Consider the following 55,986-nt stretch of genomic DNA (forward strand, 5'->3'; position numbering starts at 1 on the left):
GAATTGAAAATAATACAACATGATCTATTGAATTGAAAATAATACAACATGATCTATTGAATTGAAAATAATACAACATGATCTATTGAATTGAAAATAATACAACATGATCTATTGAATTGAAAATAATACAACATGATCTATTGAATTGAAAATTTTGAAATTTTATTATTAATATTCATATAACTAAGTTTTTTTCCAAGTGAATTAATACTTCCAGATGTAAAAATTTGTAGCGAACTTCTTTTTTTGCTAGGATCAACATGTTGTTTTAAATTAATAGCTAATGACTTAGCAGGATCAAGAAAAGTAATGTTAGGAAATATATTCTTAAAAAATTTCAAAAGAAATGGCAAGTGGGTGCTAGATAAGGTAACTACATCCACATTGTTTTTAATGAATGGCAAACTTAGAATTTTTTTAATCATGTTCTTGCATAATTCAGGATTTGAATAAAACTTGCCAGATTCTACCAATTCAACTAATGCAGATGCATTTATTTTAGTAATTTGGATGTTATTTATTTTAAAACTTTTGATATAATTATCAAGTAGTTTGCTTTTTACAATTGATTCTGTTGCCAATATTGCAATAGATTTAGATTTTGAAATTGCTTTTGCTTCATTTATTGGAGGCAATACAGTAAAAATATTATTTGAATGTGAATCTAATGTGAGTGATAGAGTGTTTGAACCAATAACAATTAATTTTGGCGCAAAAGAATTTTGAATTGTTGAAATTGTTTTTAATGTAATGCTTTTTAATTCTTTAATAGATTTTTTTCCATAAGGAAAGTTTTTTGTGTCAGCAAAGTAAATTATGTCGCATTTCATTTGTTTTTGAATAGGTTTTATGACAGATAATGAACCTAAACCAGAATCAAATACAGCAATTTTTACCATTGAGGAATAATATTTTGAATATGATTTAGATTTTGTTAGCTAAATTTAATCTAAAACTGATCTAAATTTACACTGTCGATTAAGACTAAATTTGTAAATCATCATTCATAATGCCAAACTTCGATAAAACTTGGGCTCATCAAGAGACCCAAAGCGTAACTGGCAAACTCCGTGAAGCAGTAAAGCCTCAAGGTGCATTAAAACCACGAATTCAAACTGCAGTGAATAAACTACAGGTCCAAATATCAAAAATGGATTCTATGTTAGGAAAGCTGCATGAAAGAGATGCGCAACTCTTTCAACGTGTGGTAACCGCAATGCAACAACATGATACTAGCACAAGTAGAGTTTTGTCCAACGAATTAGCTGAAATTCGTAAAGTTACAAAGATGCTCGGCAATGCAAGAATGTCATTAGAACAAGTCCAACTAAGACTGACAACTATTCACGATCTTGGTGATGCAATGGTAGCAATTGGACCAGCGATGTCTACAATGAAGGGATTGAAGTCATCACTTGGAAGATTCATGCCAGAAGCTGATTCAGAATTGAATAGCATGACACAGACACTTAATGGACTCATGATGGATTCACTTGCAGGAGACTCGTTTAGCATGGAGTCTGCCGCTTCAAATGAAGAAACTGAAAAGATTCTACAGGAAGCATCTGCAGTAGCTGAGCAACAGATTGGTGATAGATTCCCATCTGTACCAACTTCCACCGGACTTTCGTCTCAAAGCTCTACAACAACGTTTGAGTAGAGTAGAAAAGACGAACGTTTCTTATTTTTAATTTTCTAGATTTCTTTGAGGGCCTTTAATAATGAGGCATCTTCATAGAGTTGTTCTTCAGGAAAACAATTTAGCATTTTACCATTCTCAATTTCATAAAATTCCCAATTATCACAATCTCTATCAAATTCATATGGACGAGTGTTATCAAAAACCCAGTCAAACCCGTTATCAATGTGCTTTTCTGGATATCCATGACCTCTGATCAAAGTAGCAGTATTTTGGTCATAATTTACTTCTATTTCAGCATATAATGCATTAGGATATAGATAGATTACATTTGGATGTGAAGTGATAGCATCAAATTCTTTCTTTGTAACATATTCATTATGTAATAGAATAACTTTATCAAAATTGTTTAAAATTTCAGGATTTTTATCAACATCGATATCACTTAGAAATTTATAATTTAGAAGTTTTAGAATCTGTGCACCATTGCCACCCATTTCTGTACGTAAAATTAATTTTATTGGGACAGTAAGACACGATACATCACATCTGTCAGAATAATAATCATAAAATCCAGGAGAATTATATGCAGAAGAAGTAAAAATTGGAAATATAACTACTGTTTTTTCATCAGTGTTGGATAATTCATCGTATAATGATAAGTTTTCATCATCCAATTCAAAAGCGAGTTTAAGATATCTGTAAGTATTTTTATCAAGAATATAATCGTCTTTGATTGCTTTAATTATAAAAATGGAATCAATAGGCAATTCAACCATATCAAAATCTTTAAAATCAATATTGAAATTAAAAAATTCAATACCATGAATGTTAGATTCTTCTATAGAAATTTCTGTTTGATATTGTGTAAAAATCACTAATGTGATGAAAGCTACAACTATCCCAATGAAGATTATTTTGAAATTAATTACCATAGTTTATCTTTAAATGTCCATTTTTTATTCAAAATGAAATTACTAAAAGCTCCAGTTAATACTCCAACACCCAATGCAGTTGTATACATCCAATCATAATTATCAACCAATGAAAACACAACACCAAGTTGTATTAATGCGCCAAATGAACTGAACATGATGAATTTTGAAAACTGTGAAATTGTTTTATTAAAAGAAAAATCTCTATCACCAAATGTCCACCACTTGTTCAAAATAAAATTTGATGTCATTGACGTTATAATTCCCAAAATATTTGCATGTAGATACCAAATCTCTGTTAGTCCACCAGAGAACATCAATGAAATGATATAATTTATTGCAAAACCTGTTGCCCCAATGGTATAAAATCTTCCTGCCTTAGAGAAGAATTTTACAGATTTTCTTTTTTCATTATTTTCTTCTGGTTTACCTGAACGGTATAGTTTCCAAACAGATTTAACATAATCAACTATTATAGAAAAATCTAATTTGCTTGAACCTAATGTTCTGTTTTGAAATGTATATGGTATTTCTTTGATATCAAGTCCTCTTTTCTTAACGAGAATTTCTAAGAGTATTTTGTAACCAATTGCGTCAAAATTCAATCCTTTCAAAATACCTTTTCTAAATGCAAAAAACCCGGACATTGGATCATTTGTTTTAACCCCAAGACCTTTTTTTGCAATCATCGTTGCAATTTTACTTAACAACTTTCGTTTTTTGTTCCATCCGTTAATTTTACCGCCAGTAATATATCGAGATGCAACCACCATATCGCATTGATAATGCCTTAGTGTTTCAATCATTTTAGGAATTATTTGTGGAGGGTGAGAGAGATCACTATCCATTACAACAATTGTATCACCAGTTGCTCGTTGTATTCCACTAAGGATAGCTGAACTCAACCCATTTTTTGCTGTTCTATGAATGACATTTACTGTGTATCCAGCAATTTTTTTGACATTTTTCAAATAATCTTCTACAATTTTGCCTGTTCCATCAGGAGAATTATCATCAACAACAATTGCTTCTGTAAAAATATTTTTTGGAATAATATCTCCAATAGATTTTAAGACATTTAGGATATTTTGTGATTCGTTATAGGTTGGAATAATTATTGAAACTTGAGGCTTGTTTGCAGTCCTAGTTTCAAGAGCCATTTGATTAAATGGAAAAATTAGTAGTTATTAATTTTTAATTAAAAATATTAGATTTCAGGCACTGAATTTTTGAAATTGATATTATAATTTTTTAATACCTAAAGGTATTGATCTTAAACACGTTAAGTTTTGTAATAATGATTGACACTGCCATTAGTGAGAATATCAAAGAGAACATAACTAGGAGATTAAATTCTGGAAGTGATTTATCAGGAGATACTAAATCACCCCACTGATTTGGACTAGAAAAAGAAGTTTGATTTTTTATTTCATATGGCCATGAATAATGATTTTGGGAATCTCCATCATATACAGAAACATAAAAACCATAATTGTCTGAACGTCCCAACACATCTAATGGAATTCTAAATTCATAGCTTGTATGGGGAACTTTGCTATATCTGTCATATTTATCAGATGTAGTACCCACTCCAACAAAATTTTTGTCATTGGGAATTATATCAAAACTATCATCAATTGAAGGATTATTATTTCCTCTGTAGGTGAATGAATTTTTTGTATCTAGTGTTGTGGAAAAACAATAATCATCAGATTGTGGAATCATGGTTTTATCATTTTTAGTGTCAAAACAAATAATTGCACTATCAGATCCTTTCTCAATATTTGTATCACTTGCAAAATTAATATGAACATAAATAAAATTATCTTGATGACCTGTTCTCAAGTGAATTTCATTTCCATCATCAAATACAAGTCTGTTATAGCTAGATTGTTTCCATTCATACACATGGGTCCATTTTCCATCAAAAATTACTTGATCTAAATCAGATGATATAGAAATCAAGATAGGATCTTCAGCATACACACTCTCAAAAAGAATAGAAGAAAACAAAATTATGAATAAGACATTAAGAGTTTTTAATTTATTTTTCATTGGATTTGTTTATTTATTCACCTATAGAAAAATTTATTTCAGTCTTTTTATACTAGATGTGGATTAAAAAATTATGAATAAAGTAATAATTATTGGGATTATTGTAGTAGTTATTGGGATTGGTGCGCTATCAGTTTTAGGTGTTAGTTCAGATAGCAATGATAAAGAATCAATGGATGAATTTGTCAATGAAGTTTCCAGTGACGATGTTAAAACTGAGCCTAAACAATTTACAATAGGGTTAGAGGAATCTGTAGGAGTTTCAGGAGGATAATTATTTCCAAAATGATCCATTTTGGAGCTAATATTCAGAAAAATTTACCAGAATGCCTATAAGTTAATTTATCTACAAGATTTCAATGAAAAACGCAACAGGCATTGGTATGTTAGCCGCAATCACATTTGCAGTCGGAATGGTTGGATTAAACTTTTCAGACGGTATATTTGATTTGCAAAGTAATACTGCATCTTCATATTCAGAAGGTTCAAGTATACTAGGACATATCGAAGTCATACACACTGATAGTGAAGGAAATATTCTTTCTTATCAGCAAACAGATAATGCAATTGTAAATGATGGACGAAACTGTACTGCAATGTTACTATTTGGAGCAAACAGTGGTTGTACTGCTGCGACCGCATCTGGTCTAGGAAAATACACAGTTATTGGTATCAGTAACGGTTCAGCATTAGCAGCTACAACTGCAAACACAGTGCTTCCAGCTGAAATCACAGTTGGTGATGGATTAAATGCAGTAACAGGTACTGTCGGTACATTCACAAATTCAACTGCCGACTCTGATCCTGCAGTACAAAGAATATCTAATCAATTCACATATTCTGCAAGTGCAACCCAAACTGGAAACATAATTAATGCAGCAGGTTTGTTTAATCAAACAGCTCTGGGTGCAGATAGAGGAGTATTCGCATTGAAGAACTTCCCATCATCAGTAACCATGAATCCAGGTGATCAGTTAACTGTTAACTGGGATATCACAATTGATGGTTCAGACGCAGTATCTTAGACATCTAAATCTGTTTTTATTTTTCTTTATTTTTTCTTTCTATAGCCATGGCTAAAGTCTTTGTCATACAGTTTTGAATACTCGTATGATTCAGGATCAATTACATCACTAATTATTACAATTGCAGTTCGAGTAATTTTTTCATCTTTAACTTTTTTTGCAATATCTTCCAATGTTCCCTTGACAATCTTTTGATCTTCCCAGCTTGCTCTGTACACTACTGCAACAGGCGTAGTTTTTTTGTATCCACCTTCAATTGCTTCTTTGACTAGTTTAGAAAGCAGATGAACACTAAGATAAAAGATCAGCGTAGCTTTGTGTTTTGCAAGTTCAGAAATGCTTTCACGTTTGGGTACTTTGGTTCTGGATTCTGCCCTGGTAACTATGATTGTCTGAGTAACACCGGGAAGTGTCAGTTGAGTTCCAAGGGCCGCAGCTGAGGCTAAAAATGCAGTTACGCCAGGAACAACCACAGACTTTATTCCATTTTTCTCAAGATTGTCAATCTGCTCTTTTATTGCACCATAAATTGAAGGATCACCATCATGCAATCTGACAACAAGTTTGTCTTTTTTTGCATTCTTGTACAGTAAGTCAAAAATTTCCTCTCTCACCAGTTTTGCAGCATCAAAAAGCTTTCCCCTTTTACAAAGCTTCAAGATCGGTTCAGGAATTAAAGAGCCAGAGTAAACTACGATGTCTGCTTTTTGAATTAGTTTTTTTGCCTTTATTGTAATTAGTTCAGGATCACCTGGACCACAGCCTACAAAGAATACATCAGACACGTTTTACCACCAAGATTGAGAAATATTTTGTAGTTAATGTATCATCATTTACTTCACCCAAAGTAAGTTTCCGAATAATTTCATGGTCTGTTCCAAGATCTTGCCCTATTGCAAAAATAGAGTTATCAGGAAATCCAGATTCCTTTAGAACTTGGATCACCTGATCAAAGTATCTTCCGTCTTTTAAAAACACCATAGTCTCAGAATTTTTTGCAATTTCTTTTACACTTGACAGATCATAGCATGATGGAATGATTGCAACTTTTTCTGCACCTTCAGCAATACTTACACCAACCTTTGATGCAAATGTAAACATGGAAACAATTCCAGGAATCACACTAATCTCCATGTCTGGATAATTTTCTTTGAGATCCTTGTGCATGTATATCCAAGTGCTGTACAAATATGGATCACCTACTGTAAGATACACCACATTTTTTCCTGACAAAACAGTTTCAGCCATTATCTTTGCATTTTTTTTCCATGTCTGCTCTAGGATATCTTTGTCTTTAGTCATTGGAAAGATTAGTTTTACAATTTTTTGATTTTTTGATTTATCAATTAATGATGAAACAACTGACAACGCAATGCTGGGTCTGTCCTCTTTTGAAGCTGGACACATGATGATGTCAGCATTGTTTATTGCATTTACTGCCTTGACTGTAAGTAATTCTGGATCCCCAGGACCAACACCAATTCCAATTAATCCAGGCATGAAAGGAATCACTTTTCTCCCAATTAAAAATCTAGATTACACTCTGGTAGCAGAAATTATGGTGACAGGATTTCTTGCAAGCATCATAGTTCCGGTACTAGTCTTTCGACTCTTGGATATGGTTACTTGGGTGATATCAATTGACTCAAACTGTAATTTATCCAATACTTGCAGTACGGAATAGAGTGTCTCAATTAGAATAATACCAATTACAATTCTGCCACCTGATTTTAGCTTGCTCTCAGAAAGTTCAACTATATCCCGGGTATCGCCTCCGGTACCTCCGATAAATATTACATCAGCTTCTTCAAGATCTTTTATCTTTTCTTTGGCATCTCCAAATATTACTGAAATGTTTGATAATCCAAATTTTTTCATATTTTTTTTTGTTAGTTCTATTGCATTCTCATCATGATCAATTGCCAACACCTTACCTGTCTGTTCTATTTGAAAGCCAGCTTCAACAGATATAGAACCGCTTCCGCATCCGATATCATAAATTGTTTGGCCTGGTTTTAATCTAGCTTTGCTGATTTGTATAGTTCTTACTTCTTCTTTTGTGATTGGAACGTTTTCTGTTCTCTCAAAATATTCATCAGGAATTCCAGGCGTTTTGTAATTCCACATATACAATCTTCATTTATTTAGATGTTAATTCCGCTTGAAATACTTCCTGCGTGGACTAGCGTGTATGTTACAATCCATGTAAACAAGTACAAGAAAACATAGCTGCCAATTGCTTGTGTGACAATTTTCTTTCTATCTGAAGATGGTAATTGCATTTTCATTCCCTTTGCAACTATAATTGTTCCAAAAAATACCATAATCATAAACGCAATTGATGCCCATCTTCTGTCCTCACCTTCTATATCTTCAAAGATAAAAGTTGCAGCAGTTCCTGCTATTACTGCCAATGCGACACGCATCCAAAATAGTTTGTTTAGTTTTCTATCTTTCTCACTTTTCTCAGCTACACTGACTGGTGGTTCAGATGACGGATTCTCTGACGTAGGCTCAGATTTCTCCGTTTCAGGAATATCAACTGGATTCTCACTAGATTCTTTTTTAGAATCTTCAGGTCCTGAAGTAGGTTCAGATTTTTTCTTTTTGAATTTTGCCAAAGTAAATTTCTAGCGTGACTCAGGTAAACCATGTTTAATATCTTTGGTCAAAGGAATAGTATAGCAAGGGTATAATTTTAGATATAAAACACAATAACCATGACATTATCGGGCATAGAACTACGGTATTTAGTAAATCAGATTTCAGAACAAGTTCAGGATTATTACATTAGCAACATTTACGGAATTACAAAGGACAGCATTCTCTTCAAGCTTCATCATACTGAAAAAAGTGATCTTTTCATGATGATTTCAACTTCAGGAGTGTGGCTGACCAAAGTAAAAATTGATCAAATGGAACCAAACAGATTACTCAAAAGATTACGAAGTGATCTACTTCGATTGAAATTAAAAAAAATAGAACAAATAGGTGCAGAAAGAATTGCATATTTTACATTTGAAGGATTTGGAAAAGAGTTTGTTCTAGTAGGGGAATTTTTTGGAGACGGAAATATTTTGCTCTGCAATAGTGATATGAAGATTTTAGCATTGCAGCATTCAATAGAAGTCAGACATAGAAAACTCAGTGTAGGATTAGATTATGTACAACCACCTACTAGTGGAATAGATATTTTCAACATATCCGAATCAGACTTTGAAGATCTTAAAACTACTGATTTAGTTTGTGCAAAATGGTTTGGTAGAACTTTGGGTTTGCCAAAAAAATACGTTGAAGGAATTTTTGAGATTTCAAATGTTGATGGTAAAAAAATTGGCAATCTGTTGACTGCTGAAGAGATAAAGAGAATTTTTGATACAACAAAAAAAATTGTTTCAGATATTGTATCAGGAAATCATGATCCAATTATTGTAAGAAATGGAAAAGCAGAAGTCCTTCCAGTAAGATTAGGAAAAATGGAAGGCGAGGTAATTGAGGCAAATAGTTTCATAGAGGGATTAGATACTGTTTTTACTGAAAACATTGTTGAGAAAGGAAAATCAATTCAGTCAAGCGGATCTGATAAAAAAATAAAAGAACTGGAAACTCAGATTTCAGAGCAAGAAAAAGCAATTGAGACAGTAAAAGAAAGATCAAAAAACATTACAAATGTAGCAAATTCCCTTTTTGAAATGGTTTCACATGGAATTGTATCAATTGAAGACAATTCTGCTCATGAGATTTTAGCTAATAATAATGCAAAATTAATTACTGAAAAAGGAATTCCATTAATTGTAATTCAGGATGAAAAAATAAAGATCAACACCAAAGCTCCCCTTCAATCTATTGCATCTGTATTGTTTAATGAAGCCAAAAAACAATCAAGTGCAATCAAATCAATCCAGGAAATCAAAGAACGGACAATGAAAAAATTGGAAAAATTACAAAACAAAACAGAATCTGAAAAAGATATCACTGTAATTTCAGAAATTAGAAAAAAAAATTGGTATGAAAGGTACAGATGGTTCTTTACATCTGATGGTTTACTTGCTATTGGTGGAAGAGATGCGGCATCAAATTCTGCAGTAGTTAGAAAACATTTGGTAAAAAACGATAAGATATTTCATGGGGATATTTTTGGTTCTCCGTTTTTTATTCTCAAAGAAGCACAAAATGCTCCAGATAGAAGTATGAATGAAGTTGCTCATGCCACTGTATGTTTTAGTCGTGCTTGGAAAGAAGGAATGTATGGTGTAAGTGCCTTTTGGGTAAATCCAGAACAAGTAAAAAAATCTGCCCCAAGCGGAGAGTTTCTTCCAAAAGGTTCCTTTACAATAGAAGGGCAGAGAAATTTTATCAAATCAGATACTCTCAAGTTAGCTGTAGGGATTATTCCTCAAGATGATGATTATGTGTTAACGTGTGGTCCTCCAGATCCAATCAAAAAAAAATCTATTTGTTACGCAATAATTGAACCACATGGATTGGAATTAGTGGATGTTGCAAAGAAAATTCGAATAGAGTTTTTGAAAATGCATGAAGACATTGCAAAGAAAATCAATCTTGATGAGTTTGTTCGTGTTTTACCCTCTGGTAAAAGTCAGATAAAGGAAATCAGTATTGGAGATCTAGATATAGAAAAATTTACTGATTCTGAATTGGATTAGAAGAATCAGTATCTAGAGATATTCTCATTCCATCTTGAATAGAATCAAATTCTTTATCTGAAATTGTTATTAATGGAATATTTGCCAGTGCACATCCAGTAGCTACTGTGAGATCTGCCCTTTTACAAATCATTGCAATGGGGGCAGATCTGTTTGATTTTACTGAATAAATAGTATAGGCACCAACACTACTACCCACTCCCGATGGAAATACAAGAATTATATCTTTAATTGATTTGCCAAACAAATCATGGTTGTTATCACTGATTATTCCAGTCTTTTTATCCACTGTTCCTAGGAAATTAATTGGATTTTCAGATTTTAAAACAGTCCCTTCTACTTTTCCTGCAACTAGAACTTTCATCTTGTTTCATCTTGAATTATTTGTGATAAGGGTTTCAGATTTACATCTACGCCGTTGGAGTTTTTAAGATAAAATGCACCTTTGATACTATTTGTCGTAACAGAATCAACATTATCTTTGTTAATCAACGGAGTCAAACATGTACAACAATCAGAGAGAATTTCACACCCAGCACGCTCAAGTTCTGTTGTGTATCCAATTTTTCTTGCTTGTTCTTTTACAGTCCTAGGACAAAAAACCATGCATCTCTTTTGAAAAGATCTTCCCTTTAGCATATTTGTAAGATCAGAAATTTCATCCAATCCCAATTGAGGGCTGCCAAGTGTAATCATATCACCTTTTTCAGCAGTGTTTAGTTCATCATGGACATTTTGCATCTCTTTTTCATCAAAATCTATTTTTTCACAATCAGAATCACCATCACCGAAAATGAATTTAGCACAAGTTCCTGATGTACCCATTCCACCACACATTGCTTTGCATTGTCTTTTGTCCATTTCAGCAAGTCCTGAAATATTTACAGATGTATCTCCAACTTTTCCTGCAAAGAATCCCAGCATTCCATATGTCAGTTCGTTTGGGTTTTTTATCTTCATGTTAATTGTAATATTTGGAGTATCGTCTTTTCTTATTGAAGAATAAGGACTTTTTCCAACTATCGCACTAGCTAATGCACTAAATGCACTTTCTTTGTTTGTTTTGAGATTATCATAAGAGTTTGCATGAATTGCTGCATTACTTTCTGCAAATGCTACTTGAGTCCCATCTTTTGGAATCTCAAAAATTTCATAAGGGATGCACGAGAATGAAGGGATTACACCCATTGTCTCATATGATTTTCTAATTGATAGTTGCTTTAAGATAAAATTTTCGTCTAATCCATAGTTTGTTACATTGTCAATATCAAATCCCATTGGATTAAGGGTAGTTTTTACAGTGACTCGTGCGTCTTTGCTAATACTTGACAGAAATTCTTCTCCGGCATCCCCAATTGTATTATAATTTACGCCTGAAAGATGTGCCCATTCTATTGGAATTAATTTTTCTGCATCTGTTGCCTCTCCTGTTGCAACTAAAATTCTATATGCCATCTGCATGATTTCCCCTTGCTCACCTTTTAATGCAGATTCTTCTTCTCTAGTTAATTCCAACGAGATAATTTGTTATTACAGTTATAATACTTGTACGTAGATTTTCGTTGAAAATGGAAAAAATTCTTCGTGGAATGACTGATACAATGAATTCTGTAAAGCCACCAAGAATTACAGCATTACAAGATCTTCATGATGCAGAAACTGGTCCATTTAGCATTCTAATTGGAACAATACTTTCAGCTAGAACCAAAGATGAAGCTACAACAAAGGCCGTAAAAGCATTATTCTCAAAGTACAAAAATCCAAAAGAACTCGCAAAGGCGAAAATAAAGGACGTAGAGAAAATAATAAAATCAATTGGATTCTATCATGTAAAATCAAGAAGAATCATAGAAGTTGCAAAAATTATTGATAAAAAATACAAAGGAAAAGTTCCAGATAATCTAGACACTCTAGTGCAGCTACCAGGAGTTGGAAGAAAGACTGCAAATTGTGTTCTAGTATATGCATTTGAAAAGCCCGCAATTCCAGTTGACATTCATGTTCATAGAATATCAAATAGATTGGGACTGGTGGATACTAGAAATCCAGAGGAGACAGAGCAGGAACTAATGAAGAAAATTCAAAAAAAATACTGGATAGACATTAATGATACATTTGTAATGTATGGTCAAAATATCTGTAAACCAATTTCTCCAATGTGTGATGTATGCAAGATTAAAAAAATGTGCAAGTATTACAAATCTAAGAACGTTTCTTAGTTAGAAATAATGTACCAACTATTATCCCAATTGCTGCTGCCATGTAAAAAGGCAACATTGCAAATGTATTCTTTGTAGGATCGCCTGATAGAAATTCTATGATCATTACTCCAGAATTGATCGCTGGAGGATCGGTTGAATCTTCCATTCCATAAACTGAATACGAATCAATTACAAATGTACCAATATCCAGATTGGTAACTACAATTCTTGCGCCATTATTGACAGTCAATCCAGCTCTATCAGTAAATGATACGATAGATTTTGCTTGTGGATACCAACCTCTATCTAGATCTTTATGTACAACAACGTATCCTTCTTTTGGAGTTTGAACTGCAACCCAAAACTTGTGATCAGGTTGTGAGCCCATCCCGACTTCAATAAACTCATCAGGAGTCTCTTTATCATATAGTCTCAGAACAGCATTTCCATTAGGATTTGCATAAAGTAGATTGTTATCGATTGTTACTTGCCAGCTAACAGCATGTATGTCATCAAGCATTATAACTGGCGCATCTCGCAGAATTGTGTTAAATTCACCTGCGGGGATCTCTATTGTATTTATGATTAATGACGGATTAGTTAGCTCTTGAGCAAAAGCAGGAGTGAAAAAAAATCCTAAAGACAGAACAAGAAAAATATATTTCACAAGCTAGAACAAATTTGATTGAATAAAAATCTAATCAACAAAAGGTTTAGGATGATCTAAAATAACTTTAGCAACTTCGGGTCTTAGAATAAATTCAGAAGGTGCTTGACCGTTTTGAATCATTTCTCTTAATTTGGTTCCACTAATTTGCTCTTTATCATCATCACCATGTGGACATGCTTTTGGAGTTGTATATGTTAGACATTTTCTACAATAGAAGAATGGTGGAAAAAATACGGGAGCAATTTCTAATTCTGGATAATCAGTGAAGATTTTTTGTGCGGCAAATGGATCATAAAATGTTCCTACACCCGCATGATCTCGTCCAATAATGATGTGTGTGCAGCCATAGTTTTGCCTCATTATTGCATGATGAATTGCTTCTTTTGGACCTGCATATTTCATCTCAGTGTGTAAAGTTCCTAAAATACATCTGTTTTCTGGATAGTACAACTTTATCATGGTCTCATAGCATTTTACAATAACTTCATCAACAAAATCGCCTGATTTTTTCTTTCCAATAATTGGATTTACAAAGACGCCATCCCGTGTAGTAATTGATGTTTTTTGTAGCATTTCATGTGCTACATGTGGAGGATTTCTGGTTTGAAATGCACAAATTGTCTTCCATCCTGCCTTTGCAAAGGCTTCTCGTGTCTGTTTTGGTGTTAATCTATTTTCTCGAATTTCAGTATTATTAGGTCTTTGAATATAATCAATCTTACCGCCAACCAAATAGTCTTGCATTGACATTGTCTTTGCAACGCCCGGATGTGAGTTATCATTTGTACCGTATACTCCTTGCACAAATTTTTCCTTATCAAAAGAATATGTTTCATCTACATGTAAAACTGCAACTCCAACTCCATCGGGGTTTTTTAATAATACATCCCCTGATTCTTTCATTTTAGAAGCAGTTTGCTCATCAACATCTAGAACTATTGGTATGGTCCAAGCTAAATCGTTTGCCAATCTTCCTCTAGAAACAACACTTTCAAAGTCTTGTTTTCCTAAAAATCCCTCAAGTGGACTAAATATTCCATCAGCAATGTTTTCAACATCATTTGCAAGATCTTCTGTGATTGTTATTGAAAATAGTCCAGTAGGATCAACTTTAGCAATTCTGTTAACCAGTATTCCACCATGTGGTTTAATCGAGTTGCCTTCTGACATGTTATTTCTCTATTCAGGGTCTATATGAAGGCCACACTCTTTGTTTCCTCCTTGCTCCCACCACCATCTTCCTGCACGAATATCTTCTCCAGGTTTTACTGCCCTAGTACACGGTTCACAGCCAATACTTGGATACCCTTTGTCAAGAAGACTGTTGTATGGGAGATCATTCTTTTTGATATACTCTTGGATTTGTTCCCAAGTCCAATTAATAATTGGATTAATTTTTAGAATTCCACCATGTCCGTGATCAAGTTGAAACATGGTTACATTTTCCCTATTTTTTGTCTGCTCACGTCTCAATCCTGTTATCCATCCATCCAAAGTTTTCAGCATTTTGTTCATTGGATGAACTTTACGAATTTCACAACACAGTTTTCTATTTTCTATGCTTTCATAGAATAGATTCATTCCTTTTTCTTTAACCATATCTTCTACTTCCTTTGTATCAGGAAACAAGACTTCAATTGAAATATCGTATTTTTTACTGACAATGTCTATTATATCATAGGTTTCTTGTGGAAGTCTGCCAGTATCTAGTGTAAAGAAACGAAATTTAGGATTAATTTTTAGCATAATGTCCATTACTACTGCATCTTCTGCGCCAAAACTAGATGCCTTTGCAACTTTTGGGTGAAGGTTATCAGATACCCATTGAAGTGCTTTTTCAGTCGTGTTAATTTTGGAGTTTAGTTCATCTACTTGCTCTTGTGTGAATTGTTTCACATTTTTCAATAAAGTATTTGTTTTATATTGATTACCCGAAATTTTATCCTAAATTATAAACAAGTATATTTTAATTTAGAAAATATGGCTGAAATATCTTATGTGGTAGTTTTTCCGACAATTTTTTCAAAAAAGAAAATTCCGCAATTAATTACAAATATAAAAAAAATTCTTAAGATAAAAAATCAGCAATTCAAATCAGTCAAACGTGATGACAATATTATTTTAGTTGATGCAAATGATCCTGTATTTGCATCATCTGCCATAAATTTATTATTTGGAATAGAAAAAATCGCTATTGCAAGACAAATAAAAAATGATTTTCAAGGAATTATTTCAGAGATTACGGATGTAGGCGGTAATTTACTGCTTAAGGGAGAAAGATTCCTAGTTAAAGTGGAAGGAACGTCAAAAGGATTTCTAACTAAGGATGTTGAAATTGCTGCGACATCAAACATTATAGAAAGAAAACAAAATCTTGGAGCTCATCCTGGAACTGATGAAAATCATGATAAATTATTGTATTCGTATTTGACAAAAAATAATGCATATATCTGCATTTTTTCGGATAAAGGAAATAATGGGATTCCATATGATGTAGAAAGTCAGAAAACAATTTGTGCGATATATGACGAATTATCAGCTGTTTCATGTTTTGAAACAATTAAGCAAGGAAACGATGTTAAAATAATCATTTGTTATAGACAGAAATCAGAATTGCAGAATCTTGCAAAAATTATTAATCAAATTCTGCCGCGATTAGCACAAGACAATGTAGAATTGGAGTTCTTTGAATTAAAAATCAAACCAACAGGAATTAAAAATTATTTGATTTATGTTAACTCAATTCTAGAAATAATGTTACAGTATCCATACAGTCGCATATCGTTAGCTTTATCACCACTAGTTTTTTCTTCAGACTTTATTGATAATTCATTAAAATCTGTCTTTGAGAAAAAGAAAATCCCAATAATCCCACTTTCTGGAGTGGATGTAAATTTGTTTGATGACGCAAAAGAGATAGGATTAGAAAGAAATCTCAAAAAACTAGAAAATATAGTCACAATCACTTCTAATGAAGTTCCAGATTTTGCAAAAAAAGAAGTGGAATTTGCTCTCAGAACAAAGAAAAAGATTTCAGTTAAAGTAGGGCCTAACAATGTTCATGATATTTTAGATTCATTTGAAGAAAATCACTGAGAATTTAAACGGCATAATTTGTTCCATATTGTGCTCAAAATAGGAGAATTCATCTATCCATGGGGAAGTGGTCATTACTCTAGAATGATGAGGCTAAATGAAGTATTAGGAGATCATATTAAAGAAGAATTTGAAGTTCATTTTTCAAGTAAGGATCATGTTTATGAAAAATTATTAAAAAAATTTCCAGAACAAAAAGAAAAAATTCATGAGATTTTAATGCCAACTCCAATTGATGGAAAATTTGGTCCAAGCGTTACAATGTCTTTAATGAACCTATTATTACCAATTTCAAAAAATCCTCCATTAGTAAGACAGATTGCAAATTATTTGAAGGAGGAAAGAAAACTGTACAATAAAGAAAGATTTGATTTGGTAATCAATGACGGGGATATGGGTTCAAACATTATAGCTAAAAATCGAAATATTCCAAGTTTATTTATAACAAATCAATTTAGACCAAAATTATACAATTCAAGAGCATATCTTTATCCATCATTAATTTTTGTAGCAAAACAAATTGCAAAAGCAACAAAAATTCTTGTTGCAGATTCACCGCCACCATATACAATGTGTGAATATAATCTAAATTTAACGGATGATGTAAAAGAAAAAGTTGTCTATGTAGGACATTTTACTGGTAAACAAATTAAAAATGAAGAAAAAACAGATCTTGAGAAATTGGTTGAAAATAATGAATTTGGATATTGGATGAGAACAGGAAATAAATCTACAAATGATGGAACTGGTCAGAGATATGAAAAAGTTTTTCATCAAGATAACATGAGAAACGAAAAAAGGATTATTTCACATGCAAGAAATGATCCAAATATTGATTCAGTAATAGGAAAAAACGGTAACAAATATTCAGTTTCAGAAGCATTAGATAAAAAAGTGGATTGGATTCAAATTGATATTGGTTTTCTTTCAGAGCATGAGAAAGATACAATTTTGAATTTGTGTAAATATGCTGTAGTTAATGGCTCACACACAGTAATGGGTGAGATAATGGGAGGAAAATCAAAGCCAATAATTGGAATTCCAATTTATGATGAGCATACAAACAATATTTTATGGGCACAAGAGAAGAATTTAGGAATACTTGCTACAAAAACAACTCAAGTAATTGATGCAATATACAAGATTAAGAATAATTATGAAGAATTTGAAGGAAATTTGGACGAGTTTTCAAAAAAATTTGTTCCTAATGGAGCAGAAAATTCGGCAAAAATTGCCGCTGAAATTTTGGAAGAAAAGAGATAATAGATTATTTTTGGAATTTTGCTCATCTGGCACGCGGGATTTCGATGGGCGAACGGACCGCAAGGGATGATGAAAAAATCCGCGTGTCAGATGAATATCGATCTGTAAAGATGTGGGAACGCTTTTATGGAAAAAATTAAGCAAAATCAGCAGTGCCTAACTGTCCAGAATGTACATCACGAGAGAAAAAGAAAATAGAAGCAAAGTATGAGGAAGAAATTCCTGAGGAAGAAAGGAGTAGAGACGCCTTATTCAAATTATTTGATGAAATTGACATTCCAATGAAAATGGATGAAAAAAACAGAAGACATTTCATTTGTAAACGGTGTGGATTATACGCAACTAGAGAAGAAATTTCCGATATAAGATTCAAATTAAATCAAAGAGAAAGAACACGTGATGACAAACATGATGACTATCTAGAATGGTGGTCAAAAAGTAAAAAAGAAAAAGCTGAAAGCTAGAGTGAGTTTAGTATGGTAAAAAAGAAAGAAGACGATATTCCTGATTGGGTTACAGACGAAATACAAAATGCAAAATTTCAGAAGCCTCAAGAGATGAAAAAGACAGGATATGTTTTAGAAATGTATAATGAAGATAATAAGATAGATGTCCAATTATACGATCCGGTTGAAGATGGAAGACACATAGTAACAATGGATTTATCTAAAAAGATCAAAATTGACGATTTGGAAAAAGGAGTTGTGTATGAATTTACTTTTGATCAACATAAGGCTCCATTAAGTAAAAAAGTTTCAGAATATCTTGAAAAAGAAAAAGAAATAGAGATGAATGCAATTTATCAATTTGAATTAAAATCATTGGAATTGCTAGATGTGGGCTCAAGTGAAGCCGCAGATGATGATCTAGAAGAATAAACTTAATTCTGTTTTGTATAATCTAACTGTTTTTTGAATGATTTTCCTAGTATTGGATTAATAAAAAAAGGAAATGTGCTTTTCATCCATATTGCGCCACGTACAACTGAGGGCACCACAATTTCTAATCGCGAAGAGTTTGCGGCTTTGAGAATTGCTTTTGCAACAGTTTTAGCATCAAGTGATGTTGGTGAATATTTTGGCATCTTTTCAAATGAAGAATGATCAAAAAAGTTGGTTCTGACCATAATTGGACTAACAACTGTAATTCCTATTCCAGTATTTTTTAATTCATGTTTAAGACCTTCTGAAAATCCTAACATTGCAAATTTGGATGCACAGTATGAAGCTATTCCAGGTAAACCAAAACTTGCTGCAACGGATGCAATATTTACTATGTGACCAGATTTTTTCTTTAACATTGATGGAAGAAAGTTTTTGATGCAATAAACCATACCAAAATAATTTGTTTCCATCTGTGATTCTATATCATCAATTGAGAGATTAGAAACAGAACCATATATTGCAAATCCAGCATTATTTATCAAAATATCAATAGAATCAAATTTTTCTAAAACTATTTTTGACATTTCTTTAACCTGATCCTTTTTTGAAACATCACACGGGCAAACAAATGTAGTTACATTAAATTTTTTCAATTCATTTGCAACTTGTTCAAGCTTATCGATTTTTCTTGCAACTAAAATTATGTTTGAGCCCAGTTTTGCAAATTCTATTGCAGTTTCTCTACCGATTCCAGATGATGCGCCAGTAATTAGAACTACTTTGTTTTTGAAATTCACAGATCAAAAAAAATCATTAGAAGATAAAGTGGTTTCTATAGTAGATTTTTACCATATAAACAGGAAATCTTTATTCAAGATTTTGATATTTTACTTAAGGCTAATTTTACTAAAAGTAGCCAAGTAATTACTATGGGTACATAGTATGTTGCAATTCTCCAGCCAATAACGGAATTCCATCCAACAATGCCCTCAGATATTTCAAATGCAAAGGGATCTAAATTGTTTAGATACGCAACAATTCCAAATTCAGCAAGTCCTGATCCACCAATAGTGATTGGTAAATTTCCAATTGCGTTTGCTCCCATTACAGCCATTATAGAATCAAATGCAGAAATGACAAATCCTGTTCCCATTGCAATAACCATAAAAGAAATTCCGTAAAATGACCAAGATGCAAGTGAAAACAAGAATGAGATTGTAAAGATTTTTTTGGATTCAGGAGTTTTTAGATTTTCTCTACTCATAGTACATACTTCTTCCATCCAAGTGTTTGTTTTTTCAATGGCTTTGACACCTTTTTCTTTTCCGAATCTTTTTGTCAAATTTTCTAATATTTTGGGAACTTGAAATGTATGTTTAGAAGAAAGAAAGAACATCACCATCCATAAAGATGTGATAACAATGCTAACGGCTAAAATAACAGCTGCGACTACATATGCACCATTTAACAAAGCAATAATTCCTGCCATTATTGATAGCAACCCTGCTGCAAATACTTCAGTTACGATATCCATAATAGCAATCCATGCTGCTTTTGCTGGATTGACTCCTTTCTTGTGTAAATAATAGATCACAACTAATTCTGCTCCAACAAACATAGGAGTTGTAAATTTGATGAATTCGCTTCCAATTCTTACACCAGTTAATTTGAAAAATGAGTCAAAGCTTCCAAGATATTTTCTCGCAATATATGCAAATTTGACTCCCTGCAAACCTAATTTGATCATCATTGCTATAATTGCACCAACAAACGGAAATATTCCGATTGCCAACAAATCATCTAATTGAATATCGAATTGAATAGCTATTATGAAGATAGGAATTAGGGTAACAGGAATAGCAACAAGTCTCCAGTTCATTTGATAATTTTTTTGAGGATTCAAATATGAAAGTTGAGTAGATGCCTAGTCATCAAAATATACATGGTAAAAATTAGGCATGAAAAATTGATTTAATTCATATTTTTGGGTTGGTTTTCAAGTTCTTGTTTTAGTTCTGCAAATAATGAGTCTAGCATATCAAAATTTGAGAGATTTCTTTCTCTAAGGAGTTTCAACACTAAATCTTTTAGATAATTTTCTTTTTCAGATATACTTTCAATCACAAATAAAATAAAAAAAGAATTAGATAAAGAGAAAGTGGAATATTATGAATTTTTTTGATACCAATTTGGAATTTCTTAGAGAATTCAGATAATCAAGTTAGTTTGAAATATAAGCAAATAAAGAATCAGATAGGTTTGAAAACAATTTTTATTTCTGGCACAGCTGGTTCTGGAAAATCATTACTTACATCAAAATTATATGATTATTATACAAAAAATGGAGCGTTTGTAGCAGTTTTGAATTTAGATCCTGGTGTAGAAAATATGCCATATACTTGTGATGTTGATGTTAGAGATTATGTAGATATTGTATCCATAATGCATCAATATGATCTTGGTCCAAACGGTGCCATGATAATGGCAAATGATTTGATTGCATCAAAAATTGATGATATTCAGAATGAAGTAAATAGAATAAATCCGGATTATCTAATTGTTGATACGCCAGGTCAAATTGAATTATTTGCATATCGTTCCAGTGGACGTTTTCTTGTAGAAAATATTTCATCAGATGAAAAAACAAATATTTTTCTCTTTGATGGTGCTCTGGTTACTACTCCAGTTAATTTTGTCTCAATTGCACTTCTTGCAACATCAATAAGATTACGTTTGAATTTATCTACAATTAATGTAGTTACTAAAACAGATCTTATTCAAGACAAATTAAAAGAAATATTACAATGGTCAACAAATTTGAATACGTTAGAAAATGCAATTGCTAAAGAAGCAGATGGTGATACATACTCATTGACAACTAATATTTTACGAGGTTTGAATCTAGGGGGGTTTGCTCAAGGTTTGATTCCAATTTCTAATGTGACAGGAGAAGGTCTTGTAAATCTCCAAGGTGCGTTAAGCAGAATTCTTAATTTGGGTGAAGAGGTGGAAGATTAATGGAATCAATTTCTATAAAAGCACCATCATCAACTGCAAATCTAGGTCCAGGATTTGATGTTTTTGGATTGGCGATAGATGCATTTTATGATGAAATTACACTGACTAAAACAAAAGGTGGAATTACAATAATTACTCAAGATGATATTCCTACAAATCCTGAAAATAATACTGCCGGTTTAGTTATAAAAAATATGAAAAAAAAATTTAAAATAAAAAAAGGAATTGAAATTAAAATAAAAAAAGGAGTTCCTGCTGGATTTGGAATGGGTAGTAGTGCTGCATCAGCAGCGGCTGCTGCGGTAGCATTTGATAGATTGTTTGGACTTGGACTTGATGGAAACACTCTAGTAGAATTTGCAGGTTCTGGTGAAAAAGCTAGTGCAGGAACTGTTCATTATGATAATGTCGCTGCATCTGTTTTAGGAGGATTTGTTATTGTGAAAACTAATCCTTTAGATGTAATTAGGATAGATCCTCCAATTAATCTTCGAATGTGTGTTGCAGTTCCAAAACTTGATGTTCCAAAAAAGAAAACCAAAGTATCAAGAGGAGTTATTCCAAAAAAAGTGAAATTAACAGACAGTGTTTTGAATATATCTAACGCTTCTGCGATTGTTGCAGGGTTTATGAAAAAAGATCCAGAACTAATTGGAAATTCAATTAAGGATGTAATAGTTGAACCAGCAAGACAACATATGATTCCAGGTTATGTTAAAGTAAAGCAAAATGCTCTAAAAGCAGGCGCATTAGGAGTAACAATAAGTGGTGCAGGTCCATCAATAATTGCATTTTCACAGAAATCTGCAAACTTAAAAAAGATTAGTTTAGCAATGTCTAAGGGATTTGCATCTGCAAAGATTGAATGTCAAACAATAATCTGTAAACCCAGTAAAGGTGCTGTAGATAAAAGAAAATGATTTGTGGGTATGAAAAAAGCAGTTATAGTATTTAGTGGAGGAGTAGACTCTGTTTGTGCAGTTTCATTTTTAAAATCAAAATATGAATTATATGGAATTACATTTTCTTACGGACAAAAGGCAAGTAATGAAATAACAGCAGCAAAATCTTTTGCAAAAAAACTTGGATTAAAACAGCATAAAATTATTGATATTGGTTTTATGAAAGAACTGTATGGTGATTCGAATGTTTTGACAAGTTCAAAAAAGAAAATTCCAAGTGAATTTGAATATTCAATAGTAGTTCCAATTAGAAATGCAGTATTTTTATCAATAGCATCTGCTTGGGCATTTACCCTTAATGCCTCGCTGGTTGCATACGGTGCACATACTGGAGATATACACTACCCCGATTGTAGACCTGTTTTTGCAAAAAAACTTGAAGCAGCATTTAATCAAGGAGAAATTGATGGAATTAAATCAAAAATACGAAAAAATATAGAAATTTGGTCACCATATAGAAAGGGTCTATCAAAAAGCGATTTGTTAAAATCAGGAATGAAGGTATTGGGAGATTCTATTTTTAAAACTTGGAGTTGTTATTCAAATAAAAAATATCATTGTGGGATTTGTGAATCATGTAATAATCGAAAAGCTGCATTTGAAAAAGCAGGCATCATAGATAAAACAGAATATGTAGAATAATTCTAGTATTTGTTTTGAAGAATTTTCTTTTTTAGAATAAAACCTCTGATTCCAATATACCATGCTAAAAATATCAATCCCACAATTCCCATGAAAACATAATTTTGTAGTTCAGGAGTAAGATTCTCAAATGAGTTAGTAATTTCTCTAGATACTAACATAGAGATTGCGATAACAATTCCAAACTCAATTGCATACCATGTCCAACTAGGCCAAGATTCTTTTGGAATGTGAACATATGGATTTGCTCCCATGTGGATAATCAAAAATGATGATTATTTAATTTTTCAGTATAGCCTAAAAGGAAGAGTATGATGTACGTTTTCTGATAAGTGTCATAATTCCTGCTTTTTCTTCTTTATTTTCATAAATTCCTCTAAATGCTGATGAGGAGAGTGTTGCATCGTTTCTAACACCTCTCATTTTCATACAAAGGTGTTCTGCATCAGCTAAAACAACAACTCCTTTTACACCTTGAGAGTATAATTCATCGGCAATATTTTTGGTCAGTCGCTCTTGAATTTGTAGTCTCTTTGAATACTTTTCAACCAATCTAACAAGTTTTGAGATTCCAAAAACTCTTCCATTTGGAGAATAAGCAATGTGAATTTTTCCAAAAAAGGGCAACATGTGATGTTCACACATTGAATAAAATTGAATATCTCGTGCTATTACTACATCAGAGTCTTCTGAAAATTGTACAGATAGTTCTGAATCAGAATCATATCCTTCAAAAATTTCTTTGTACATGCTTGCGATTCTATCTGGAGTTTCCCGTAATCCCTCACGTGTAGGATCCTCCCCAATTTCAATAATTAATTCTCTTACAAGTTTTTTTACACGTTCTTTATCCATGCACATTTTCACAGAATTTTTCTAGTATTTGAACCTAGTTAGATTTTCAGTCAAGTGGTAACGTTATGGGGCTCCTATGAATTTGTGTAATTGAGGAACTACCTTGACATCCATATAATATGGATACACAATATCATACAAATTTAATAAAAGATCCAATGACGGTTCAGAAATACCATATGTTGGTTGGATGATAAATCCATCTATATCGTCTTTAGAAACAATCTTAAAAATTTGATTTACTAATTCTTTGAATTCATCTAACTTAGTTTTAGAGCTAACAACAATTTTGATATAAGTTGTTTTTTTAGCTTCGATGGATGATTTAAGACATTTCATTGTATTATCAATCAATTTTTCATAATGATCAGAATCTACAAAATCAGAATCTTTTGTTTTAAATTCAATTTTTACAATATCGATGAATGGTAATACATGGTTGAATCTATCAATATCAAAACATGATGATTCAAGATATGTAGGAATTTTTTTATCTTGAACATGTTTTGCAAGTAATGCTACAGCTTGATGTTGAATTAGAGGATCACCGCCAGTAAAATTTACTTTGTAAGTTTGTCTTTGAAGATTTGAATCAATTAATCTATTTGCTTCTTCAATAGTATATTCCGTTCCAGAATCAAGTGGAAGAGATTCTTTAGTGTCACAGTAAAAACAAGTAAATGGACAACCGGCTAGTCTAATAAAAAGAGTCTTTGTTCCATAAAGAATTCCTTCGCCTTCAACTGATGTGAATATCTCAAATAATCTTACTTTCAAGTAATAATTGTAATTTTTTTCATTATTTATTCAATGAGTTTCTAGTGCATTACAGGTTCTTTTGTATAAAATAATCCTGAGATGAAAAATACTACTCCCAAAATTCCAATAGTACTTCCAATTAGCTCTACTTGATTTTGAAAAACTCCTTCAAGTGGGGCCCACAACCAAGCCATCAAAGCACCAACAATAATCATAGGTATACCTACTCCAACTGTAATTGATTTTGAGGCCATGCTCATGCTGTTTAGAAAATGTATATGAAGTTTATGATAAGTATCAAAGAGAATTTTTAATTTCTTCTAATTGTTTTGCTAAATCTCTCAATAATTGATTAGCATTATCAAATTCTCCATCATACAAATATCTTTTAATGGTTTGAAGTGTTTCTTTGGCATCAACCAAAATATCTTGATCTACTCTATCTATTTGAGATAACTGTGATATGGTTTTTTCAATCTGTAAGACTCTAGATTCAAGTCTATCATTTTTTGTTAGTTCAAACTGTTTTTTTATTGATAAAATTTTTCTGATTTCTTGTACAATATCTGCAGGACTATCTGCAGAAGAGAGTTTTTCTCTTGCATTTTCCAGTTTATTTATAATTTCATCAGATAGACCTTGCTTTTTGGCATTTTCAATTAGTCTATCTAATTGCTCTAGATATTGTTGAGCATATTCTTTAGCACGTTGAGATTCTTGTTTTGCAGCTTCCTCACGGATTTCTTTATTGATTTCTACAACAATTTCTTGAATTTTTTGAAGTGTTTCTGATGCCAATGAAAATTGATTATCACTAATTTGTTGTCTAGATAATTCGAATAATTTATCTAGTTCAGAAAAATCGATTGAAGTTTTGTATTTTTCAGCAAGTGATTTTAGATTATTTACATAAACTTGTAATCTCTGAATATCATTTGATGGATCTTTAGCAGTTGATCTTGCAGAATTTGTAGGTGTTTTTTCTGAAATATCTCTAGATGATTCTTTAGTGGCAGCATCATCTGATGTTGATAAATGTCTAGAAATTTCAGTGAATATTTTCATTGCTGAAAGAAAATGCTCCTTTGCTGAAACAGTGTCGTTATTTCTGATTGCTTTTTCTAGATAATTGACATTTTGAATTCCTTCTTCAAATAATTTTTTTATTTCATCTGGGGATTCAGAAGAAATTTGGTTTTGAATTTGGTTTTGTGCGCGTTTTGCAAGTTTTAAAAGAATTGATGGATCATCTTGAGCATAAACATTATTTGTTATTCCACCGAGAGCCATACTTGCTACTAAAATCAACAATCCAAAAGTTACTATCGTATTCATTCTTCATCCTCCAATACTTTCTTTAGTTTAACCAGATTTTGTAAATCTTTTTTAGAAATTTCAATTACTCCTTGTCTTTCTAGTCGTTTTACTGCTCTCCACATTGTTGTTCTTGGTTGAAGGAATTTTTTTCGCAAATCACTTTCTAAAACTTGTCCACCATTTTCAGAAATAAATTTAATAATTTCTTTATCATCTTCACGCATTTCAGGCCTTAGATTGAAAATGGTTTCAGTATCAAGAGAGTCAATATTTGTTTCAGATTTAGGAGATTCGTTTTCTAAAATGGACAATGATTGTGTTTGTTTTCTTTTAATTAAAATTATTCCTCCAACTATAGCTGCTGCAATAGATACACCAATAATAGATATTGTAAAAATATCAACGTTAAATTGTTCTGGATTTGTTACTGGTGGGCTTATTACTGGTGGATTTGTAGTTCCAAGAATATAATTAATTTCAGACAAGCCGGTACTTAGTTCTAATTGTGTTTGATCATTTACTATGATCATGTTTGATGGCAATGCATTCATACCAACAATAATCGAGTTTTGAGGCATAAGTAATGAGTAATTAGTTGGTGAATCAAGAGAGAAAGTCCATACTCTTCCTTCTTTTGAAATTAAATCATGAATATCATAATCAATTGTAATAGAAGATGAGCCAAAAGTATCAATGGTTACTTTATCATCAACAATTTCACTAGATAATAAAAAACCATTTTCGCTAACCGCTACAAAATTGTCAATTGATGGTCCAAATAATTTAATCTCAAAATCTGGATTTAATGGATCTACATCCAAATTAGCTGATACATGTACTGAACCATCTGAATAAAGAATAAGATCAAGAGTTCGAGTAGAGCTGAACGAGGTCTGAATAGGCATCGCAAGTGCAACAACGATAAAGCTAGCAATTATCAAAGGTGCTTTTGCCATTGTTTCGATGATACCCTCAGTCCTTACAAAAAGCATTCCATCTTCTCGAAGAAACTCTTTCCTATGAATTGGTACGATTTCTGGATTCAATGGATTCAATACCTCAGATTCATGCTTTCTACTAATCCCTGAAACCTCTTAAATTCCTGGAAAAATTGAAGTCCTTTTTCGGTAATCAAAAAGACCCTATTCCTATCATTTTTGACGGATTCTACTAAGCCGGCTTCTACCAGTTTCTCACATTTGTCTAGTACTGCATAGTGAGATAGGTTGGCTTTACGAGAGATTGCAGATACAATGATTCCACTACGACCACCATCGGCGGTAACGTCTAAGATATCACCCATTATGCCCATTTCGGACCTGTATTGTTGTTTTGACATGCAATAGTATACAACTACTTAGTTTATGAGGGACATTCTGAAACTTCATAGCGGAACACAAAGCGGAACGTTCATTCCAGTGAAAAAAATGATGATTTTTATTAAAATTTGATGCGAGGAGGAAAAATAGGATAAAACTCATGCCTGAAAAAATGATTATCCAAGTTGGATTTTCTAAAAAAATTCTAGTTTTACACGATTTGATAAAAATGATTTAGTTTTAAGATATTTTTGGAAATTTTATTAAAATTTTGTATATAAAGAACAGGATGTTTCCTAGCCGTTCCTAAACTATCATGTTAGTAATGATTACTCAATGGTAAAAATCCAAAAAAGAACCATTAGAGGAATAATCATCCTTTTGATGCTTTTTGCTTCACAATTATCTGTAAACTATTCATTTGCCGAATCAGAAGATAGTCAAGAGGAAAAGGTAAAAGTTTCAAAAACCATTAAAAAAGATAGACTTTGGGCAATTCTAACTGAAAAAGTAGTTGACGGGAAGTTAGAACTGCAGCGTTATGCTTTACCTGCTAATCTTTCAGAAGAAGATTTACAGAGAATGCCCATTAAAGATCAAACATCTGGTTGGGTATATGTAAATTACAAGGCATTTCACTCTGGAATTGTACTTTTTGATGGAAAAGCATCAAAAGTTGGAGACAATTTATGGAAGATTTCGGGGAAAAATGAATTAAATCTTGAAGAAAGAAAGTTTGACTTAGAAATAAGTGGAAAATCTAATGATTCACATGGTGTAATACATGGAATAGCCTCAGATGAGGATCTCAGTTACAGAGTAATATTTTCTGGAAAAATAACAGAAACCGGTGAGGAAAATGAGTTTGCTATTTCTTTTCTTATCTCAGGTTTAAAAAATATTGAGACAGAACAAAATATCAAGCTTTTACAGATTGGAGAATTAAGCATTAATTCAGAAGAATCTAATAGTTTTATTCAAGAATTTAGAAACTCAATATAGGTGAAATAATCACCGTTTTTTTCTTTAATTGAATAAAAATCATTCACAAGGTCAGCTTTGAGATTCATAATAACTTTTTATTCCCATTTTGAAAAGAAAATCATAAAATGTTTGATAAATTCAAAAATGAAGGAGGAGAAATGGTAAAAGAAAATGTTAATCCAGAAGAATCTGTAGAATCAGATTCAACAATTGAATCTGCTAGTGAGATTGGAATTGGAGAGTTGATGGGTAAACGTGCAAAATTAGAAGAGGCAATAGATTATGTAGGTTTAATGATTAAAAATCTTAAAGACAAGAGAACTTTACTTGAAAAGGACATTGAGGAAGAATCTGTAGACATCAAAAATCTTAAAGAAAAATTACAAAAAGTAAGTGAATACATAGACGAGGAAAATAGGGGAATTCATGAGCTTACAAAAAAGAGACAGCAGGTAGAAAATGAGGCAGACGAGGTAGGTTCGATTATCAATACTTTAAGAGAGAAACTCTCAGGTGTGGATAAGGTAATTGATGATGAAGGTAATAGGGTTAAGAGAATTAAAGAATCTAGAGAGTCATTAACTGATTAAAAAAATTTTAATCAATAGAATTTTGTGCTAGTTGCTTCTTTAGTACTTGTAGGAACTGAAGGGAACATTTGTCCAGTTGAACTTTCTGCAACAGCTGCAGCCTCTTTTAGTATACTCTCAGATTCTGCATTAGTGGTTGCATCCATTCCAAATGCTGCATCACCTGAGAAACTTTCAGTCATGAATCCACCTAACATTTCTGCCATTTGACCAATTTCTTGTTCAGCTCCTGGCATTACTTTTCCTAGTGATGATTTTAGATTTTTCATTAACCCCATTGTTGGCATGATTGCTACAACTGTGTCTCCAAGATCACTACAGGTAGTTAATCGTAATTCAATTTGTTCCAATGCTATTCTGGCACTACTTAAAATTTTTGTAACTTTTCTTACCTCTGCTAATTCATTTCCTAAAACTTTTGAAGTCTGAGTATCATGTTTTTGTGTTGCATCTACAATTCTTTGAAATAGTTTTGCATCACGTTCTTGTAAATTTGTTAGCATTGAATCTAATTTTCTAATTTGATTTTGTAATTTTTTAATACCTTCTTGGACTCTTGGTTTTAATGCACCTTTTGGCTTAATAGTATCATTAATTTTTTCAGATATACTAGGCTGTGGTTGTTTTGACCAATCTTTAGTTAAATTAGGCATAATTTCAATAATAGAATATGTACTTAATCTCAAGAGTAAATAATGCTTAACAGTACATTAAATTTTACTAGCTAAACTAAACAGTAAAAATAGGATCTTGTCATCAGGCTCATATTTTTGATAGATTATTTGAAATCAATGACTTAAATCTGTCATTAATAAAATCATAATTCCTTTTATAGTAAGTATTTTAATAATTGATTTTGGATTTGATTTAATGAATAAAAAAATTATTGTGATTCCCATAGTAGCTTTAATTGTAATTTTTGTTGTAAATTTTTCATTAGATCAACCTGAGAGGGAGGAAAATACGGTGTTTCATGTAACTCTTGCAGATCCTAATCTTTATTCGAATGGAGTTTATTCTGATTCATTTGTTTTGGATGAAGGTCAATACTCATTTAGATTTGTTCCAAATGGAAGCAGTCCAGAAATTTTATCAATTTCATTAAATGGAGAGAGTTTTAATTTTATCGAAGATTTTAAGCTTGAAAGCACATCACATCATACAGGAATTTCTGAATATTTTACCTGGAAATATACTGGAAAAGAAATGCTGGAAATTTCTGAAAAACAAGAAATTTCCATCATCATCAATCCAAATGGAAAAATTATGGGTTCTGTATCTGTGTATATCTTACAAAATTAAGAGGCGTAAACCCCTTTACTGCAGAACTTTGAGAGATTTCCTCTCTTTCTCAGATGTTAAATATCTGATTACCTTTTTTGTTCTGCGGGGTTACGCAGTTTTAGTCGATAGAATTTATATCTATTGACATTATAACATATACAAACTCTAAGTATTTAAAATTTTATATGAAATATTATAAAAATATAGATAGTTTTTTAAAAAAAATTATACCTAATTATGTGTTAATGGAGGTATAAATTACGATTTTTCAATTAAAAACTATTGAAATTATCTGGTAAAGTTGCGATAGTTACTGGTGGAAGTCGTGGAATAGGTCTTGCTACTGCAAAAATTTTATCTGAAAATGGTGCAACAGTAGTTCTAACAGCAAAAAATCAAGAAAGATTAGAAAAAGCATCATCTGAAATTCCAAATTCATTAGGAATAGCTGCAGATATCAAAAACAAAAATGATGTAAAAAATGTAGTAAGTAAAACAGTTGCAAAGTTTGGTCAAATAGATATTCTTGTAAATAATGCTGGAATTTTTCCAAAAATTAAGGAACTGCATATGATTGATGAGGATGAATGGAATGAGATTTTGGACGTTAATCTTACAGGACAATTTAGATTTACTAAGGAAGCAATTCCATACCTACAGAAGACATCTGGTTCAATAATTAACATTTCATCTGATGCAGGATTGAAGGCATATCAAGGATTTAATGCGGATGCATATTCTGCAACAAAAGCTGCATTGATTTTGCTGACAAAGTGCTGGGCATTAGAATATGCTAAAGATAAGATCCGAGTAAATTGTATTTGTCCAGGAGTAGTTGATACAGATATGACAAAACCATTTTTGAAAACTCAAGAAGATAAAGAGTTCATGGATAATGAACATCCAATAGGCAGAATTGGCCAACCGGAAGAAGTAGGAAAGGCAGTTTTGTATTTTGCATCAGATGATGCATCTTGGACTACAGGAGCAATTCTTGCTGTAGATGGAGGAGAATCGATAAAATGAATGCATATGAATTTAATACGACTCAAGAGAACAAAAAATGATGAAAGATAAAAAATCAAAAGCTAAATTGATAATATTGTTAGGAGTTATTTGGGTGCTAATTACATTACCTCTTCCATGGATAGTGAATAATCCAGAAGTTTCAGAATCTCAATTCAACACTATTCTTGGAATAATTGGAATTATGTCAATACCATTTATTGTTCTAGGAGTTGCATGGACGTTAAAACCAGAACTTACAACTTAGGTAATTTCAATTGAAAGATATTCCAATAATTAATAAAATTCCTGAATTAGAAATTGCTATTAAGGCTGTAGAAGAGGCTGGAAAAGCTATTTTGGAAATTTATCAAGGAAATTTTGAATCATTTACAAAAAGTGATGACTCCCCAATTACTGAGGCAGATATTAAAAGTAATAATATCATTAAAGAAATTCTTGCACAAACAAAATATCCAATTTTATCTGAAGAAGACAAGGACGATCTTAGCAGACTATCAAAAGATACGATATGGATAGTAGATCCACTTGATGGAACTTCTGATTTTATTGATAAAACAGGCGAATTCACTGTTATGATTGGATTAATTAAAAATAAAAAACCAATTCTTGGGATAATCGGTTGGCCAACAGAAAAAACAATATTTGTTGCACAAAAAGGAAGTGGGGCATTTAGATATTCAAATGGCGAATGGGAAAAAATTACTGTAACAAAAGTCGCAGATCTTTCGAAATGTAGAACTGTTGGATCAAGACATCATTTGTCTGATAAAGAAAAAGCATTCATTAAAAAATTAGGTATTGAAGATTTTACAAGTATAGGGAGTTCATTAAAAGTAGGAAAAATTAGCTCGGGTGAAGCTGAGGCATATATTACAACTACAAATAAAATGAAAGAGTGGGACTCCGCAGCTTCTTATTGTATTATTTCTGAAGCTGGAGGAAAAATGACAGATATGTTAGGAAATGATATCACGTATAATAACAAAGAAGTTCATCATCAAAATGGAATTTTAGTAACAAATGGACTAATTCATGATAAAATTATTGATGAATTTAAAAAATTAGAGTAGGTTTCTTTCTTTAAGAAAGTCCTTTACTTTGTTTGCACTATCTGAAAGAGGTTCATTTTCTGTATCAATTACTAAATCTGCCTTTTCTGGGGCTTCATAAGGATCATCAATTCCGGTAAAACCTTTGATTTCTCCTTTTCTTGCCTTGGCATACATACCTTTGACATCTCTTTCCTCACATTTTGCAAGTGAACATTTCACATAAACTTCTGCAAATTGATTTCCAGCGTTAATTATTTCTCTAGCATTTTTTCTGTTTTCAGAATATGGAGAAACTAGTGATACCACACTTGGAACACCATGATTTAACAAAAGTTTTGCCAGGTGAGCAACTTTTTTGTTATGTTCATCTCTGCCTGCCTTTGAAAAATCTTTTGGGGAGAACCATTCTCTCAATTCATCTCCATCAAGCATTGCCAAATTTGGAATATCTTTTTGCAAGTCTTTTACGATGGTGGTCTTTCCTGAACAAGGAAGACCTGTCATCCAAAGAACAAAAGGTTTCATAAACAAAAATATCTAAACAACCCATAAAGAGCTTACGTTAATTTGCCCACGGTTGATTTTCTAAATAATCAATCTCTGCAATCATCTCATCTACTTTTTTTACTATAGCAAATACTGATCTGTATTGTTCATACATTTCAATTTCTTCTTCTTGAGATAAGACATTTGCTTCTGCATCATCAAAAAATTTGTTTTCTTTGTTAAGATGATCATTTAAGAAAATGGCATACGTTCTCAAGTATCTCGATACAGGCTCTTGTGCATCTTCCCCTTCTTTCCATCTTTTTAGATGATGTAATATTTGTCGAGCAATGTTTCTTCCAAATTCATGTTCTATCATAAATTTTCTAATTTCTTCTTTTAGAGAACCATAGCTTGCAACACATGGAAAATACGAATCTTCTTCTCTTGAGTGATGGATAGAATCAATAAATTCTGAAATTATCATGGTAATTTTTGTTAGGTCTGAAAATGGAATTTTTCTTCCTTTATAGAGTTCTTCAGAACATTTTAGAACTATCTTCTCTAGACGACGAACTTGATCATGATCAGCACGTAGTTGATTTGTAGCACTCAAGTAAGATAAGTACAATAAATGCTGATTTAATGTGTATCTAAAATCAATCAAGGAGCTAAATTTATCAAATAAATCTGATTTAATTTCCCTCTAGAAATATTTAGATTCAGACATATAATGAGTTTCATAATTTTGTCTGTCTTGCAGTTGTTTAGAGGACAAATCGATGTATTGGAAACATTATTTAATTTTGATTCAAGTTCGATTTTAACTAAAATTACAGAGCTACAAAGTTCTATAGCTGCATTATCTATTCAGGATGGTCCAATTGCTTCAGCTCATGTGATTTTACTTGCAGCAGGTGTTGTTATTTTTCTAGGAGTTGCAGGTGAGGCATTTTTTAAAAAAACAGGAGTTCCAGATGTTGCATTTTTAATGATTCTCGGAGTAATTATAGGTCCAGTATTTGGTTTAATTCAACCAGAAGCAGTAATCCAAGTCGTTCCATACTTTGCAGCACTAGCACTAATTATTATCATGTTTGATGGAGGATTAAATCTAGACATCAAACATGTTATAAGAACTGCTCATTTCTCAGTAACATTAGCAATTTTAGGTTTTATTTTATCTGTTGCAATAATCACATTTGCTGCTCATTTTGCCTTGGGCTGGTTATGGTTAGAAAGTATTTTGTTAGGTTCAATTGTTGGTGGAAGTAGCTCTGCTATTGTTTTTGGCCTTGTTAGAAATATCAAAATTTCCGAAGAGACAAAGTCTATGTTAAGTTTTGAATCTGCGCTAACAGATATCTTAGCTACAATTATTGCATTCATATTATTTGAAGCAGTACTTGCAGGACATTTTGATCTGCAAACATTAGAAGAAACACTTGGAAGAGCAGTTGTTGTGGGTTTGGTGCTTGGGTTTGGTGTAGGAATTCCTTGGATGTATGTTTCAACAAAGCTTGGAAATGCTCAACATGCATATATGCTAACATTAGGTGTTTTGTTTGTTTTATTTTTCTTGGCAAATTCATTTGGAGAATCCGGAGCTTTGACAGCATTAGTATTTGGTTTAATGATTGGAAACAAAAGACATCTTTCAAAAATACTCAGATTTAAGCTACCAAAAATTGAGATGGATGATCCAACGCATAACCAACTTACATTTTTGGTAAGATCATTCTTTTTTGTATTTGTAGGATTGATGGCAAGTTTTGGACAAGTAGAATATCTTATCTTTGGTGTTCTAATTACAATTGTAATTTATTTTGGAAGAATGTTTGTTGGTAAAATAACCCTAACCAAGAAATTCTCGTTATTAGACAAGGCAGTTACAAATGCGATGATACCAAGAGGATTGGCAGCTGCAGTACTCGCTACATATCCAATTACGATGGGAATATCAAATGCAGAAGCATATCCACAGCTTGTTTTCTTTATCATCTTATCATCAGTGGTAATTACAACAATTGGATTAGGAAAATCAAAGAAAATCCCCCCTCCCGAATCAGTGGAAGGTGGTTTTGTTAAACCAACTGAAGGAGATTCGGATGAAGGGATATTTACTGATGATCATATAGATAAATCAGTTGGAGGGGGTTCTGTTAAACCAACTGAAAATTCTCAAAAATAGATCACAGATCTAATGATTCTTTGAGGCCTTTGTACCTATTTCTAATAGTTACTTCAGTGACATTTGCAGCTTCCGCAATATCACGCTGAGTCTTGTCCTCACCATTTTTTACACAAGATAGATACAATGCGGCAGCTGCTAACCCCATAGGATCTTTTCCAGCTGATACTTCATTGTCTTGAGCCATTTTTAGCACCTTTGTTGCATATCTTTTTGTTTTCTCTGCAATTCCAATTCTGCTTGCAATTCTTGCAACACATTGAATTGAATCAGTTACTGGCATCTTCAAGTCAAGCTCTTTGACTAGCAATCTGTAACATCTTGCAATATCTTTTCTTTTGATGTTTGCTGCTTGCTCTACATCTTTGAGATTTCTTGGAGTTTCAGTATCTCTGCATGCAGCATAAAGAGCAGATGCCATCAAAGCTGAAATCGAGCGACCTCGAACTAGACCTTTCTCTAGTGCTTTTCTATAAATGTAGGCTGCTTTTTCAATAACTGCATCAGATATTGCTAGTTTGTCTTTTAGTCTGTTTAATTCGCTAAATGCCTGTCGGAAATTTCTATCAACTGGTTCATGAACTTGACTTCTACTATCCCAAGTTCTGAGTCTTTCAATAGTACTTTTCATAGAGGCTGTTAGAGGTCTACCTGATGCATCTTTGTTTATAGGATTAATTATTGTTGCAAGACCCATGTCATGCATTGTTAGGGATGTTGGAGCACCGGCTCTTGCCTTGTTTCCTCCTTCATCTTGTGTAAAGGATCTCCATTCAGGTCCGGCTTCTTGTAGTTTTTCAGTAATTACAAATCCGCACTTTGAGCAAAACATTTCTCCAGATTCATTATCAGTAACTAGTTTTCCTTGTGCACATCGTGGACATAGATCCTTGCCTTTACTTACCATGATTATTTCAGGAATCCTCTTTTTCATGGTATTTATGAATCAACAAGTTTTTTCGTCAAATTTCATGCCAAAAATGAGGCTAACAATAATACTGAATAGTCATTATTGAATTAAAGTAAGAGTATGAAGTTTCTTTGGTTAATTCCATTGGTAATCGGAGTCTTTGTTTTGGTTCCAAATATCTATGCAGAAACTATTACACGGAATCTAGAAGGCGGGATGGATATTCAAATTACATATCCTGAAGAGATAGTAGTAGGTAGAGAAGGTGTCATTTCTATTTTGGTTAAAAATAACGGATGGGAAAATAAGGAAAATATTTCGTTTGGAATTTCATTATCAGCGATACCGGGATTAATCATAGAGCCATCAGATAGGATTACTTTGGAAAAACTTGCTCAAGGAGGATCATATGGTGAAAATATCAGTTTGCAAATTCCCAGTGATGCAAGTTTGGGAGTACATTATCTAAATTTGAAATACTCTCATGTTCTTGTTGCAAATAATGAAACACCAAAACCGCCTTTTTTTCATGATATTGCAATTCCTTTGATAATAAAGAAAGACCCAAGTGTAACAATTCACACAAAAATGCCTGAATCAATTTTTTCAAATGCCGAGTTTCCAATAGAAATTGAAGTGTTATCAAAAGACATTGACATTAGAAATGTTGGAATTAAGATTATTCCTCCAAAAGATATAGAATTTAGAGGAGAAACACTGCATACATTCTCAAAAATTCAAAAAAACATGCCTATAGCAGTTACATCTCAAATCATTACACCAGTTAAAGAAGTTAATACAGAATACAAGCTTCCATTTCAAATCATTGTTACATATACAGATGATATAGGATTAGACAAAGAAGATTCGCAAACAGTCTCAGTGGTTTTACGACCTAGAACATTTATGGAATTAACCACAGATGGTGGAATTTGGATTGGAAGTTTTTTTATTGCTCCATATGTGAGTCTTGGAACAATTATTGGAATTCCTGCAGGTGCAATCATATCATTACTAATTAGGAAAAAACAGAACTCTAGTAAAAAACGACCAAAAAAGAAAAAACTCTAAGACTCTAATTTTTCTTTAATTTTTTGAATGTATTTCTCATTATATACATTGAATAGTTTTATTTTGTTTTGCGCCAAAGCCATAGCGCCAGGTCTACTGTTAATGTGATCTTCAGCAATTTTTTGCTCTTTTAATAATTTTTTAAGATTCTCCTTTGAGGATGATTCTAGTTTGGAAAGTAAAGTTGTAAGTTCTTTCTCAAGATTGTCTTTGGTATTAGGAATTTCAGGTGGATCAGAGCCAATAATTTCCTTTGTAGTAATATTTCCAAATACTTTTTTGTCTAATTCAAGCAATAATAAAAAACAGAGATAGCGGTATAAATTTTATTTTATAATTTTTCATACAAGTGAGTGCAGTGCAATCAAACGTTTTATCTTTTTGATAATTTTAGTCTTCATTAATGGCTTATTGTATAGGTGAATGTAAAAAATACAAGGCTCTCAAACCATTACAGATTGGCAGATATGCTGCTGGACAAAAAAGATGCAATTATTGTGAAATATTTGTAGAAATTGATGGAATTATTTGCCCATGCTGTAAAAGCCAGTTACGATGCTTACCTAGAAGTAGAAAAGGAAAAGAAAAATACCTTGCTCAAATTGTAAGATAAATCAATGAAAGATCAATTATTTTAAAAAACTAGATTTTAGATTTTTTCATGCCTAAGAATTAAAGTTCTATTTATAAGAAATCAATACAAGTAAGAATATGGCAATTCCAGCAGATGTTGAAGAATATGTTGAAAAACATATCAAGTTAATGATTTCCCAGACTGAGACATATTTGCCATTTATCAAAGTTGCATTTCCATATTCAAATAATGTAGCAGATGGAGTTTACAGTCTAATTATTGGAAGTGCATTATCTGTATTTGTAAATCAATTTGCAATGAAAATGAAGTATCCAACTGCAGAAGATTTTACAGACTTTGGAAAGATTGCCATAAAGTACAGAGATCAAGTAGACAAGTTTTTTACATAATTAAGCAAGTTCGCCTAAAAAATGAACAATATCATTAGTTACAACAACTGTTCTATCCTTTGGAACATGGTATAGTTTTTTTGAACCATTACTTGACTGAATTATAATTTTTGAGAATGGATCTTTGAGGGATTTGTAAAGAATGCCCTTTTCTCCAACTGATTGTGACCAATGAGTTCCTTGAACAAAAGATATTGTTTGAAATTTGATTACTTGATATGAGAAGACCATTTGCATTAATTGTTAATTATTGCACTCATTAAGGATTTTCCCCCAATTAATGCTGTAATTGATAAGCCAATATTTGCAATTACATTGATTGCAAGTGCCCCATAGTGATTATTCTCAAGAAGATTGCTTGAATCAAGTGCAAATGATGACATTGTAGTAAGTGAACCACAGAACCCTACTGCAGCAAAAAGAGAGTATCTGCCATCAAGGTTCCATTGTTCTGAAAATACTACAAATGCACCAAGGATAAATGCGCCAATAACATTGACTATCAAAACATTGACAGGTAATGTATTGAAAAGTAAAGGAGATTCAGTAATTTTGTATCTTAGAAATGCTCCAAATACTGAACCAACTGCAAGAAAAACAAATTCTAAACCTTTCATCTACACCATACTAATTATTTGACATTATTAGTGCTATTTGGGAGGATTTGGGTAAATTCACACCTAATTTTGTTTTTTCAGAGATACATGTCTATGGTTTTTATAGGTTCAATTATTTTCCAGACTAAATGACCCTTAAACTAAGATGCGATGACTATGGTTTTGAATGTGAATTCATTCTAGATGGAGAGAAAACCGTAGGATTGATCGAAAAATTAAGAAATCATTTTGAAGAAGAGCATGGAATCGATTATACAATTGAAGCAGTTACTCAAATGATTACAAACCGTGGACATTCTTTAGAATCAATAAAAAAATAGATTTTTTCTAAAAAAATATTTTTCATTTTTAACATTTATTACATTGTGTATTGTATCATACTTAAGAACCAAATCAAGCGAAAATTCTAGGAATTTTTGGTTTGCAATGTTATGATCTTAATACAAAATTACCTGAAAGTATTTGTTTTTATTTGATAATCACTAATACTAACTAGTAGTGTTAAAAAATTATTCAAACGATTATGATGTCAAGTGTGAACTAGATACTTGCAAAACCTACCCTGCAATAACAGATTCTGAAAGAGGAGAAATTGTTTGTGGGGGATGCGGTCTTATTCTAGTGGAAAACATGTCTGATGCATCATATGAAAATAACGGTTACTCTCAGGAAGATTTTATGAAGTTGGCAAGAACAGGTCCTGCAACATCACTAACAATGAATGATAAGGGATTATCAACTGTAATTGGTACAAATAAAGACTCTACTGGAAAAGCATTATCCAACAAAACAAAATATGAATTCAATAGATTACGAACATGGGATCAGAGAAGTAAATCAAGAAAGACTGCTACATTAAGCAAGGCCTTTACATTACTTCACGGAATGAAAACAAAATTAGGAATTCCAGATAATGTTGTAGAAAATGCTGCCTATCTTTACAGAAAAGCAGTTAATGCAAAATTAACTAGGGGAAGAACAATGGCTTCATTGATTTCTGCCTCATTGTATGCAGCATGTAGAGAAAACAACATTCCTAGAACATTAGATGATGTTGCCGAGGCTGGAAATGTAGAAAGAAGAATACTTTCCCGAGATTTAAGAACCATAATCAAAAAGCTTGAATTGAATCTTAATCAATATGACACTTCATCATTTATCTCAAAAATTTCAAACAATATGAATTTGAAGGAGAAAACCAAACGAGATGCATTTGATATACTAAAGCGATGCGAGAAGGAAGACATTACCGCTGGAAAGCATCCTGTAGCACAAGCTGCTGCGTCATTATATCTTGCATGTATAATGAATGGTGAGAAAATTAGTCAAAAGAAATTTTCAGTAGAATCTGGAGTCAGTGATGTTACAATTAGAAATAGAGCTGTTTTGATTAAGAAAACATTAAAGCTTATTGAGTAGATCATTCAAAAAAATCCTACAAGTTAATTGTAGGATAAAATATTTTTTCAAATAATACATCTTTTAGTCTGTTCGCCAAATCAATTATGACACGTACTTGTTCCATTGTAATTTCTTTAAGACTTGTAATAGTTTCATTTAATTCTGAAATCATATCTTGTAATCTCATATTTTCATTTTTTAGAGATGATATCTCTCCTCGAAGATTGGTATTTTCTTGTTTTAGTTTATTATTTTCTTCAGTTAGTCTTTTTATTTTTTCTGACTCTGTTTCTTCTGGAAATGGTGCTGGTGCGGGTGCGGGTTCTGGCATTCTAATTGGTTCGGGTTCTGGAGAAGGTTCTGGAATTTCTGGAGGTTCTGGTTCTTGCTCTGTATTGATTGCAAAGACAAATGGAATGCTTGTCAAAATAATCAAAGTCAAGCTAAAGATTAAACCAGGTTTCATTTTTCCACATACAAATTAGAATAATTTTGTATATGAATATGATTACTGATTTCTAAGAATGAAAAAGAAAGTTATTTGTAGAAATCAGGTTCTTGATCTTTCTTTTGTTTAGGAAGATCTTCCATTACTGCTTGAACTACTTCATTGTGGTTATATGTTAAATGCCTAAGAAATTTCGCTGATTCATCTGCTCTAGTTTTTTCATCAGCAAATAACATCTCAGGACTACTTAACTCTGCCATCATTGTATTGCATTCTTGGCATGGATTAAAGTCAAGATATAGCTTCATTGATTTGTGTCATCCTCCTTAGTATTTAGACTATTTTATGGATTGAGGGATAGGAGCCTCCTTTTTTTGAGGCTTTACCTTATCAATTGAATCAATCATATCTTCTTGTGTTATTTTGATGTCTTTGACATTTTTAGATTTTCCACTAACAAATCTCTTTAAAGCAGTAATAGCTGCTCTATTTGCTACTGCTGCAATTTCTGCACCGCTAAAACCATCTGTTAACTCTACTAGTTTTCCAATGTTAACATCATTTGAAAGTGGTTTCTTTTTGGTATGAATCTCAAAGATGTGTTGTCTTCCTTTTGAATCAGGGTTTGGAACTTCGATGATTCTATCAAATCTTCCTGGTCTTAGTAATGCTTCATCAACTATATCTAACCGATTTGTTGCACCAATAATCAAAACATTGTGTAATTCTTCTAGTCCATCAATTTCAGTTAAAATTTGAGATACCACATTTTCAGTTACATGTGAGCCTGAATCTCCACTTCCTCGTCTTGGTACAAGTGCATCTACTTCATCTAAAAAGATGATACAGGGAGCTGCTTGTCGTGCTTTTCTGAAAATTTCTCTAACTCCCTTTTCAGATTCTCCGACCCATTTTGAAAGTAATTCAGGACCCTTGATACTGATAAAGTTAGATTCTGTCATTTTGGCAAGTGCTTTTGCTATCAATGTTTTACCAGTTCCAGGCGGACCGTGAAGTAAAATTCCCTTTGGACTTTCTACATTTACATAATCATAAGCTTCTTTGTATTTCATAGGCCATTCAACTGCTTCACGTAATTCTTCTTTTAATTCATCAAGACCTCCTACATCATCCCAACTAACATTAGGAGTTTGAACTTGAACTTCTCGCAGTGCACTTGGTCTGACTTCTTTTAATGCATCTTGGAAATCATCTCGAGTAATCTTTATTTTCTGAAGAATTTCTGTAGATATTTTTTCCTCACTTAGATCAACTTTTTCAATATCAAGAATTTTGCGTAGAGATATCATTGCAGCTTCCTTGGCTAACACTTCTAAATCAGCGCCTACAAATCCATGTGTGGTCTTTGAAATTTCTTTAAGATCAACTTTTTCATCAATTGGCATTCCACGTGTATGAATTGATAGAATGTCAAATCTTCCTTCTTCATCAGGAATTCCAATTTCAATTTCTCTGTCAAATCTTCCAGGTCTTCTAAGTGCAGGATCAATTGAATCAGGTCTATTAGTAGCAGCAATTACTACAACTTTTCCTCTAGATTTCATCCCATCCATTAATGTTAACAATTGTGAGACTATTCTCTTCTCAAGTTCGCCAGATACTTCATCTCTTTTTGGTGCAATTGAATCAATTTCATCAATGAAGATAATACTTGGAGCATTTTCTTCAGCTTGTGTAAATATTTCTCTAATTCTCTCTTCACTTTCTCCATAATGTTTTCCCATAATTTCAGGGCCGCTAAGAGAGATAAAGTGGGCATTAGTTTCACCTGCAACTGCTTTTGCAAGAAGAGTCTTTCCCGTACCTGGAGGTCCATACAATAACACACCTTTTGGTGCATCAACACCTATTTTCTCAAACAATTCTGGATGTCTCATTGGAAGTTCAACCATCTCACGAATTTTTAGAACTTCACGTTTTAATCCTCCAAGTTCATCATATGTTATTCTTGGAACAGATGCATCAATCGCTTTTGTCATTGCACCAAGCTTGAAGATAGTTTCTTCTGTAACAATAACTGGTTTTGATGGTTTTGTATTGGTTACAACAAATTGTATTTTTCCACCCATTGAAGTTGGTAGTTGAATTGAATCATGTACAGTAAATACATGGTTTTGGAATGAATTTATCATGAAATAATGTAATTGTTCTTCATCAATTTGTAATTTTTCAGTTGGAGATAATGTAATTTGTTCAGCATTAAATGCTTCAACAGGTTTTATAGAGATTTTATCTCCAATAGCTGCTCCAATATTTTGTCTTGTAATTCCATCTATTTTGATAATTCCTGTGCCATATTCTTCAGTTGAACCTGGCCATAATTTTACATGGGTTTTTTTGTTATATGTTAATTCTAATATTTGCCCTGTATTCCATTTCTGATCCTCAATAATTTTAGGATCAACAATTGCTCTACCCATCCTTACATGTTGTTGTGGAATTTCATCTATTCTTAAAATAATTTCACTCATATTTTTACCTCAAAAATTATGGGAGGTTTATTCAACCTCCACCGTTTTGCCTTTTGGTTTTTCTTCTTCAATTAACTTGAAGACTATTTGTAAAACTCCGTTTTTGTAAGAAGCCTTTGCAGAGTTTTCATCAATTTTTTGTTGTACTGGAACTTTAACATGATATTTCTTTTTGTCATGTTCTGCAGAAAGTTCTACAATCTTGTTTTCAACAACAACTTTGACATCAGTTTTTTCAACTCCTGGCATCTCAGCTATGAGTTTTACTACTTTTTCTTTTTCATCGACTATTGTATCGACTACTGGTTCTCGTGTATCAGAAGTTGGAAGAAGTCCTGGTTTGACATTTCCATATTCCTTTACAACAGGTTTTCCATCTGGACCAACAGTCATTGTGTATCCATAACAATATGGACCAGTGGTAGAACCATTACCCTTGAATTCCTCAAAAATGTCATCTATGTTAAAAAAAGAGTTTGACATTCTCTTGAAGATTCTATCAAATTCACTATCAAAGAACATTGTCATATTCACCTATACTATGTAATGTATATGACATTATATAAAGATTATTGTAATTTTCTTGATTTCTTACATAATCCTATTATAATTGACATAATATAATAATCTTTAATGAGAGTGGCCAGCATGTCCATACCAGAGATTGTAAGGGAGATAATTACTAGAAATCGATCGATTTATGATTGTATGAAAATGGATCTGATAAACTACACAGCATTAGCAGTAAAGATTCAACCAGAGATTGAAAAAATACTAGGAAATTCTGTTAATCTCAATACTGTAGTAGTTGCAATAAAGCGATATGCAGATTCATTTGAGTCTAAAGATGAGGTAAAAGATGGATCAGTTTTGAAAAATGCTCGGTTGGCATTAACTGATGGAATTATGGATATCAAATTTTCAGTTAAGGAATCTGGTGAGATGGATCCTATGGCTATTTTGGATAAATTCTCCAAGATTACTAATAATTACGAATTTTTTAGGTTATCTGATTCTTTTAGATTTCTTACTGAAGACTTGGAGGATATCCGACAAATTTTCAATAATGTCCCAAGTAGGGAAGATATGTTCAGTACTGGGCTTGCAAAGATTAGAATTTCAATTCCTAATGCTCAAAATCAGTCAGATGTTGTCTCTTATGTTGCGGAGGTATTACATACAAATGGAATTGAGCTTGTAAATGCATTTTTTAGTCAAGATAGCATCATCGTTATTCTAAATGAAAAAGATGCTTCAAGGGCTTATGATATTTTACATTCGGATATAATGAGAGCCTAAAAATTTTTGTTAATAAGTAATACCCATTTTTGATGTTATCTCATAGGATATATTCAGTAATTTTATGGGTACAGGTAAATGGCTAGAAATAAGAAAAAAATTGTTGTTTTAGGTGGAGGTTTTGCAGGTTTAGAATGTACTATAAAATTAGAGAAATTTTTTAAGAATGATTTAGAAATTGAGATTGTTTTAGTTAGTGAGGATAATTTCTTATTATTTACTCCAATGTTGCCACAGGTAGCATCTGGGATGATTGAAACTAGACATATTGTAATGCCAATTAGAACAATTACTAAAAAAGCGGTTTTTTATGAAGGCAGAGTCAAAAATATTGATCCGTATGGAAAGATTGTCAATTTATGGGGAAGTAGAGATAAAAGAGGAATTTCGATTCATTACGATTTTTTAGTTGTTGCATTAGGAAGTGAAACCAATTTTTTTGGAATGAGTGATCTTGAAAAGAATGCTTACCAGATGAAGACACTCAATGATGCAGTTCTTGTAAGAAATAGGATTATTGATATGTTAGAGCAGGCTGAAAATGAAACTAACCCAATTTTAAAGAAAAGTTTTCTAACATTTGTGATTGTAGGCGGAGGTTTTGCAGGAATAGAAACTGCAGGAGAATTGATGGATTTTCTTTTGGATGTGAGAAAATATTATCCAAATATCAAACGAGAGGATATTCGCGTAATTGTTTTAGAAGCACTGCAAAATATTTTACCTGGTTTCAGTGAAAGTCTTGCAAAGTTTGCCCAAGAAAAATTATCTGGGCGTGGAATCGAGATTAAGCTTCAAACAGCTGTTACGAGTTTTAATGGAGATGAAGTGATGATTAAGAGATCAGATATTGATAAAGATGCAATTGATGATTCAATGGTAAGTTCAATTCAATCAAAAACCGTAATTTGGACTGCCGGTGTTACTCCAGTTAATACAATCAAAAGATCACTATTCAAAACAGACAAGGGAAAAATTATCGTTGATGATAATTTAGAAGTGGTCGACTTTCCAGGGGTTTTTGCAATAGGTGATTGTGCATTATTTTTAGATCCTAAAACTCAAAGACCTTTTGCACCTACTGCTCAAATTGCAGAAGCTCAAGCAAAAGTTGCTGCAAAAAATCTTTATTCTTTGATTAAAAATAAAGAAAAAACGAAATTTGTTTATGAATCAAAAGGGCAGATGGCAATAATTGGGAAAAGAACAGGAATTGCCTCGTTTTTGGGAATGAATATTCACGGTATTGTTGCATGGCTTCTCTGGAGAAATGTTTACTTGTCAAAAATACCTACATGGGATAAGCGTTTCAGAGTATTTCTTGATTGGACAGCAGATGTTTTCTTTGATAGAGATATCTCCAGATTGAAATTCATGAGACGTGAGCCAGAAAAAGAATACAAGGTTTTGGATGAAGTAGATGATGTTTGGTAAAAATAGAATGCCCCCCTTTTACGCGTAAATTTAGACGGGACTAGAAAGTTTAGAATTTAATATTTCTAAGGCCTTCAAGAAGATTACTTAGGCCATCAATGTTACCTAAACCATATTTTGCAATTTCTTGAACGATTTCTTGTTGAGACAAATTTTTGGCATTATCAATTAATCTCTTAATCCATGAATCTGTTTTAGGATCTAATTTCTGTGCAATTTTTTCAATATTACCATTATCTATTAAACTCAAAATTGGTTTCAGCATTTTTTTTGTGTAGATTATTCCATCAGCTGTTATGTTAAATTTTTCACTTAATTCTCCTTCGGGTTTCGATCCTGCTCCTATAATATCATTCAAATTTTTAGGAACTACTTTTATCAATTCCATTTTTGTCAAATTGTATAATCCTTCAGTTACATCTTTTTTTCCAAAACGTTCATCCATTGCAGTAATGCAACAATCTTTGAGAATTTGCATTGCTGATCTACTTTCTTCTTTATCATGTAGATAGATCAATGCCCATCTTTGGAATGATGATAACAAGTGAGGTGGATCAGCATAAACCAATTAGTTCAGATCAAGAAATGCACTACTTGTTAATTAATTAGATCAAAAAACCTTAATCATAAAATTTCACAATATATGAATTCTGTAATAATTTCAAGAAATCATCTCATAGTTTCATTAGTTTCAGAACATAAGATATCAAAATCCGTTTCTATACTGTCTAATGAAATTTTCAGTTCTCCAGGTAAATTATCTACCAAAGTCACAAATTCGGTAAGAGTTGTTGCTTCAGGCTCTTGATAACTAAATTTTGAAGAAAATCTTTTCAATTCACCATACATTGTATTAGAATCTCCTCTAACTTGGGTGTAAAATGAAAGTCCATTAAGATTTTTCTTTATAATACGATGAAAATGAACTGCTTGATCAATTGAAAGTATTTCTTCTAATAATGTCCACAATATAGCTGAAATCTCAGAATGTTTGCTTGATAATAACAAAGAGCGATAACTTACATTATTTAGCATTCTTTTAATTCCTCTTGGATTTGTTGGTCCAAATCTAGACATCATATGAAGAAGAATTTGGGGCATATTGGGTACTATTGTTTTAGTAAAATCCACAATCAAAGCTTGGGAAGGAACAGGAATGGCAATTCTAACTTGGAATATTTTTTCAAGATAATCACGTCCTTCTTTTTGCGTATTTGGATCTATTCCATATTTTTTGTACCAAGCATGTTGAAGGCGCTTAAAATCAACGGCTGCTATGAATACAGTATTTTCCACATCAAGAAATAATTTCATCATTGCCACAAATCACAATTCTAGAGTATGGGACGGTTACAGGAATGAATTTTTCGGTTTCCTGTTTTTTGGTAAAGACGTCAATTCCATTTTTCAAGATCAGTTTCTGTCCTGAAATGGAAACACCGCATCCATACCCTGATAGCACCTTGATGTCATAGTGATTGTTTTTTCCACGCAATGTCATTTCCATTTTCTCCATTTGCAAAATGAAAATGGTTCACGTATGGTATGATGACAGAGTTTCATTTTTCTGACTTTGTGCCCATACTGCGACCATTTTGCCGTCATTTGTGGGAAAAGATGTTCATTTTTCATTTTTCCACGCTCACAAAAGTGGAAAATCCATTCCCACACAACCACTCATTTTCTTACAAGTCCATGTTGCAGTTCATGCAATACTTTTGACCATCAGGAAGTGTGTCTATCATTTTCTTTGGATGCTTACATTTTGGAACAAGTTCTGCCCTGATCTTCTGCAGATTGGAAATTACAGTTTCATCATAAGTTAGAATTGCTTTTGCAACATCTTCAACTTCGGTTTTGTAATTCCAATTCTTTTTGAAGTGCTCCATTGCTTGTTTTCTTTGGTCTATCCACCAATCAAGCATCTTGATTGCTTTTTTGACTGTCATTGATTGGTATTGATCAAAAACAAGATCTTAAGCAAATCCCAAACAATAACCCGTAGCTATACTTTCTAGTCCCGTCTAAAATTACGCGTAAAAGGGGGGCATTCTATTTTTGATGATGTTTGGTAATCTAAAATTATTTTTAATTAATTTTTTGAATTAGAATATACAAAAATTGAAATTTATAGAAACTTTCTTTTCAAACTATAAACAAAAATTGCGGGTGCCAAGAAATACATGCCTAAATTCATGACAATTATTCCTATTCCATATCCCAACATATCTTCTTCTGAATTAACATCTACATAATTCAGAATTGATAATGAAGTCAACATTGGAGTAATGGAGAATTTTACTAATTCCTTGAAAACAGTATTCTCCCTCTCAAAATCAGCGATAGTTGGTGAAAATGAATAATAGAATTGGTTGAAACTGGTCATAAATGCAGTACCAGATTCAGTTGATAAAATAGTATTATCTCTGAGTTCTCTTAATTGTTGAACTTGGGGTGCAAGTTCAGAACCATAAGTTGCAGTAGCGATTAGGCATCCGCCACCCTCTTGATTCTCATCTGATTGTGATGTATTATTTTGATTTGGATTAGATAAAATTTCAAAAGAGTCAATTGTTTCTTCAAATCTTGAAAGTTGGGAATCAAATTCATTTACGCCATTACTGTATGAAAGAGTGTAAAATTTTTCGTTACCATAAACCATTATTTCTCTAAATTTTACATTATATGATTGTCCATCTGATGAAAAATTTCCTTCGGCATCAATTGCATATGCTTCATTTCCATGAACGGTAATCTTTTCTTGAGAAATTACATTCAAATTTCCGGATTCAACTGCTTGCCTTATAGTTTCAATTTTTTCGGAGATGAGATCATCAAGACTTCTTTGGTTCGTTAACTGTACCGTCAAAGAAATTACTGGGTTAATCTCTCCAATTTTTGGTCCGACAGCTACTACGTCAGGAGAATTTGGTTGTGATTTGTCAGGCTGTTGTAATAACCAACCTTCAGGTACGCTAAATGCAATTTCATGTTCCATACTTTCATATTTTTGGTTACCAGTTGAGGGAGTTGCAACAGACTGTATACGTTTAGGCTCAGATAATTCAAGAAGATTTGGAATATCAGATTCGCTAACAATTGTAACCTTAGTGATTCTTACATCTTCAGGATTTACAGGTCTGTCATTGGCGTCTGTTTGAACTGCTGCAATCTTATCAAGTGTTTCAAAACTTTCTGCAGTTACCAATCTGCCAAATACTGTGTATTGCTCATCAAGGAAGTTAGAATCTTTATGGACAATGAAAAATTGAGAACCTGCACTGTTTGGATCAGCAGATCTTGCCATTGAAACAATTCCACGATTATGCTTTATTGTATTAAATTCTGCGTTGATTCTTTCATCAGGTCCTCCTGTTCCCCAAGTGTTTGGATCACCATCTATTGTATTTGGATCACCACCTTGAATCATAAAATCTGGAATTATCCTATGAAAGAGAGTTCCATCATAATATCCACTTAGAGATAATTTAATAAAATTTTCAACATGTGTTGGTGCGTCAGCAGGAAAAAATCCAATTGCAATTTTTCCTAAATTTGTTTCCAAAATGACAGTAGGATTGGTAAAATCATGAAGGTTTACAGTTTGGGCAAATGCTGGATTTCCAAAACTTGTTAAAAATAAAGATAAAGTTATGGTTAGAAATATTTTATTCAATATTTTTTTTCAAAATAGCTTACATAAAAGCCAATTGTATTAGTTTTTAACAACCTCAAATAAAATTACTACATGCAACCTGATGAAAAGATTCAGGCACATTTAGTTTCAGTCTGGAGAGAATCTAAAAAATTCTTTTCAATAGGTGGAAAAGAAGGAATGCTAATTTTGACTGATAAACATCTCATGTTTATTCATAAAACTGAATCAAAAATGAATTGGTGGAAAGCCATAACTCAAAGACAAGTGGTTAATTTTATCAAATCAAAAAATACTATGATTCGCCATGACGGATATGATGAAAAAGAGTTAATGAATGATTTAGAAGATGAGAGAAATATTGAGTTATCATTTGACAATATTTCTAATATTAGTTATGAAGAAAAGGATTGGGGTACTCCACTATTAATAGAATATGAAAAAGATGGGAAACAAGAGAAATTTCAATATTCAATTGCTCAAGATTGGGTAAAATATCCTGTAAAAGAGCCCATGAAATACATGAAGGTGGATTGGAAACCTTTTGTGCAATATATTAAAGACAGGCAGAAATTTACAAAGTAAAATTGGGAAAAATTTTTGCTGTTGGTGTTGGACCTGGCTCTCCAAAATATGTAACTGAGATAGTAAAGGAGATTATTGAGAATTGTGATGTTATAATTGGCTACAAATACACTCTGAAAACTATCGAGTACTTAACTGAAGGAAAAGAAGTTTATGAAATCACTATGAATAATCAAGAGGAATCTTATCAGAAAATTCTTCCAGAACTCGGTGATAAAACGCTAGTAATTCCATTTACAGGTGATGTGAATTTTTCAGAGTCAGAAGTGGTGGATAGGTTAATAGAAATTTTTGGAAAAGTGGAAATAATTCCGGGTATTAGTTCAATTCAGGTTGCTGCATCAAGGGCTCAAGTTCCTCTTGATAAATCAAAAATAATTACAATGCACGTAACAACTCCAATTGATGATAAAAAGTTAGAATTGCAAAAGGCACTGATTGATGGTTTTAGTGTAATTTTAGTTCCAAGACCATGGCCAAAACAACCTGACAAACATTTTATGCCATCAGAGATTGCAGCTTATCTTCGAGTAAATAATTTTGATACTAGTAAAATTAAGGTTCATGTTTATGAGGCAATAACAACTGAAAACGAGACAAGTTTTGTAGGAACTGTAAAAGATTTGGAGGGGAAAGAATTTTCAGATTTATCAGTAATGGTATTTAATCAAACGAGTTTGGACTCATACATGAATTACAAATGGCAGTGGAAAAATTAATTTCCCGAGTTTTTGCCTTGACCTAAAACTAAACTATCAGAACTTGGAAAAACATATGCTACAATTCCCATCCATTGATAATCAGGATCATACAATCTATAGAATCCTGCATCATTAAATGTAATAGAAACTGATTTGCCAGGCAAAATTTCTCCTGTGGATATTCTACCATCTGCTGTATATCTATCATAACGAGAACCATAATTTTCTTTTCCACTTTGAATACTATGCGATACAACATCATCATTTACAATAGTTATAGTTGTACCTGGTTGTACTGAAATTCTATCATGAGAAAAGAACCTCAGACTAATATTAGAACTATCTGTGGGATTAATTCCAGGAATAACATCATCAGTTGATTTTAGTCCAGCTGAACCTTTAAGAATACGAATAGTTAGATCAGTTGATTTTAACTCTGTAGAAACTGGTGTGATTTTAGATAGTTTAGATAGTTTTGTTGTATAAAGTACTTTGTAACTATCATCAGAGGTCGTAATTCTTCCAGTAAAACCATAAACAGATGCATCCTTGCTTTCTTCAACTAATCTTCCAAAGAAGCTTATCGAAGTATCTAATCCCCTAGAACTTTCTACATTTCCATTAATTCTAATATATTGGCCTTCACGTAAGAATTTTCCATCTAATTTAGAAATTGTAAACTCTTCATCATCTAATGTGATAAATCCATCTTCCGTTACAAAATTAATTGTGCTTCCACTTTGCTTTTGAGAAGATAACCCTAGATCAATTTCTGATATTTTGATTGATTCTTCAGTTACAGCGAATCCAGAACCTTCTAAAAGATATGGTTGATTCTGAGAAACCTCAGCATATGACTCATTGATGAAATATCCTGATGAAACAGCAAGTAATACTAGTAGAGATATAGCTGCTTTCATGATTAATTTCTCATCTAATTTGGTTTATAATTTGCTATTAAATTATTTTAGACTGATTAGGCAAAACCATGGATAATATCGAAAATTAAAAGCCAGGCATCTCAAAACCTTCTTGTTGGGCTAATTCTAACATGTAAAATTCAAGATAGCCTCCTGCCAAAAGAAGAGCTATAACAATTCCAACTTCGAAAAGTGTTGGTTTGATAAATTGAGTCAGATTGACTTTTTTAGTAATTGCTTTAATCAAAATGAAACTTCTGGAAATTCCTATAGAGTATGCAGTAAGTTCCATCAATCCGAATGGAGATAAAAACAAGATTGCAAGTGGAGGAACGTCAGCTAGAATGGGGGCAGTAGTAACAATAGCGGCAAAAGCAAAGCCTGTAGACCAAGCAGAGAAAATTCCCCAAGCCACTCCAAATCCAGGAATAAACATGGGTAATGCAATAGTAGTGTTATGCACAAAGATTCCAAATGCATCAATATCCAACACAAGTTCTTCAAATTCTAACATGAAGTTTTTAGCATCTTCATCACTAACAGATGTCATAGAACCTAATTGATATGCAGAAGCAAAAATTGCTAAAAATATGAAAAATGTGACCGTTCGAATTTTTTTCACATTGTCATTGATTATGAACGATATTTGAGGGTTGGTGTAAGCGCAGATTTAATTAAACCTGATAGTATTTTTTGATATGAAAAAGGAATTATCCTTTGTCTTAAACTATGCATTAAACAAAGGATTTCAGATTCATCCGGATGCTTTTAAAATATTAGAAAATTTGGATGTAAAAAAATTAGAGAAAATAATTAAAGAAATTGTAAGAGAGAAAACTAGACAAAAATTATTCCAAATCAATCAAGATGATTTAGAGACATATTTAGGAATAAAAGAGGATTTAACCTTGCAAAGTGAAGTTAAGATATTATCCGAGCCTACTGGTAAGATAACATCTGGTGAGGGAGTTAAAGGATACAATGCGTTATTTTCTAGCCGTTTTAACAAATTAAAGCGAATTATTTCTGATAGACCAGAATCAAAAATGTTAAAATCCGCAGCTTCTGTGAAAACTGCAAAATCGGATGATGATATATACGTGTGCGGTCTTGTTTCAACACGAAATTCTGAAAGAAACATCACCAAACTGATCTTGGAGGATCCTTCAGGTTCTTTTGAAGGGATTATTTTCGATAATGAACTACAAAAAACAGCAAATGCTCTTTTGATGGATCAGTTTGTCATGGCCAGAATCAATTTGGGAAAGAATTCAGGCTATATTATCAAAGATTTGATTCTTCCAGATATTCCTGATCAGGCTAAAAATAAATCAGAATCTGAAGCATATGCTGTATTTCTTTCAGACCTGCATATTGGAAGTAAGTACTTTATGGAAGATGAGTTTTCTGAATTTGTTTCTTGGTTATCAAGTCCTGATCCAGTTGCAAGAAAAATTCGTTTTGTCCTAATAGGTGGAGATGTTGTAGATGGTGTTGGAATCTATCCTAATCAAGACAAAGAGTTAGTTTGTCAAACTATTCAAGAGCAGTTAAAAAAGGTAGAGGAGTTAATTGATAAAATTCCAAAAAATGTCAAAATTATCATTATGCCGGGAAATCATGATCCTGGAAGAAGGGCTTTGCCTCAGCCAGCAATCCCAAAAAAATACAATTCTGGCTTATGGGAAAGGGAAAATGTGGTAATGGTTGGAAATCCAGCCTTTGTATCATTAAACGGTGTTAAAATCATGATGTTTCATGGTCAAAGTATTGATGATATTGTTAAGACTACACCTGGTCTAAGTTATGACAAACCGACTAATGTAATGCGACATCTTCTAAGAGCAAGACACCTTAGTCCAATTTATGGAAGTCAGACGCCAATAGCACCAGAGATGGAGGATCTTTTAGTAATTGAAGATATTCCAGATATTTTTCATGTAGGCCATGTTCATAGAGCTGAATTAGATATGTACAAGGGAATTTTATTAGTTAATTCCGGTTCTTGGCAGAAACAGACACCCTTTCAGGCCAGTGTTGGAATGACTCCAAATCCAGGAATAGCTATTATGGTAAATCTAAAAACTTTTCAGGTTTTCCATGAAAATTATAGTTCAAATTCAGACAATGTCTTGCAAAGTTAAATCATCTTTGAATGTTTTTTTTATCATTTCAGATGAGATGGTAAGTTTGTATTTTTTTGTCCTTCCATGAATTCCTTGGTGGATTAGTCTTCCAGTAATAATACCAGATAGTTCAATTTCACTTAGCATTTGTGTGATTCTTCTTTGAGTTAGCTCGTCTCTTCCAACTACTTTACAGAGATTTTTGTATGAGGAATATATTTCCCCTGTTGAAGAGCCGTTTGCCTTCAAAATTGCTAGAATAAGCAATTTTTCATGGAGAGGGTATGATTTGAGGGATGTTTCTTCCTTGTTTTCTTCAATTTTTTGGGTGGCTTCCCTTACATGCTCAATTGTCACTTTTTCAGATTGTTGCCTCTCAGCAATCTCACCTGCTACACGGATTAGATCAATTGCTCTTCTAGCATCACCGTGTTCTCCTCCTGCTAAGGCTGCACATAGATTTAGGGCTGGTTCTTCAACAGAATTCTCTATGAAGGATTCATGAATTCTTTCTTCGAGTATTTTTTTAATTTGTTCCACATTATAATTTGTAAATACTATCTCTTCTTCTCCAAGACTGCTGATTACTCTAGGATCCAGTTTTTCTTTAAACGTCAAATCATTTGAAATTCCAACCAAGGTCAGAGACCCTTGTTTTAGACGCTCGTTTGCCCTTGTAAGTTGATATAAAATATCCTTACCTGTTTTAGCTACTAATTGAGCAAGATGATCAATCTCATCAATAACAAAAATGGCATTTAATTTTCCCTCATCTATTTTATTAAGCAATCTTTTGAAAACTTCACTTGTAGCCAATCCACTTGATGGTAATTCCTTTTCAGATAGGTCTAATTGTCTGCCTAAACTTACCAATAATCCATAAAGGGTTGTTTCATCTTTGGAGTTTGAATATACTAATTTAATTGGAAAATTAGATTTTTCAACTCTTTCTTGAATTTTTGAGAGTACTTTTTTAACTACAAGTGTTTTTCCGGTTCCTGGTTTTCCATAAACCAAAAGATTAGACGGTCTGGATTGTTTTAGAATTGGTAATAATGATTGGGTAACTTTTTCTTGTTCAGAATTTCTATGAAGAATAGTATTTGGAATGTAGGTAAAATGCAAAATATCCCTATTTTTGATAATTGATTTTCCCGATTCCGCTGCATCAAGCATTCTATCTATAGGATCAGACACACTCACACACCTTCATTTCCATTCAATACTAACATAATGATATCTAAATTAAGAGAGTATAGAATAGAATAGTAATTGTAGTTTAGTTCGTAATTAATTATTTTTAGTTAGTTTTAGATTTTCTTAAAAAAAAATAAATTTTAAAAAAATAGAGTGGAAATATCGGTGTGTGGGTTAATCCTAAAAAAGAGTTAACAGTTTTGTTAATGAGTTGTTAAGAGAAACCCAAAAAACACCATTTTGACCCCTTTATTTCCACTCCAGGCGTTAAGATAGGTGTTAACAATGTGAATATCGTCAAAATACCCCTTTATTTCCACTCCAGGCATAAAAATAACCATAAAATTGGTTATGTTGTTAGATAGTTGTTAATAACAAAAAATAGGCTAGGCGTGACCTAGGCAGTCAACGTTAACAAACTAATTAGTTAACAAATATTCTGGGATCTGTTGAACTGTTAATTATTATTCCAATAAATCTCTAAGATGACAAACAAACGAATTCGTATTGGTATGGAAGATTCAGATGGCGCAAAATATGATATTAAATTAGAAGGTAATGTGACTAGAGAAAAAGTTCTCAAAATATTTGAAATGATGGATTTGATGAATATTGAGGAAGAACAATCTGAAACAACAAACATGGATTCTGTAGGTTCAAAAATTTGGCATATTATTGATAAATTCTTCCCTATGGGTAAATTTACATCCACAAACATTCTTGAAAAATATGAAGATGAATTTAATGAACCTATAAAACTTAGTATAATTTCCACTTATTTATCAAGATTCTCTACAAAAGGTAGGGTAAATAGAACTAGAACTGGTCGAGAATGGATTTATCAAACTATTAAAATTGGCCAAAAACATGAATTATTTTCTAAGAAATAGTTACTTTTCTAATCAATAGCCTATCTTTACCAAGAATTACCTTGACGTATTCACCTTTCTGAATATCCATATATTTTCTAAATTGTTTAGGGATTGAAATTGTTCCTGCAGAAGTGATTTTCACTAAAACCTCATTATCTTGTATAGACATAATATGGTTATAATTTAATAATATATATAATTTAATAAATTATATAATTAATATATTATAATAAATTAAGGCTGTTTTGTATGACTAGTAATAAAATATTGTGAAACAAATTCCTAAAAACTTTGAAATATTTTTTAAGCGATAGAATGGCTGGTTTGAACTTCTTCAACCTTTGCTAA

General features: G+C 32.3%; 74 protein-coding genes (1 of these 74 only partly in view). 30 read left to right on the forward strand and 44 right to left on the reverse strand.

Features of this window, described 5'->3' with window-relative positions:
- Positions 1-140: 140 nt before the first annotated feature.
- Positions 141-902 (reverse strand): glutamate racemase, encoded by a 762-nt coding sequence (locus tag K5783_RS07435; RefSeq protein ID WP_297473420.1) that lies wholly within the window; start codon positions 900-902, stop codon positions 141-143.
- A gap of 110 nt (positions 903-1,012) precedes the next feature.
- Between K5783_RS07435 and K5783_RS07440 the strand changes: the two genes are divergently transcribed.
- A complete protein-coding gene (locus K5783_RS07440; RefSeq protein ID WP_109877641.1) occupies positions 1,013-1,663 on the forward strand; it encodes a Snf7 family protein in 651 nt (216 codons plus the stop codon).
- A gap of 35 nt (positions 1,664-1,698) precedes the next feature.
- On the opposite strand, the gene K5783_RS07445 is transcribed toward K5783_RS07440, so the two are convergent.
- The 3 genes from K5783_RS07445 to K5783_RS07455 all read right to left on the reverse strand — a co-directional run bounded on the left by K5783_RS07445 (position 1,699) and on the right by K5783_RS07455 (position 4,632).
- Entirely contained in the window at positions 1,699-2,577 is an 879-nt protein-coding gene (locus K5783_RS07445; protein ID WP_297473423.1) for a hypothetical protein, read from the reverse strand.
- Complete coding sequence (locus tag K5783_RS07450; protein WP_297473425.1) at positions 2,571-3,737, reverse strand: glycosyltransferase family 2 protein; 1,167 nt, start codon at positions 3,735-3,737, stop codon at positions 2,571-2,573. The genes K5783_RS07445 and K5783_RS07450 overlap by 7 nt, the downstream gene beginning before the upstream one ends.
- Before the next feature lie 91 nt (positions 3,738-3,828).
- On the reverse strand, positions 3,829-4,632 hold the full coding sequence (locus K5783_RS07455; protein ID WP_297473427.1) for a hypothetical protein: 804 nt from the start codon (positions 4,630-4,632) through the stop codon (positions 3,829-3,831).
- A 73-nt stretch (positions 4,633-4,705) separates the two neighbouring features.
- Between K5783_RS07455 and K5783_RS07460 the strand changes: the two genes are divergently transcribed.
- Both K5783_RS07460 and K5783_RS07465 read left to right on the forward strand, forming a co-directional pair.
- Positions 4,706-4,906 (forward strand): hypothetical protein, encoded by a 201-nt coding sequence (locus tag K5783_RS07460; protein WP_297473428.1) that lies wholly within the window; start codon positions 4,706-4,708, stop codon positions 4,904-4,906.
- An 85-nt stretch (positions 4,907-4,991) separates the two neighbouring features.
- Positions 4,992-5,657 carry a hypothetical protein gene (locus K5783_RS07465; RefSeq protein ID WP_297473430.1) on the forward strand — a complete coding sequence of 222 codons (666 nt, stop codon included), beginning with the start codon at positions 4,992-4,994 and terminating at the stop codon, positions 5,655-5,657.
- Between the two features lie 26 nt (positions 5,658-5,683).
- Here the strand turns inward: K5783_RS07465 and cobM are convergent, their stop codons facing one another.
- Genes cobM through K5783_RS07485 form a run of 4 tightly spaced genes read right to left on the reverse strand, consistent with a single transcriptional unit; the run spans position 5,684 to position 8,278 of the window.
- Positions 5,684-6,442 (reverse strand): precorrin-4 C(11)-methyltransferase, encoded by a 759-nt coding sequence (gene cobM / locus K5783_RS07470; protein ID WP_297473432.1) that lies wholly within the window; start codon positions 6,440-6,442, stop codon positions 5,684-5,686.
- Positions 6,435-7,157, reverse strand: a complete 723-nt coding sequence (gene cobI / locus K5783_RS07475; RefSeq protein WP_297473435.1) for a precorrin-2 C(20)-methyltransferase — start codon at positions 7,155-7,157, stop codon at positions 6,435-6,437. Before cobI ends, cobM begins: the two co-directional genes overlap by 8 nt.
- Before the next feature lie 36 nt (positions 7,158-7,193).
- The gene (gene cbiT / locus K5783_RS07480) at positions 7,194-7,784 is read right to left on the reverse strand and encodes a precorrin-6Y C5,15-methyltransferase (decarboxylating) subunit CbiT (protein ID WP_297473436.1); all 591 of its coding nucleotides are present in this window, start codon (positions 7,782-7,784) and stop codon (positions 7,194-7,196) included.
- A 17-nt stretch (positions 7,785-7,801) separates the two neighbouring features.
- Positions 7,802-8,278: a hypothetical protein gene (locus tag K5783_RS07485; RefSeq protein WP_297473437.1), complete on the reverse strand. Its 477-nt coding sequence runs from the start codon at positions 8,276-8,278 to the stop codon at positions 7,802-7,804.
- 99 nt (positions 8,279-8,377) lie between these two features.
- On the opposite strand from K5783_RS07485, the gene rqcH reads away from it, so the two are divergent.
- Complete coding sequence (gene rqcH, locus K5783_RS07490; RefSeq protein WP_297473439.1) at positions 8,378-10,324, forward strand: ribosome rescue protein RqcH; 1,947 nt, start codon at positions 8,378-8,380, stop codon at positions 10,322-10,324.
- Here the strand turns inward: rqcH and K5783_RS07495 are convergent.
- The gene (locus K5783_RS07495) at positions 10,302-10,688 is read right to left on the reverse strand and encodes a DUF126 domain-containing protein (protein WP_297473440.1); all 387 of its coding nucleotides are present in this window, start codon (positions 10,686-10,688) and stop codon (positions 10,302-10,304) included. The genes rqcH and K5783_RS07495 overlap by 23 nt on opposite strands.
- On the reverse strand, positions 10,685-11,839 hold the full coding sequence (locus K5783_RS07500) for an aconitase X catalytic domain-containing protein (RefSeq protein WP_297473442.1): 1,155 nt from the start codon (positions 11,837-11,839) through the stop codon (positions 10,685-10,687). Before K5783_RS07500 ends, K5783_RS07495 begins: the two co-directional genes overlap by 4 nt.
- Before the next feature lie 53 nt (positions 11,840-11,892).
- Between K5783_RS07500 and nth the strand changes: the two genes are divergently transcribed.
- Positions 11,893-12,543 (forward strand): endonuclease III, encoded by a 651-nt coding sequence (gene nth, locus K5783_RS07505; RefSeq protein WP_297473443.1) that lies wholly within the window; start codon positions 11,893-11,895, stop codon positions 12,541-12,543.
- Here the strand turns inward: nth and K5783_RS07510 are convergent.
- The 3 genes from K5783_RS07510 to K5783_RS07520 are packed head-to-tail and all read right to left on the reverse strand — an operon-like array spanning position 12,527 to position 15,091.
- Positions 12,527-13,192 (reverse strand): hypothetical protein, encoded by a 666-nt coding sequence (locus tag K5783_RS07510; RefSeq protein WP_297473444.1) that lies wholly within the window; start codon positions 13,190-13,192, stop codon positions 12,527-12,529. The genes nth and K5783_RS07510 overlap by 17 nt on opposite strands.
- 30 nt (positions 13,193-13,222) lie before the next feature.
- Positions 13,223-14,365 carry a sulfate adenylyltransferase gene (sat, locus tag K5783_RS07515; protein ID WP_297473446.1) on the reverse strand — a complete coding sequence of 381 codons (1,143 nt, stop codon included), beginning with the start codon at positions 14,363-14,365 and terminating at the stop codon, positions 13,223-13,225.
- Positions 14,366-14,374: 9 nt separating this feature from the next.
- Entirely contained in the window at positions 14,375-15,091 is a 717-nt protein-coding gene (locus K5783_RS07520; RefSeq protein WP_297473447.1) for a phosphoadenylyl-sulfate reductase, read from the reverse strand.
- A gap of 84 nt (positions 15,092-15,175) precedes the next feature.
- Here K5783_RS07520 and K5783_RS07525 point away from each other — a divergent pair, with 84 nt between their 5' ends.
- The 4 genes from K5783_RS07525 to K5783_RS07540 all read left to right on the forward strand — a co-directional run bounded on the left by K5783_RS07525 (position 15,176) and on the right by K5783_RS07540 (position 18,432).
- Positions 15,176-16,291 carry a thiamine biosynthesis protein gene (locus K5783_RS07525; RefSeq protein ID WP_297473448.1) on the forward strand — a complete coding sequence of 372 codons (1,116 nt, stop codon included), beginning with the start codon at positions 15,176-15,178 and terminating at the stop codon, positions 16,289-16,291.
- Positions 16,292-16,321: 30 nt separating this feature from the next.
- Positions 16,322-17,554 carry a glycosyltransferase gene (locus K5783_RS07530; RefSeq protein ID WP_297473449.1) on the forward strand — a complete coding sequence of 411 codons (1,233 nt, stop codon included), beginning with the start codon at positions 16,322-16,324 and terminating at the stop codon, positions 17,552-17,554.
- Between the two features lie 152 nt (positions 17,555-17,706).
- Positions 17,707-18,018, forward strand: coding sequence for a hypothetical protein (locus K5783_RS07535; protein WP_109877622.1), 312 nt, complete (start codon positions 17,707-17,709; stop codon positions 18,016-18,018).
- Between the two features lie 12 nt (positions 18,019-18,030).
- Positions 18,031-18,432 carry a hypothetical protein gene (locus K5783_RS07540; protein ID WP_297473450.1) on the forward strand — a complete coding sequence of 134 codons (402 nt, stop codon included), beginning with the start codon at positions 18,031-18,033 and terminating at the stop codon, positions 18,430-18,432.
- A 2-nt stretch (positions 18,433-18,434) separates the two neighbouring features.
- On the opposite strand, the gene K5783_RS07545 is transcribed toward K5783_RS07540, so the two are convergent.
- The 3 genes from K5783_RS07545 to K5783_RS07555 form a co-directional block, all read right to left on the reverse strand.
- Positions 18,435-19,235: an SDR family NAD(P)-dependent oxidoreductase gene (locus K5783_RS07545; RefSeq protein WP_297473451.1), complete on the reverse strand. Its 801-nt coding sequence runs from the start codon at positions 19,233-19,235 to the stop codon at positions 18,435-18,437.
- A 74-nt stretch (positions 19,236-19,309) separates the two neighbouring features.
- The gene (locus tag K5783_RS07550) at positions 19,310-20,317 is read right to left on the reverse strand and encodes a lysylphosphatidylglycerol synthase transmembrane domain-containing protein (protein WP_297473453.1); all 1,008 of its coding nucleotides are present in this window, start codon (positions 20,315-20,317) and stop codon (positions 19,310-19,312) included.
- 92 nt (positions 20,318-20,409) lie between these two features.
- Positions 20,410-20,562: a hypothetical protein gene (locus K5783_RS07555; RefSeq protein WP_297473454.1), complete on the reverse strand. Its 153-nt coding sequence runs from the start codon at positions 20,560-20,562 to the stop codon at positions 20,410-20,412.
- 135 nt (positions 20,563-20,697) lie between these two features.
- On the opposite strand from K5783_RS07555, the gene K5783_RS07560 reads away from it, so the two are divergent.
- From K5783_RS07560 to K5783_RS07570, 3 genes are read left to right on the forward strand one after another with little or no spacing between them, the layout of a single operon-like run.
- Complete coding sequence (locus K5783_RS07560) at positions 20,698-21,456, forward strand: ATP/GTP-binding protein (protein WP_297473455.1); 759 nt, start codon at positions 20,698-20,700, stop codon at positions 21,454-21,456.
- Entirely contained in the window at positions 21,456-22,376 is a 921-nt protein-coding gene (locus K5783_RS07565) for a homoserine kinase (protein WP_297473456.1), read from the forward strand. Before K5783_RS07560 ends, K5783_RS07565 begins: the two co-directional genes overlap by 1 nt.
- A gap of 9 nt (positions 22,377-22,385) precedes the next feature.
- Positions 22,386-23,060, forward strand: a complete 675-nt coding sequence (locus K5783_RS07570) for a 7-cyano-7-deazaguanine synthase (protein WP_297473458.1) — start codon at positions 22,386-22,388, stop codon at positions 23,058-23,060.
- A gap of 2 nt (positions 23,061-23,062) precedes the next feature.
- Here K5783_RS07570 and K5783_RS07575 read toward each other — a convergent pair whose 3' ends face one another.
- The 7 genes from K5783_RS07575 to K5783_RS07605 all read right to left on the reverse strand — a co-directional run bounded on the left by K5783_RS07575 (position 23,063) and on the right by K5783_RS07605 (position 27,303).
- Positions 23,063-23,314 carry a hypothetical protein gene (locus tag K5783_RS07575; protein ID WP_109877616.1) on the reverse strand — a complete coding sequence of 84 codons (252 nt, stop codon included), beginning with the start codon at positions 23,312-23,314 and terminating at the stop codon, positions 23,063-23,065.
- Between the two features lie 43 nt (positions 23,315-23,357).
- Positions 23,358-23,915, reverse strand: a complete 558-nt coding sequence (gene folE / locus K5783_RS07580; protein ID WP_109877615.1) for a GTP cyclohydrolase I FolE — start codon at positions 23,913-23,915, stop codon at positions 23,358-23,360.
- 63 nt (positions 23,916-23,978) lie between these two features.
- A complete protein-coding gene (locus K5783_RS07585) occupies positions 23,979-24,692 on the reverse strand; it encodes a 7-carboxy-7-deazaguanine synthase QueE (RefSeq protein ID WP_297473460.1) in 714 nt (237 codons plus the stop codon).
- A gap of 41 nt (positions 24,693-24,733) precedes the next feature.
- Positions 24,734-24,928 carry a hypothetical protein gene (locus K5783_RS07590; RefSeq protein ID WP_297473462.1) on the reverse strand — a complete coding sequence of 65 codons (195 nt, stop codon included), beginning with the start codon at positions 24,926-24,928 and terminating at the stop codon, positions 24,734-24,736.
- A 43-nt stretch (positions 24,929-24,971) separates the two neighbouring features.
- Complete coding sequence (locus tag K5783_RS07595) at positions 24,972-26,009, reverse strand: hypothetical protein (protein ID WP_297473464.1); 1,038 nt, start codon at positions 26,007-26,009, stop codon at positions 24,972-24,974.
- Entirely contained in the window at positions 26,006-27,037 is a 1,032-nt protein-coding gene (locus K5783_RS07600; protein ID WP_297473465.1) for a MarR family transcriptional regulator, read from the reverse strand. Before K5783_RS07600 ends, K5783_RS07595 begins: the two co-directional genes overlap by 4 nt.
- A gap of 5 nt (positions 27,038-27,042) precedes the next feature.
- The gene (locus K5783_RS07605; RefSeq protein WP_109877611.1) at positions 27,043-27,303 is read right to left on the reverse strand and encodes a winged helix-turn-helix domain-containing protein; all 261 of its coding nucleotides are present in this window, start codon (positions 27,301-27,303) and stop codon (positions 27,043-27,045) included.
- 343 nt (positions 27,304-27,646) lie between these two features.
- Here K5783_RS07605 and K5783_RS07610 point away from each other — a divergent pair, with 343 nt between their 5' ends.
- Positions 27,647-28,312, forward strand: a complete 666-nt coding sequence (locus tag K5783_RS07610; RefSeq protein WP_297473466.1) for a hypothetical protein — start codon at positions 27,647-27,649, stop codon at positions 28,310-28,312.
- Positions 28,313-28,419: 107 nt separating this feature from the next.
- Complete coding sequence (locus tag K5783_RS07615) at positions 28,420-28,884, forward strand: transcriptional regulator (protein WP_297473467.1); 465 nt, start codon at positions 28,420-28,422, stop codon at positions 28,882-28,884.
- 11 nt (positions 28,885-28,895) lie between these two features.
- Here K5783_RS07615 and K5783_RS07620 read toward each other — a convergent pair whose 3' ends face one another.
- Positions 28,896-29,537, reverse strand: coding sequence for a Snf7 family protein (locus K5783_RS07620; RefSeq protein ID WP_297473946.1), 642 nt, complete (start codon positions 29,535-29,537; stop codon positions 28,896-28,898).
- 217 nt (positions 29,538-29,754) lie between these two features.
- Here K5783_RS07620 and K5783_RS07625 point away from each other — a divergent pair, with 217 nt between their 5' ends.
- From K5783_RS07625 to K5783_RS07640, 4 genes are all read left to right on the forward strand, one after another.
- On the forward strand, positions 29,755-30,186 hold the full coding sequence (locus tag K5783_RS07625) for a hypothetical protein (protein WP_297473468.1): 432 nt from the start codon (positions 29,755-29,757) through the stop codon (positions 30,184-30,186).
- Positions 30,187-30,450: 264 nt separating this feature from the next.
- Complete coding sequence (locus K5783_RS07630) at positions 30,451-31,194, forward strand: SDR family NAD(P)-dependent oxidoreductase (RefSeq protein WP_297473469.1); 744 nt, start codon at positions 30,451-30,453, stop codon at positions 31,192-31,194.
- Positions 31,195-31,234: 40 nt separating this feature from the next.
- Positions 31,235-31,441 (forward strand): hypothetical protein, encoded by a 207-nt coding sequence (locus tag K5783_RS07635; protein ID WP_297473948.1) that lies wholly within the window; start codon positions 31,235-31,237, stop codon positions 31,439-31,441.
- Positions 31,442-31,451: 10 nt separating this feature from the next.
- Positions 31,452-32,267 (forward strand): 3'(2'),5'-bisphosphate nucleotidase CysQ, encoded by an 816-nt coding sequence (locus tag K5783_RS07640; RefSeq protein WP_297473471.1) that lies wholly within the window; start codon positions 31,452-31,454, stop codon positions 32,265-32,267.
- On the opposite strand, the gene cysC is transcribed toward K5783_RS07640, so the two are convergent.
- Positions 32,259-32,774 carry an adenylyl-sulfate kinase gene (cysC, locus tag K5783_RS07645; protein WP_109877603.1) on the reverse strand — a complete coding sequence of 172 codons (516 nt, stop codon included), beginning with the start codon at positions 32,772-32,774 and terminating at the stop codon, positions 32,259-32,261. The genes K5783_RS07640 and cysC overlap by 9 nt on opposite strands.
- Positions 32,775-32,811: 37 nt before the next feature.
- Entirely contained in the window at positions 32,812-33,351 is a 540-nt protein-coding gene (locus K5783_RS07650) for a hemerythrin domain-containing protein (RefSeq protein WP_297473473.1), read from the reverse strand.
- Between the two features lie 117 nt (positions 33,352-33,468).
- On the opposite strand from K5783_RS07650, the gene K5783_RS07655 reads away from it, so the two are divergent.
- A complete protein-coding gene (locus tag K5783_RS07655; protein ID WP_366939176.1) occupies positions 33,469-34,926 on the forward strand; it encodes a cation:proton antiporter in 1,458 nt (485 codons plus the stop codon).
- Between the two features lies 1 nt (position 34,927).
- Here K5783_RS07655 and K5783_RS07660 read toward each other — a convergent pair whose 3' ends face one another.
- Positions 34,928-35,833: a TFIIB-type zinc ribbon-containing protein gene (locus K5783_RS07660; protein WP_109877601.1), complete on the reverse strand. Its 906-nt coding sequence runs from the start codon at positions 35,831-35,833 to the stop codon at positions 34,928-34,930.
- 123 nt (positions 35,834-35,956) lie between these two features.
- On the opposite strand from K5783_RS07660, the gene K5783_RS07665 reads away from it, so the two are divergent.
- A complete protein-coding gene (locus K5783_RS07665; RefSeq protein WP_297473476.1) occupies positions 35,957-36,907 on the forward strand; it encodes a hypothetical protein in 951 nt (316 codons plus the stop codon).
- On the opposite strand, the gene K5783_RS07670 is transcribed toward K5783_RS07665, so the two are convergent.
- Entirely contained in the window at positions 36,904-37,203 is a 300-nt protein-coding gene (locus K5783_RS07670) for a hypothetical protein (protein WP_297473478.1), read from the reverse strand. The two genes, K5783_RS07665 and K5783_RS07670, sit on opposite strands and share 4 nt — an antisense overlap.
- A gap of 107 nt (positions 37,204-37,310) precedes the next feature.
- On the opposite strand from K5783_RS07670, the gene K5783_RS07675 reads away from it, so the two are divergent.
- Entirely contained in the window at positions 37,311-37,520 is a 210-nt protein-coding gene (locus K5783_RS07675; protein WP_109877598.1) for a hypothetical protein, read from the forward strand.
- A 98-nt stretch (positions 37,521-37,618) separates the two neighbouring features.
- Complete coding sequence (locus tag K5783_RS07680) at positions 37,619-37,891, forward strand: hypothetical protein (protein ID WP_109877597.1); 273 nt, start codon at positions 37,619-37,621, stop codon at positions 37,889-37,891.
- Here K5783_RS07680 and K5783_RS07685 read toward each other — a convergent pair whose 3' ends face one another.
- Positions 37,892-38,122: a hypothetical protein gene (locus K5783_RS07685; protein WP_297473481.1), complete on the reverse strand. Its 231-nt coding sequence runs from the start codon at positions 38,120-38,122 to the stop codon at positions 37,892-37,894. It abuts the gene before it with no gap.
- Between the two features lie 5 nt (positions 38,123-38,127).
- Positions 38,128-38,508 carry a fluoride efflux transporter CrcB gene (crcB, locus tag K5783_RS07690; protein WP_297473482.1) on the reverse strand — a complete coding sequence of 127 codons (381 nt, stop codon included), beginning with the start codon at positions 38,506-38,508 and terminating at the stop codon, positions 38,128-38,130.
- A 128-nt stretch (positions 38,509-38,636) separates the two neighbouring features.
- Here crcB and K5783_RS07695 point away from each other — a divergent pair, with 128 nt between their 5' ends.
- Both K5783_RS07695 and K5783_RS07700 read left to right on the forward strand, forming a co-directional pair.
- Entirely contained in the window at positions 38,637-38,828 is a 192-nt protein-coding gene (locus K5783_RS07695; protein WP_297473484.1) for a DUF1059 domain-containing protein, read from the forward strand.
- 178 nt (positions 38,829-39,006) lie between these two features.
- The gene (locus K5783_RS07700; protein ID WP_297473486.1) at positions 39,007-39,927 is read left to right on the forward strand and encodes a transcription initiation factor TFIIIB; all 921 of its coding nucleotides are present in this window, start codon (positions 39,007-39,009) and stop codon (positions 39,925-39,927) included.
- A 16-nt stretch (positions 39,928-39,943) separates the two neighbouring features.
- Here the strand turns inward: K5783_RS07700 and K5783_RS07705 are convergent, their stop codons facing one another.
- The 4 genes from K5783_RS07705 to hsp20 all read right to left on the reverse strand — a co-directional run bounded on the left by K5783_RS07705 (position 39,944) and on the right by hsp20 (position 43,377).
- Positions 39,944-40,375, reverse strand: a complete 432-nt coding sequence (locus tag K5783_RS07705; RefSeq protein ID WP_297473487.1) for a hypothetical protein — start codon at positions 40,373-40,375, stop codon at positions 39,944-39,946.
- A gap of 71 nt (positions 40,376-40,446) precedes the next feature.
- The gene (locus tag K5783_RS07710) at positions 40,447-40,665 is read right to left on the reverse strand and encodes a hypothetical protein (protein WP_048114480.1); all 219 of its coding nucleotides are present in this window, start codon (positions 40,663-40,665) and stop codon (positions 40,447-40,449) included.
- A gap of 30 nt (positions 40,666-40,695) precedes the next feature.
- Positions 40,696-42,849 carry a CDC48 family AAA ATPase gene (locus K5783_RS07715; RefSeq protein WP_297473492.1) on the reverse strand — a complete coding sequence of 718 codons (2,154 nt, stop codon included), beginning with the start codon at positions 42,847-42,849 and terminating at the stop codon, positions 40,696-40,698.
- 27 nt (positions 42,850-42,876) lie between these two features.
- A complete protein-coding gene (gene hsp20 / locus K5783_RS07720) occupies positions 42,877-43,377 on the reverse strand; it encodes an archaeal heat shock protein Hsp20 (RefSeq protein WP_297473494.1) in 501 nt (166 codons plus the stop codon).
- 120 nt (positions 43,378-43,497) lie between these two features.
- On the opposite strand from hsp20, the gene K5783_RS07725 reads away from it, so the two are divergent.
- Entirely contained in the window at positions 43,498-44,148 is a 651-nt protein-coding gene (locus tag K5783_RS07725; RefSeq protein WP_297473495.1) for an ACT domain-containing protein, read from the forward strand.
- Between the two features lie 78 nt (positions 44,149-44,226).
- A complete protein-coding gene (locus tag K5783_RS07730) occupies positions 44,227-45,582 on the forward strand; it encodes an NAD(P)/FAD-dependent oxidoreductase (protein ID WP_297473497.1) in 1,356 nt (451 codons plus the stop codon).
- Positions 45,583-45,631: 49 nt separating this feature from the next.
- On the opposite strand, the gene K5783_RS07735 is transcribed toward K5783_RS07730, so the two are convergent.
- From K5783_RS07735 to K5783_RS07755, 5 genes are all read right to left on the reverse strand, one after another.
- On the reverse strand, positions 45,632-46,150 hold the full coding sequence (locus K5783_RS07735; protein WP_297473499.1) for a hypothetical protein: 519 nt from the start codon (positions 46,148-46,150) through the stop codon (positions 45,632-45,634).
- A 101-nt stretch (positions 46,151-46,251) separates the two neighbouring features.
- Positions 46,252-46,899 carry a P-loop NTPase fold protein gene (locus tag K5783_RS07740; protein ID WP_297473500.1) on the reverse strand — a complete coding sequence of 216 codons (648 nt, stop codon included), beginning with the start codon at positions 46,897-46,899 and terminating at the stop codon, positions 46,252-46,254.
- On the reverse strand, positions 46,880-47,083 hold the full coding sequence (locus K5783_RS07745) for a hypothetical protein (protein ID WP_297473502.1): 204 nt from the start codon (positions 47,081-47,083) through the stop codon (positions 46,880-46,882). Before K5783_RS07745 ends, K5783_RS07740 begins: the two co-directional genes overlap by 20 nt.
- A 184-nt stretch (positions 47,084-47,267) precedes the next feature.
- On the reverse strand, positions 47,268-47,531 hold the full coding sequence (locus tag K5783_RS07750) for a hypothetical protein (protein ID WP_297473503.1): 264 nt from the start codon (positions 47,529-47,531) through the stop codon (positions 47,268-47,270).
- 179 nt (positions 47,532-47,710) lie between these two features.
- Positions 47,711-49,258 (reverse strand): peptidylprolyl isomerase, encoded by a 1,548-nt coding sequence (locus tag K5783_RS07755; RefSeq protein WP_297473505.1) that lies wholly within the window; start codon positions 49,256-49,258, stop codon positions 47,711-47,713.
- 72 nt (positions 49,259-49,330) lie between these two features.
- Here K5783_RS07755 and K5783_RS07760 point away from each other — a divergent pair, with 72 nt between their 5' ends.
- On the forward strand, positions 49,331-49,822 hold the full coding sequence (locus tag K5783_RS07760; RefSeq protein ID WP_297473506.1) for a hypothetical protein: 492 nt from the start codon (positions 49,331-49,333) through the stop codon (positions 49,820-49,822).
- Positions 49,823-49,824: 2 nt separating this feature from the next.
- A complete protein-coding gene (gene cbiE / locus K5783_RS07765; protein WP_297473509.1) occupies positions 49,825-50,541 on the forward strand; it encodes a precorrin-6y C5,15-methyltransferase (decarboxylating) subunit CbiE in 717 nt (238 codons plus the stop codon).
- On the opposite strand, the gene K5783_RS07770 is transcribed toward cbiE, so the two are convergent.
- Positions 50,538-51,443, reverse strand: coding sequence for a plastocyanin/azurin family copper-binding protein (locus K5783_RS07770; RefSeq protein ID WP_297473510.1), 906 nt, complete (start codon positions 51,441-51,443; stop codon positions 50,538-50,540). The two genes, cbiE and K5783_RS07770, sit on opposite strands and share 4 nt — an antisense overlap.
- Before the next feature lie 85 nt (positions 51,444-51,528).
- Complete coding sequence (locus tag K5783_RS07775; protein WP_297473512.1) at positions 51,529-52,065, reverse strand: stage II sporulation protein M; 537 nt, start codon at positions 52,063-52,065, stop codon at positions 51,529-51,531.
- 76 nt (positions 52,066-52,141) lie between these two features.
- Here K5783_RS07775 and K5783_RS07780 point away from each other — a divergent pair, with 76 nt between their 5' ends.
- On the forward strand, positions 52,142-53,587 hold the full coding sequence (locus tag K5783_RS07780; protein ID WP_297473513.1) for a DNA-directed DNA polymerase II small subunit: 1,446 nt from the start codon (positions 52,142-52,144) through the stop codon (positions 53,585-53,587).
- Here the strand turns inward: K5783_RS07780 and K5783_RS07785 are convergent.
- Positions 53,564-54,766 carry an AAA family ATPase gene (locus K5783_RS07785; RefSeq protein ID WP_297473515.1) on the reverse strand — a complete coding sequence of 401 codons (1,203 nt, stop codon included), beginning with the start codon at positions 54,764-54,766 and terminating at the stop codon, positions 53,564-53,566. The two genes, K5783_RS07780 and K5783_RS07785, sit on opposite strands and share 24 nt — an antisense overlap.
- A 485-nt stretch (positions 54,767-55,251) precedes the next feature.
- Between K5783_RS07785 and K5783_RS07790 the strand changes: the two genes are divergently transcribed.
- Complete coding sequence (locus K5783_RS07790; protein ID WP_297473517.1) at positions 55,252-55,656, forward strand: hypothetical protein; 405 nt, start codon at positions 55,252-55,254, stop codon at positions 55,654-55,656.
- On the opposite strand, the gene K5783_RS07795 is transcribed toward K5783_RS07790, so the two are convergent.
- On the reverse strand, positions 55,646-55,807 hold the full coding sequence (locus K5783_RS07795) for an AbrB/MazE/SpoVT family DNA-binding domain-containing protein (RefSeq protein ID WP_297473519.1): 162 nt from the start codon (positions 55,805-55,807) through the stop codon (positions 55,646-55,648). The genes K5783_RS07790 and K5783_RS07795 overlap by 11 nt on opposite strands.
- A gap of 134 nt (positions 55,808-55,941) precedes the next feature.
- Positions 55,942-55,986, reverse strand: the final stretch of a protein-coding gene (locus tag K5783_RS07800) for a winged helix DNA-binding protein (protein ID WP_297473521.1). The gene runs 558 nt beyond the window's last position; 45 of the gene's 603 nt are visible here — the last part of the coding sequence; the start codon falls outside the window, past its right edge — the gene reads right to left on this strand; the stop codon is at positions 55,942-55,944.

It is taken from the genome of Nitrosopumilus sp., assembly GCF_025699125.1.
Classification (GTDB): Archaea; Thermoproteota; Nitrososphaeria; order Nitrososphaerales; family Nitrosopumilaceae; genus Nitrosopumilus.

Coding starts and splice junctions, on each gene's coding strand:
- K5783_RS07705 (WP_297473487.1), bottom strand. CDS start 40,375: ATGAAACCTGGTTTAATCTTTAGCTTGACTTTGATTATTTTGACAAGC.
- K5783_RS07465 (WP_297473430.1), top strand. CDS start 4,992: ATGAAAAACGCAACAGGCATTGGTATGTTAGCCGCAATCACATTTGCA.
- K5783_RS07790 (WP_297473517.1), top strand. CDS start 55,252: ATGACAAACAAACGAATTCGTATTGGTATGGAAGATTCAGATGGCGCA.
- K5783_RS07730 (WP_297473497.1), top strand. CDS start 44,227: ATGGCTAGAAATAAGAAAAAAATTGTTGTTTTAGGTGGAGGTTTTGCA.
- K5783_RS07625 (WP_297473468.1), top strand. CDS start 29,755: ATGAATAAAAAAATTATTGTGATTCCCATAGTAGCTTTAATTGTAATT.
- K5783_RS07450 (WP_297473425.1), bottom strand. CDS start 3,737: ATGGCTCTTGAAACTAGGACTGCAAACAAGCCTCAAGTTTCAATAATT.
- K5783_RS07780 (WP_297473513.1), top strand. CDS start 52,142: ATGAAAAAGGAATTATCCTTTGTCTTAAACTATGCATTAAACAAAGGA.
- K5783_RS07610 (WP_297473466.1), top strand. CDS start 27,647: ATGGTAAAAATCCAAAAAAGAACCATTAGAGGAATAATCATCCTTTTG.
- K5783_RS07550 (WP_297473453.1), bottom strand. CDS start 20,317: ATGAACTGGAGACTTGTTGCTATTCCTGTTACCCTAATTCCTATCTTC.
- folE (WP_109877615.1), bottom strand. CDS start 23,915: ATGGATAAAGAACGTGTAAAAAAACTTGTAAGAGAATTAATTATTGAA.
- K5783_RS07440 (WP_109877641.1), top strand. CDS start 1,013: ATGCCAAACTTCGATAAAACTTGGGCTCATCAAGAGACCCAAAGCGTA.
- K5783_RS07435 (WP_297473420.1), bottom strand. CDS start 902: ATGGTAAAAATTGCTGTATTTGATTCTGGTTTAGGTTCATTATCTGTC.
- K5783_RS07740 (WP_297473500.1), bottom strand. CDS start 46,899: ATGATGAAATTATTTCTTGATGTGGAAAATACTGTATTCATAGCAGCC.
- K5783_RS07445 (WP_297473423.1), bottom strand. CDS start 2,577: ATGGTAATTAATTTCAAAATAATCTTCATTGGGATAGTTGTAGCTTTC.
- K5783_RS07745 (WP_297473502.1), bottom strand. CDS start 47,083: ATGACATTGCGTGGAAAAAACAATCACTATGACATCAAGGTGCTATCA.
- cysC (WP_109877603.1), bottom strand. CDS start 32,774: ATGAAACCTTTTGTTCTTTGGATGACAGGTCTTCCTTGTTCAGGAAAG.
- K5783_RS07605 (WP_109877611.1), bottom strand. CDS start 27,303: ATGGGCATAATGGGTGATATCTTAGACGTTACCGCCGATGGTGGTCGT.
- K5783_RS07525 (WP_297473448.1), top strand. CDS start 15,176: ATGGCTGAAATATCTTATGTGGTAGTTTTTCCGACAATTTTTTCAAAA.
- K5783_RS07660 (WP_109877601.1), bottom strand. CDS start 35,833: ATGGTAAGTAAAGGCAAGGATCTATGTCCACGATGTGCACAAGGAAAA.
- K5783_RS07680 (WP_109877597.1), top strand. CDS start 37,619: ATGGCAATTCCAGCAGATGTTGAAGAATATGTTGAAAAACATATCAAG.
- K5783_RS07495 (WP_297473440.1), bottom strand. CDS start 10,688: ATGAAAGTTCTAGTTGCAGGAAAAGTAGAAGGGACTGTTTTAAAATCT.
- K5783_RS07615 (WP_297473467.1), top strand. CDS start 28,420: ATGTTTGATAAATTCAAAAATGAAGGAGGAGAAATGGTAAAAGAAAAT.
- K5783_RS07770 (WP_297473510.1), bottom strand. CDS start 51,443: ATGAAAGCAGCTATATCTCTACTAGTATTACTTGCTGTTTCATCAGGA.
- sat (WP_297473446.1), bottom strand. CDS start 14,365: ATGTCAGAAGGCAACTCGATTAAACCACATGGTGGAATACTGGTTAAC.
- K5783_RS07575 (WP_109877616.1), bottom strand. CDS start 23,314: ATGGGAGCAAATCCATATGTTCACATTCCAAAAGAATCTTGGCCTAGT.
- K5783_RS07695 (WP_297473484.1), top strand. CDS start 38,637: ATGACCCTTAAACTAAGATGCGATGACTATGGTTTTGAATGTGAATTC.
- K5783_RS07460 (WP_297473428.1), top strand. CDS start 4,706: ATGAATAAAGTAATAATTATTGGGATTATTGTAGTAGTTATTGGGATT.
- cobI (WP_297473435.1), bottom strand. CDS start 7,157: ATGCCTGGATTAATTGGAATTGGTGTTGGTCCTGGGGATCCAGAATTA.
- K5783_RS07710 (WP_048114480.1), bottom strand. CDS start 40,665: ATGAAGCTATATCTTGACTTTAATCCATGCCAAGAATGCAATACAATG.
- K5783_RS07715 (WP_297473492.1), bottom strand. CDS start 42,849: ATGAGTGAAATTATTTTAAGAATAGATGAAATTCCACAACAACATGTA.
- hsp20 (WP_297473494.1), bottom strand. CDS start 43,377: ATGACAATGTTCTTTGATAGTGAATTTGATAGAATCTTCAAGAGAATG.
- K5783_RS07685 (WP_297473481.1), bottom strand. CDS start 38,122: ATGGTCTTCTCATATCAAGTAATCAAATTTCAAACAATATCTTTTGTT.
- K5783_RS07760 (WP_297473506.1), top strand. CDS start 49,331: ATGCAACCTGATGAAAAGATTCAGGCACATTTAGTTTCAGTCTGGAGA.
- rqcH (WP_297473439.1), top strand. CDS start 8,378: ATGACATTATCGGGCATAGAACTACGGTATTTAGTAAATCAGATTTCA.
- K5783_RS07455 (WP_297473427.1), bottom strand. CDS start 4,632: ATGAAAAATAAATTAAAAACTCTTAATGTCTTATTCATAATTTTGTTT.
- K5783_RS07635 (WP_297473948.1), top strand. CDS start 31,235: ATGAAAGATAAAAAATCAAAAGCTAAATTGATAATATTGTTAGGAGTT.
- K5783_RS07590 (WP_297473462.1), bottom strand. CDS start 24,928: ATGGCCTCAAAATCAATTACAGTTGGAGTAGGTATACCTATGATTATT.
- K5783_RS07665 (WP_297473476.1), top strand. CDS start 35,957: ATGAAGTTTCTTTGGTTAATTCCATTGGTAATCGGAGTCTTTGTTTTG.
- K5783_RS07725 (WP_297473495.1), top strand. CDS start 43,498: ATGTCCATACCAGAGATTGTAAGGGAGATAATTACTAGAAATCGATCG.
- K5783_RS07565 (WP_297473456.1), top strand. CDS start 21,456: ATGGAATCAATTTCTATAAAAGCACCATCATCAACTGCAAATCTAGGT.
- cbiT (WP_297473436.1), bottom strand. CDS start 7,784: ATGTGGAATTACAAAACGCCTGGAATTCCTGATGAATATTTTGAGAGA.
- K5783_RS07595 (WP_297473464.1), bottom strand. CDS start 26,009: ATGAATACGATAGTAACTTTTGGATTGTTGATTTTAGTAGCAAGTATG.
- K5783_RS07750 (WP_297473503.1), bottom strand. CDS start 47,531: ATGACAGTCAAAAAAGCAATCAAGATGCTTGATTGGTGGATAGACCAA.
- K5783_RS07540 (WP_297473450.1), top strand. CDS start 18,031: ATGGTAAAAAAGAAAGAAGACGATATTCCTGATTGGGTTACAGACGAA.
- crcB (WP_297473482.1), bottom strand. CDS start 38,508: ATGAAAGGTTTAGAATTTGTTTTTCTTGCAGTTGGTTCAGTATTTGGA.
- K5783_RS07795 (WP_297473519.1), bottom strand. CDS start 55,807: ATGTCTATACAAGATAATGAGGTTTTAGTGAAAATCACTTCTGCAGGA.
- nth (WP_297473443.1), top strand. CDS start 11,893: ATGGAAAAAATTCTTCGTGGAATGACTGATACAATGAATTCTGTAAAG.
- K5783_RS07570 (WP_297473458.1), top strand. CDS start 22,386: ATGAAAAAAGCAGTTATAGTATTTAGTGGAGGAGTAGACTCTGTTTGT.
- K5783_RS07655 (WP_366939176.1), top strand. CDS start 33,469: ATGAGTTTCATAATTTTGTCTGTCTTGCAGTTGTTTAGAGGACAAATC.
- K5783_RS07675 (WP_109877598.1), top strand. CDS start 37,311: ATGGCTTATTGTATAGGTGAATGTAAAAAATACAAGGCTCTCAAACCA.
- K5783_RS07620 (WP_297473946.1), bottom strand. CDS start 29,537: ATGCCTAATTTAACTAAAGATTGGTCAAAACAACCACAGCCTAGTATA.